60 protein-coding genes, 2 pseudogenes and 1 riboswitch (1 of these 63 running past the window's edge) are annotated in these 57098 nt (G+C 34.5%); of the genes and pseudogenes, 41 read left to right on the top strand and 21 right to left on the bottom strand.

Features of this window, described 5'->3' with window-relative positions:
* The 3 genes from ACFWDE_RS13215 to ACFWDE_RS13225 all read left to right on the top strand — a co-directional run.
* On the top strand, positions 1-244 hold a 244-nt coding region (locus ACFWDE_RS13215), incomplete at its 5' end, for an HAAS domain-containing protein (RefSeq protein WP_377892786.1).
* 13 nt (positions 245-257) lie between these two features.
* Complete coding sequence (locus ACFWDE_RS13220) at positions 258-1016, top strand: DUF1129 domain-containing protein (protein ID WP_002014877.1); 759 nt, start codon at positions 258-260, stop codon at positions 1014-1016.
* A gap of 20 nt (positions 1017-1036) precedes the next feature.
* Positions 1037-1309, top strand: coding sequence for a DNA-binding protein (locus tag ACFWDE_RS13225; RefSeq protein ID WP_377892850.1), 273 nt, complete (start codon positions 1037-1039; stop codon positions 1307-1309).
* A gap of 15 nt (positions 1310-1324) precedes the next feature.
* Here the strand turns inward: ACFWDE_RS13225 and ACFWDE_RS13230 are convergent, their stop codons facing one another.
* On the bottom strand, positions 1325-1942 hold the full coding sequence (locus ACFWDE_RS13230; protein ID WP_377892788.1) for a DUF955 domain-containing protein: 618 nt from the start codon (positions 1940-1942) through the stop codon (positions 1325-1327).
* A gap of 176 nt (positions 1943-2118) precedes the next feature.
* Between ACFWDE_RS13230 and ACFWDE_RS13235 the strand changes: the two genes are divergently transcribed.
* The 3 genes from ACFWDE_RS13235 (at position 2119) to ACFWDE_RS13245 (ending at position 4437) form a co-directional block, all read left to right on the top strand.
* Positions 2119-2412, top strand: coding sequence for a DUF3928 family protein (locus tag ACFWDE_RS13235; RefSeq protein WP_000288333.1), 294 nt, complete (start codon positions 2119-2121; stop codon positions 2410-2412).
* A 261-nt stretch (positions 2413-2673) separates the two neighbouring features.
* Complete coding sequence (locus tag ACFWDE_RS13240; RefSeq protein WP_377892790.1) at positions 2674-3123, top strand: NUDIX hydrolase; 450 nt, start codon at positions 2674-2676, stop codon at positions 3121-3123.
* A gap of 138 nt (positions 3124-3261) precedes the next feature.
* Positions 3262-4437: an acetyl-CoA C-acetyltransferase gene (locus ACFWDE_RS13245; protein WP_377892791.1), complete on the top strand. Its 1176-nt coding sequence runs from the start codon at positions 3262-3264 to the stop codon at positions 4435-4437.
* A gap of 28 nt (positions 4438-4465) precedes the next feature.
* Here the strand turns inward: ACFWDE_RS13245 and ACFWDE_RS13250 are convergent, their stop codons facing one another.
* Together ACFWDE_RS13250 and ACFWDE_RS13255 are read right to left on the bottom strand one after the other, a co-directional pair.
* Positions 4466-5191 carry an AAA family ATPase gene (locus ACFWDE_RS13250; RefSeq protein ID WP_377892793.1) on the bottom strand — a complete coding sequence of 242 codons (726 nt, stop codon included), beginning with the start codon at positions 5189-5191 and terminating at the stop codon, positions 4466-4468.
* A 10-nt stretch (positions 5192-5201) separates the two neighbouring features.
* Positions 5202-5460, bottom strand: a pseudogene (locus tag ACFWDE_RS13255) (hypothetical protein).
* Between the two features lie 148 nt (positions 5461-5608).
* Here ACFWDE_RS13255 and ACFWDE_RS13260 point away from each other — a divergent pair.
* Both ACFWDE_RS13260 and ACFWDE_RS13265 read left to right on the top strand, forming a co-directional pair.
* Positions 5609-6338: pseudogene (locus tag ACFWDE_RS13260) on the top strand (DUF4184 family protein).
* A gap of 36 nt (positions 6339-6374) precedes the next feature.
* Complete coding sequence (locus tag ACFWDE_RS13265; RefSeq protein ID WP_002145958.1) at positions 6375-7133, top strand: hypothetical protein; 759 nt, start codon at positions 6375-6377, stop codon at positions 7131-7133.
* A gap of 44 nt (positions 7134-7177) precedes the next feature.
* On the opposite strand, the gene ACFWDE_RS13270 is transcribed toward ACFWDE_RS13265, so the two are convergent.
* A complete protein-coding gene (locus ACFWDE_RS13270; protein ID WP_002165132.1) occupies positions 7178-7609 on the bottom strand; it encodes a DUF3997 domain-containing protein in 432 nt (143 codons plus the stop codon).
* A 131-nt stretch (positions 7610-7740) separates the two neighbouring features.
* Here ACFWDE_RS13270 and ACFWDE_RS13275 point away from each other — a divergent pair, with 131 nt between their 5' ends.
* The 3 genes from ACFWDE_RS13275 to ACFWDE_RS13285 all read left to right on the top strand — a co-directional run bounded on the left by ACFWDE_RS13275 (position 7741) and on the right by ACFWDE_RS13285 (position 9129).
* On the top strand, positions 7741-8196 hold the full coding sequence (locus ACFWDE_RS13275; protein WP_002014800.1) for an RDD family protein: 456 nt from the start codon (positions 7741-7743) through the stop codon (positions 8194-8196).
* A 259-nt stretch (positions 8197-8455) separates the two neighbouring features.
* Positions 8456-8554, top strand: coding sequence for a flagellar motor protein (locus ACFWDE_RS13280; protein WP_377892795.1), 99 nt, complete (start codon positions 8456-8458; stop codon positions 8552-8554).
* 65 nt (positions 8555-8619) lie between these two features.
* Positions 8620-9129 carry an SDR family NAD(P)-dependent oxidoreductase gene (locus ACFWDE_RS13285; RefSeq protein WP_033710801.1) on the top strand — a complete coding sequence of 170 codons (510 nt, stop codon included), beginning with the start codon at positions 8620-8622 and terminating at the stop codon, positions 9127-9129.
* 229 nt (positions 9130-9358) lie between these two features.
* On the opposite strand, the gene ACFWDE_RS13290 is transcribed toward ACFWDE_RS13285, so the two are convergent.
* Positions 9359-10459 carry an ABC transporter ATP-binding protein gene (locus tag ACFWDE_RS13290; RefSeq protein WP_002014802.1) on the bottom strand — a complete coding sequence of 367 codons (1101 nt, stop codon included), beginning with the start codon at positions 10457-10459 and terminating at the stop codon, positions 9359-9361.
* 277 nt (positions 10460-10736) lie between these two features.
* On the opposite strand from ACFWDE_RS13290, the gene ACFWDE_RS13295 reads away from it, so the two are divergent.
* Complete coding sequence (locus ACFWDE_RS13295; RefSeq protein WP_377892797.1) at positions 10737-12413, top strand: glycoside hydrolase family 13 protein; 1677 nt, start codon at positions 10737-10739, stop codon at positions 12411-12413.
* Positions 12414-12452: 39 nt separating this feature from the next.
* On the opposite strand, the gene ACFWDE_RS13300 is transcribed toward ACFWDE_RS13295, so the two are convergent.
* On the bottom strand, positions 12453-14213 hold the full coding sequence (locus ACFWDE_RS13300) for an alpha-glycosidase (RefSeq protein ID WP_377892799.1): 1761 nt from the start codon (positions 14211-14213) through the stop codon (positions 12453-12455).
* Positions 14214-14537: 324 nt separating this feature from the next.
* On the opposite strand from ACFWDE_RS13300, the gene ACFWDE_RS13305 reads away from it, so the two are divergent.
* From ACFWDE_RS13305 to malR, 4 genes are all read left to right on the top strand, one after another.
* Positions 14538-15797 (top strand): extracellular solute-binding protein, encoded by a 1260-nt coding sequence (locus tag ACFWDE_RS13305; protein ID WP_377892801.1) that lies wholly within the window; start codon positions 14538-14540, stop codon positions 15795-15797.
* Between the two features lie 76 nt (positions 15798-15873).
* A complete protein-coding gene (malC, locus tag ACFWDE_RS13310) occupies positions 15874-17175 on the top strand; it encodes a maltosaccharide ABC transporter permease MalC (RefSeq protein WP_002199479.1) in 1302 nt (433 codons plus the stop codon).
* Entirely contained in the window at positions 17176-18018 is an 843-nt protein-coding gene (gene malD / locus ACFWDE_RS13315; RefSeq protein ID WP_002145966.1) for a maltosaccharide ABC transporter permease MalD, read from the top strand. It begins immediately after the preceding gene.
* Positions 18019-18300: 282 nt separating this feature from the next.
* On the top strand, positions 18301-19332 hold the full coding sequence (gene malR, locus ACFWDE_RS13320; RefSeq protein WP_377892803.1) for a maltose operon transcriptional repressor MalR: 1032 nt from the start codon (positions 18301-18303) through the stop codon (positions 19330-19332).
* A gap of 4 nt (positions 19333-19336) precedes the next feature.
* On the opposite strand, the gene ACFWDE_RS13325 is transcribed toward malR, so the two are convergent.
* Positions 19337-20500, bottom strand: a complete 1164-nt coding sequence (locus tag ACFWDE_RS13325; RefSeq protein WP_377892805.1) for an aminotransferase A — start codon at positions 20498-20500, stop codon at positions 19337-19339.
* Positions 20501-20742: 242 nt separating this feature from the next.
* On the bottom strand, positions 20743-20943 hold the full coding sequence (locus ACFWDE_RS13330) for a hypothetical protein (RefSeq protein ID WP_000929276.1): 201 nt from the start codon (positions 20941-20943) through the stop codon (positions 20743-20745).
* Positions 20944-21252: 309 nt separating this feature from the next.
* Between ACFWDE_RS13330 and ACFWDE_RS13335 the strand changes: the two genes are divergently transcribed.
* A complete protein-coding gene (locus ACFWDE_RS13335; protein ID WP_377892807.1) occupies positions 21253-22527 on the top strand; it encodes an ATP-binding protein in 1275 nt (424 codons plus the stop codon).
* A 59-nt stretch (positions 22528-22586) separates the two neighbouring features.
* Here ACFWDE_RS13335 and ACFWDE_RS13340 read toward each other — a convergent pair whose 3' ends face one another.
* Complete coding sequence (locus ACFWDE_RS13340; RefSeq protein WP_377892809.1) at positions 22587-23330, bottom strand: DUF3967 domain-containing protein; 744 nt, start codon at positions 23328-23330, stop codon at positions 22587-22589.
* A gap of 236 nt (positions 23331-23566) precedes the next feature.
* Between ACFWDE_RS13340 and nucA the strand changes: the two genes are divergently transcribed.
* Together nucA and comJ are read left to right on the top strand one after the other, a co-directional pair.
* The gene (gene nucA, locus ACFWDE_RS13345; RefSeq protein ID WP_002014817.1) at positions 23567-24001 is read left to right on the top strand and encodes a DNA-entry nuclease; all 435 of its coding nucleotides are present in this window, start codon (positions 23567-23569) and stop codon (positions 23999-24001) included.
* A gap of 39 nt (positions 24002-24040) precedes the next feature.
* Complete coding sequence (gene comJ / locus ACFWDE_RS13350; protein WP_219919867.1) at positions 24041-24430, top strand: competence protein ComJ; 390 nt, start codon at positions 24041-24043, stop codon at positions 24428-24430.
* A 40-nt stretch (positions 24431-24470) separates the two neighbouring features.
* Here comJ and metE read toward each other — a convergent pair whose 3' ends face one another.
* The 3 genes from metE to ACFWDE_RS13365 all read right to left on the bottom strand — a co-directional run bounded on the left by metE (position 24471) and on the right by ACFWDE_RS13365 (position 29469).
* Positions 24471-26759, bottom strand: coding sequence for a 5-methyltetrahydropteroyltriglutamate--homocysteine S-methyltransferase (metE, locus tag ACFWDE_RS13355; RefSeq protein ID WP_377892811.1), 2289 nt, complete (start codon positions 26757-26759; stop codon positions 24471-24473).
* A gap of 130 nt (positions 26760-26889) precedes the next feature.
* Positions 26890-27077, bottom strand: a riboswitch (cobalamin riboswitch).
* Between the two features lie 201 nt (positions 27078-27278).
* Complete coding sequence (locus tag ACFWDE_RS13360) at positions 27279-27836, bottom strand: PadR family transcriptional regulator (RefSeq protein WP_377892812.1); 558 nt, start codon at positions 27834-27836, stop codon at positions 27279-27281.
* A gap of 91 nt (positions 27837-27927) precedes the next feature.
* Positions 27928-29469, bottom strand: a complete 1542-nt coding sequence (locus ACFWDE_RS13365; protein WP_002145976.1) for an MDR family MFS transporter — start codon at positions 29467-29469, stop codon at positions 27928-27930.
* Positions 29470-29929: 460 nt separating this feature from the next.
* Between ACFWDE_RS13365 and ACFWDE_RS13370 the strand changes: the two genes are divergently transcribed.
* Positions 29930-30430, top strand: coding sequence for a hypothetical protein (locus ACFWDE_RS13370; protein WP_002111526.1), 501 nt, complete (start codon positions 29930-29932; stop codon positions 30428-30430).
* 31 nt (positions 30431-30461) lie between these two features.
* Here ACFWDE_RS13370 and ACFWDE_RS13375 read toward each other — a convergent pair whose 3' ends face one another.
* Entirely contained in the window at positions 30462-30695 is a 234-nt protein-coding gene (locus tag ACFWDE_RS13375; RefSeq protein ID WP_002111524.1) for an SPP1 phage holin family protein, read from the bottom strand.
* A 164-nt stretch (positions 30696-30859) separates the two neighbouring features.
* On the opposite strand from ACFWDE_RS13375, the gene ACFWDE_RS13380 reads away from it, so the two are divergent.
* On the top strand, positions 30860-31513 hold the full coding sequence (locus ACFWDE_RS13380; protein WP_377892814.1) for a diguanylate cyclase domain-containing protein: 654 nt from the start codon (positions 30860-30862) through the stop codon (positions 31511-31513).
* 553 nt (positions 31514-32066) lie between these two features.
* Positions 32067-32729 (top strand): YkyA family protein, encoded by a 663-nt coding sequence (locus ACFWDE_RS13385; RefSeq protein WP_002145981.1) that lies wholly within the window; start codon positions 32067-32069, stop codon positions 32727-32729.
* A 31-nt stretch (positions 32730-32760) separates the two neighbouring features.
* On the opposite strand, the gene ACFWDE_RS13390 is transcribed toward ACFWDE_RS13385, so the two are convergent.
* Positions 32761-33219 (bottom strand): YkyB family protein, encoded by a 459-nt coding sequence (locus ACFWDE_RS13390; RefSeq protein WP_002066920.1) that lies wholly within the window; start codon positions 33217-33219, stop codon positions 32761-32763.
* Between the two features lie 141 nt (positions 33220-33360).
* On the opposite strand from ACFWDE_RS13390, the gene ACFWDE_RS13395 reads away from it, so the two are divergent.
* Both ACFWDE_RS13395 and ACFWDE_RS13400 read left to right on the top strand, forming a co-directional pair.
* A complete protein-coding gene (locus tag ACFWDE_RS13395) occupies positions 33361-34935 on the top strand; it encodes a Ppx/GppA phosphatase family protein (RefSeq protein ID WP_377892817.1) in 1575 nt (524 codons plus the stop codon).
* Between the two features lie 108 nt (positions 34936-35043).
* Positions 35044-37152, top strand: coding sequence for a polyphosphate kinase (locus tag ACFWDE_RS13400; protein ID WP_002160668.1), 2109 nt, complete (start codon positions 35044-35046; stop codon positions 37150-37152).
* A 166-nt stretch (positions 37153-37318) separates the two neighbouring features.
* Here ACFWDE_RS13400 and ACFWDE_RS13405 read toward each other — a convergent pair whose 3' ends face one another.
* Together ACFWDE_RS13405 and ACFWDE_RS13410 are read right to left on the bottom strand one after the other, a co-directional pair.
* Positions 37319-37555 (bottom strand): hypothetical protein, encoded by a 237-nt coding sequence (locus ACFWDE_RS13405; protein ID WP_002145984.1) that lies wholly within the window; start codon positions 37553-37555, stop codon positions 37319-37321.
* Positions 37556-37652: 97 nt separating this feature from the next.
* Entirely contained in the window at positions 37653-38510 is an 858-nt protein-coding gene (locus ACFWDE_RS13410; RefSeq protein ID WP_002145985.1) for a metallophosphoesterase, read from the bottom strand.
* A gap of 194 nt (positions 38511-38704) precedes the next feature.
* On the opposite strand from ACFWDE_RS13410, the gene fadH reads away from it, so the two are divergent.
* The 3 genes from fadH to ACFWDE_RS13425 all read left to right on the top strand — a co-directional run bounded on the left by fadH (position 38705) and on the right by ACFWDE_RS13425 (position 41614).
* On the top strand, positions 38705-39469 hold the full coding sequence (gene fadH, locus ACFWDE_RS13415) for a 2,4-dienoyl-CoA reductase (RefSeq protein WP_377892819.1): 765 nt from the start codon (positions 38705-38707) through the stop codon (positions 39467-39469).
* A gap of 254 nt (positions 39470-39723) precedes the next feature.
* Positions 39724-40941 carry an EAL domain-containing protein gene (locus ACFWDE_RS13420; RefSeq protein ID WP_377892820.1) on the top strand — a complete coding sequence of 406 codons (1218 nt, stop codon included), beginning with the start codon at positions 39724-39726 and terminating at the stop codon, positions 40939-40941.
* A 184-nt stretch (positions 40942-41125) separates the two neighbouring features.
* Positions 41126-41614 carry a DUF3993 domain-containing protein gene (locus ACFWDE_RS13425; RefSeq protein WP_002111512.1) on the top strand — a complete coding sequence of 163 codons (489 nt, stop codon included), beginning with the start codon at positions 41126-41128 and terminating at the stop codon, positions 41612-41614.
* A 25-nt stretch (positions 41615-41639) separates the two neighbouring features.
* On the opposite strand, the gene ACFWDE_RS13430 is transcribed toward ACFWDE_RS13425, so the two are convergent.
* A complete protein-coding gene (locus ACFWDE_RS13430; RefSeq protein ID WP_002111510.1) occupies positions 41640-41876 on the bottom strand; it encodes a glutaredoxin family protein in 237 nt (78 codons plus the stop codon).
* 232 nt (positions 41877-42108) lie between these two features.
* On the opposite strand from ACFWDE_RS13430, the gene ACFWDE_RS13435 reads away from it, so the two are divergent.
* The 10 genes from ACFWDE_RS13435 (at position 42109) to ACFWDE_RS13480 (ending at position 49133) form a co-directional block, all read left to right on the top strand.
* Positions 42109-42345, top strand: coding sequence for a YkuJ family protein (locus ACFWDE_RS13435; RefSeq protein WP_002111509.1), 237 nt, complete (start codon positions 42109-42111; stop codon positions 42343-42345).
* A 184-nt stretch (positions 42346-42529) separates the two neighbouring features.
* Entirely contained in the window at positions 42530-42679 is a 150-nt protein-coding gene (locus ACFWDE_RS13440; protein ID WP_002033828.1) for a hypothetical protein, read from the top strand.
* A gap of 74 nt (positions 42680-42753) precedes the next feature.
* Positions 42754-43272, top strand: a complete 519-nt coding sequence (locus tag ACFWDE_RS13445) for a ribonuclease H-like YkuK family protein (RefSeq protein WP_002111508.1) — start codon at positions 42754-42756, stop codon at positions 43270-43272.
* A 127-nt stretch (positions 43273-43399) separates the two neighbouring features.
* Positions 43400-43591, top strand: coding sequence for an antirepressor AbbA (gene abbA / locus ACFWDE_RS13450; RefSeq protein WP_002145987.1), 192 nt, complete (start codon positions 43400-43402; stop codon positions 43589-43591).
* Between the two features lie 162 nt (positions 43592-43753).
* Positions 43754-44197 (top strand): cyclic-di-AMP-binding protein CbpB, encoded by a 444-nt coding sequence (cbpB, locus tag ACFWDE_RS13455; RefSeq protein ID WP_002145988.1) that lies wholly within the window; start codon positions 43754-43756, stop codon positions 44195-44197.
* Positions 44198-44374: 177 nt separating this feature from the next.
* Positions 44375-45259 carry a transcriptional regulator CcpC gene (locus tag ACFWDE_RS13460; RefSeq protein ID WP_377892824.1) on the top strand — a complete coding sequence of 295 codons (885 nt, stop codon included), beginning with the start codon at positions 44375-44377 and terminating at the stop codon, positions 45257-45259.
* Positions 45260-45330: 71 nt separating this feature from the next.
* Positions 45331-46053 carry a 2,3,4,5-tetrahydropyridine-2,6-dicarboxylate N-acetyltransferase gene (dapD, locus tag ACFWDE_RS13465; protein WP_377892825.1) on the top strand — a complete coding sequence of 241 codons (723 nt, stop codon included), beginning with the start codon at positions 45331-45333 and terminating at the stop codon, positions 46051-46053.
* A 61-nt stretch (positions 46054-46114) separates the two neighbouring features.
* A complete protein-coding gene (locus ACFWDE_RS13470) occupies positions 46115-47245 on the top strand; it encodes an N-acetyldiaminopimelate deacetylase (RefSeq protein ID WP_377892827.1) in 1131 nt (376 codons plus the stop codon).
* A 272-nt stretch (positions 47246-47517) separates the two neighbouring features.
* Complete coding sequence (locus ACFWDE_RS13475; protein ID WP_377892828.1) at positions 47518-48384, top strand: cytochrome C oxidase assembly protein; 867 nt, start codon at positions 47518-47520, stop codon at positions 48382-48384.
* Between the two features lie 83 nt (positions 48385-48467).
* Positions 48468-49133 carry a potassium channel family protein gene (locus tag ACFWDE_RS13480; RefSeq protein ID WP_000504032.1) on the top strand — a complete coding sequence of 222 codons (666 nt, stop codon included), beginning with the start codon at positions 48468-48470 and terminating at the stop codon, positions 49131-49133.
* Positions 49134-49171: 38 nt separating this feature from the next.
* Here ACFWDE_RS13480 and rnjA read toward each other — a convergent pair whose 3' ends face one another.
* Both rnjA and ACFWDE_RS13490 read right to left on the bottom strand, forming a co-directional pair.
* Complete coding sequence (gene rnjA / locus ACFWDE_RS13485; RefSeq protein WP_002014844.1) at positions 49172-50839, bottom strand: ribonuclease J1; 1668 nt, start codon at positions 50837-50839, stop codon at positions 49172-49174.
* Between the two features lie 4 nt (positions 50840-50843).
* On the bottom strand, positions 50844-51056 hold the full coding sequence (locus ACFWDE_RS13490) for a DNA-dependent RNA polymerase subunit epsilon (protein ID WP_000576437.1): 213 nt from the start codon (positions 51054-51056) through the stop codon (positions 50844-50846).
* Between the two features lie 548 nt (positions 51057-51604).
* Here ACFWDE_RS13490 and ACFWDE_RS13495 point away from each other — a divergent pair.
* Positions 51605-52378, top strand: coding sequence for a Cof-type HAD-IIB family hydrolase (locus ACFWDE_RS13495; RefSeq protein WP_377892831.1), 774 nt, complete (start codon positions 51605-51607; stop codon positions 52376-52378).
* Between the two features lie 62 nt (positions 52379-52440).
* Here ACFWDE_RS13495 and def read toward each other — a convergent pair whose 3' ends face one another.
* Complete coding sequence (gene def / locus ACFWDE_RS13500) at positions 52441-52995, bottom strand: peptide deformylase (protein WP_002145995.1); 555 nt, start codon at positions 52993-52995, stop codon at positions 52441-52443.
* A gap of 166 nt (positions 52996-53161) precedes the next feature.
* Complete coding sequence (locus tag ACFWDE_RS13505; RefSeq protein WP_002160675.1) at positions 53162-53311, bottom strand: YjcZ family sporulation protein; 150 nt, start codon at positions 53309-53311, stop codon at positions 53162-53164.
* Positions 53312-53824: 513 nt separating this feature from the next.
* Between ACFWDE_RS13505 and pdhA the strand changes: the two genes are divergently transcribed.
* The 3 genes from pdhA to pdhC form a co-directional block, all read left to right on the top strand.
* Positions 53825-54940, top strand: coding sequence for a pyruvate dehydrogenase E1 component subunit alpha (gene pdhA, locus ACFWDE_RS13510; protein ID WP_002160676.1), 1116 nt, complete (start codon positions 53825-53827; stop codon positions 54938-54940).
* Between the two features lie 3 nt (positions 54941-54943).
* Entirely contained in the window at positions 54944-55921 is a 978-nt protein-coding gene (pdhB, locus tag ACFWDE_RS13515; RefSeq protein ID WP_000068162.1) for a pyruvate dehydrogenase complex E1 component subunit beta, read from the top strand.
* A 93-nt stretch (positions 55922-56014) separates the two neighbouring features.
* Positions 56015-57098 carry the 5' portion of a pyruvate dehydrogenase complex dihydrolipoyllysine-residue acetyltransferase gene (gene pdhC, locus ACFWDE_RS13520; protein ID WP_002145996.1) on the top strand. 206 nt of this gene lie beyond the right edge of the window, so the window shows 1084 of its 1290 coding nt (coding positions 1-1084); it begins with the start codon at positions 56015-56017; the stop codon falls past the right edge of the window.

Below are 57098 nucleotides of genomic sequence, written 5' to 3' on the forward strand. Positions count from 1 at the left end.
GCAAAGTTATATATTAGCTGGTGGGATCTTTATCATCACATTAGCTATAAATATATATTTTACAGGATGGTTTAAAAACTTATATTTAATCATTCCACTTTCTATTATGTTAGTGTTTAAAACGTTTACATCAGAGGATCTCATGCCAATGTTATTTCAGGTTATTTGTTTATACGGAAGTTTATTTATTTTGATTTTCGTTGAAATTATGATGAAGACGAATAGAAGAGAAACGGTTAATTAAGGGAGGGATAAAAGTGTTATCGAATGAAGCACAAAAATTTTTAGATGATACCCAAGGGTATTTACGTACGAAGGGCATTAGAGAAGCTGATATTATTTCTTTTATAGAAGATGCGGAAGTTCATTTAATAGAAGGAGAAAAGAGAGGGAAGAGTGTAAGTGATATATTTGGTCATGCTCCAAAAGAGTATGCAAATCAACTTGCGAAAGAGATGGAAGTTGATAAAAAAGGGAATTATAAATTATTGCTTTACTTTATTATAAATTTATTAGCATTCACGATGATGAAGAGTGTATTCTTTAGTGAAGCCGATCATCGCTTGTCTTATTCTTTAATTGAATTAATTGGATATCCAATTATGATTTTTGTAGGGATTGGTGTATTAATATGGGGGATGAGAACAGCAGTCTTTAAACATAAAAGAATTGAATTTTTAATTATGTATATAAGTGGTGCGATATGGTTTTTATCAATTTTCAGTATTGCATTATTAAATAATTTTTATGGTACAACATTTATTAAATTTACTGCTACAGAAAGCTTCATTCTTGTTGGAATAGTAGTTCTTTTTGCAGCTATTGCAAATATTAAATTTGGTGGTTGGTTTACTTTGTCGTATTTACTAGTTCCAATTGCATTAGAATATATATTTGTAATGATAGATTTATCGAGCATTAGTGGAATGTATGTGCAACAAATAATTCTTTTCATTGTTATTTATATGCTTTTAAAAATTCATATAAAATTAGAAAAAAGGGAAGTATACGAATAAAAAGAGAGAAAGAGTTATTTATATGTATATCGAGTAGTAGTTTTTTTAAGGTTAACTATATTGCTTTCACAAAAAGAATATATGATGACTATTTTGATACTGTATTAGATGACACATCAGCATATATGTTGTTCTTCGGGTTAATAGGAAAAGGGCTGCTTTGGATATGCAAAAAAGTATTTCCAAAGAAATATTATATTGGGATTTTTAGAGGGATTACATTTACTTTTAGTTGTATGTTTTTATTTCTCGCAGCCGGTATTTGGTTTGTTGATTGGAATATGTTGTTTTAAACAGTAACAATATCGTTACTGTTTTTTTCTTTGTAATAAAGTGCTTTGTAAAGAGAGCGCTTTTTGTTCATTTGTTAATAATGAATTGATGTGAACCTGATCAGGATGAGGGACTATAGGGTACATAAGGTTTGAGGGAGAAGGGTGGTGTTCAGAACCAGTTGGAGAATGGGGATCTGCGTGCGTAAGTTTTCCATGAATTCGTCTTGTAAATAAAATGTGCCCAACTTCGTGAGCGAGGGTATATATGTTTTTCATTGGAGCGGCTGAATTTGTTAAAACGATATAACCAGTAAGTTGCTGTTGTTTCGCTAAGGAGTAAGCGCAGGCAATTACGGCAGTTTCCTTGAAATAATCACTGCCAATATAACAAATATAAAGGTCACATTCAGGAGCTTCGTTAACACAAGTTTGAAAAAATGATGATAATTTTTCCTGACTTTGAATGGAGTTTTTATAACTAATTTCCCGATTAGAAAAACGGAAAAGTTCGTTTAGTACAATTACTTCTTTAATTTGAAATGTAATGGGATGCCAAATTGATTCTGCAACTGCTAAATCTTTTGCAATACGGTCGTCAGAAATATCGGCGCCTGGAGTAATGCAAACACATATATTAACGTATGAATCCATAAGGAACACCTCAAATGAAAAAATTCTTTCTATAATATATGTGGGGAAAGATTCTATGTATGGATAAACGCCTTGTTTATCTCACGAATATATATAAAACAAGTCGAAAAAATTTCATAGTTCTATAACGTAGTATGGTCATCTTTTTGATATAGTAAAGAAAAGGGGGAGAATATATGTATACATTAAAAATCGTTTCAGACAGAGAAGCTCTTTATCAATTTGCGAGCTATGTAAGAGTTGTGCAAGGGGTTGAAGATGTATATGTAGAGGTGGGAGAACCTTTATATGAACATCCATTAATGAAGTTTTATGTACATATTACAATTGAAGAAACATATGATCAGCATAAAGCGTTACAAGAAATAGCTAGATTAGTAGAATTAGGGCGTTTTACGTATGTCCATTATAGCAATGAAGAAATTGAAGAAGCTTTTGAAGCTGTAAAATACGAAAGCTTTAAGAAATAAAGTGAAACTTTAATCAGTGGGGTTTTTGTCCATCCCCCACTGATTATTAGCCTTCACCAATCGGGCTTTTACGGGCAGCCCGACCCCCGCCTAACTTCTTTGCTTTCGCTGAATTTTGAGGTAGGGGTCTTACTGCCCGCAAATAGCGGGATAACGGTAAAAAAAGGAAGCGGAAGCTTCCTTTTTTATTGAAAATTACAGCAACAAAAGGAAGAGAATTTTGTTATGATAAGGAAGGGTGAGGAAAGGAGAGTTTACATATTGGGGTATATTGAAGAGTTACGCAAAGTAGTTGGTACGAGACCACTTATTTTAGTAGGATCAGTAATTATTATATTAAATGATAATCAAGAAGTATTGCTTCAATATCGTTCAGATACATATGATTGGGGTGTGCCTGGCGGGGCAATGGAACTGGGAGAAACGACAGAAGAAACTGCTCGTAGAGAATTATTCGAGGAGACGGGGTTAAGTGCAAAAATAATGCAATTTCTTGGTGTTCTTTCAGGAAAGGAAGTTTATTTCCGTTATCCAAATGGAGATGAAATTTTTAATGTGATTCATCTGTATCAGGCACATCATGTAAGCGGAGAATTAAAGCTCGATCATGAAGGGTTACAACTTCAATATTTTCCAGTAGACAAGTTACCGAAATTGAATGAAACGACAGAGAAGATATTACAAAAATTCCTATACGCATTGACAGAATAGAAGGTTAATTCCTTCTATTTTTATTATATTAAATATTTTGATTTTTTGGTATGTTTATAGTATGATAATTGTAGACATACAACTTATGGAATTTCACCTAAAACTTACTAGGGTACATAAGAGAGGGGCAAGTACAAAATGCATAATGTTGTCATTACAGCTGCAGTTCGTTCACCTATTGGAACTTTCGGAGGAGCACTAAAAAATATAACACCAGTAGAATTAGCTGTTCCTGTACTTCAGGAAGCTGTAAAAAGAGGCGGAGTAGAGCCACATGAAGTTGATGAAGTAATTTTAGGTCATTGTATTCAAAGAACTGATGAAGCAAATACGGCAAGAACAGCTGCATTAGCGGCAGGATTTCCTGACACAGTTACTGGTTATACAATTCAACGTCAATGTTCTTCAGGTATGCAAGCAATTATGTCTGCTGCAATGCAAATCCAATTAGGTGTAAGTGATATTGTTGTTGCAGGTGGAGTAGAAGCAATGAGCTCGAGCCCTTATGCATTAAAACAACACCGCTGGGGACAACGTCTACAGCACGGAGAAATTCGTGATACGGTGTGGGAAGTTTTAGAAGATCCGATTCACCATATTATGATGGGTGAAACAGCGGAAAATTTAGTTGAACAATATGAAATTACAAGAGAGGAACAAGATGAAGTTGCGCTTCGTAGTCATACATTAGCGCTGCAAGCGATTGAGTCTGGATACTTTGACGATCAAATTGTTCCTATTTCGATAAAAGAACGTAGAAAAGAAGTTGTATTTGCGAAGGATGAACATCCACGTGCAGATATTACAGCTGAAAAATTAGCAGGATTAAAACCAGCTTTCCGTAAAGATGGATCAGTAACTGCAGGGAATTCATCTGGTCTTAATGACGGAAGTGCCGTTTTAGTATTAATGAGTGAAGAAAAGGCGAAAGAAAAAGGTTTACAACCGTTAGCTCGAATTGTTGGATATTCAGTAGCAGGTGTAGATCCGAAAATTATGGGTATTGGACCAGCACCAGCAATTCGCAAAGGGTTAGAAAAAGTAGATTGGTCATTAGAAGATGCAGATTTACTTGAAATTAATGAAGCTTTCGCTGCACAATACCTAGCTGTAGAGAAAGAGTTAGGGTTAGACCGTGAGAAAGTGAATGTAAACGGTAGTGGTGTAGGACTTGGACATCCAATCGGTTGTACAGGAGCTCGTATCACTGTAAGTTTAATTCATGAATTAAAAAGACGTGGATTAGAAAAAGGAATTGCCTCTTTATGCGTCGGTGGCGGTATCGGGGTTGCCTTATTTATAGAAGCATTATAAAAAAGAAGCAGCGTTTGCTGCTTCTTTTTTACGACTCAAATAGATGATGAAATAATCGATCGCGATTTTCAAAGAAAAGTTTCGTCGTTTGATAATGCTCAGTTTCTTCTAATGTCGATTCGTGAATCCCTTCTTGAGTTAAAGAGTATATAGTAGATTCAGGATAAGCCATTAAAATGGGAGAATGCGTGGCAATAACAAATTGTGAACCTTGTTCAGCTAGTTCGTGCATTCGAATGAGCATTGAAAGTTGTCTCATCGGGGATAAAGCTGCCTCAGGCTCATCTAGAATGTATAAACCTTGTCCTGAAAATCGATTCATAAATAATGAGAAGAATGATTCGCCGTGTGATTGTTCGTGAAGTGAAACGCCACCGTAAGATTTTATAGCATCTATTTCATCGATATAAGAAGCAACGTTATAAAATGATTCAGCACGAAGAAAGAAGCCGTCGTTTGGTGTATTGAAACTTTTTGAAATTCGAAGATGTTCATGTAAAGATGAATGGGAATCATTTGTGCTAAAACGGAAATTCTTCGTTCCACCTTCTGCATTAAAACCTAAAGCAATTGCAATTGCTTCAAGTAGTGTTGATTTACCTGTCCCATTCTCTCCAATAATGAATGTTACATTTGGGTGGAAAGCTAGTGATTGTAAAGTTCGAATAGCGGGTAGACAGTAAGGGTATGTAGAAAAGCTAGGGATATTTTCTTTTTTTAATGTGACATTTTTTAAAAAGGGTACGTCAATCAATATATAAACCTCAATTCATAACGGATTTTGATTCTAAAAAAGCGGCAAATACTAATGTAAGACAACTTGCTAATAGTATTGTATATTGAAGTGCGCCAAAACCGAGACCTTCCCAGCCGAAAGCCATTCTCTTTCCTATAAAAATGATAAGAACGCTCATAAATCCATATATATTTTATAATTTTGTAGTGCTTCCATATAAAGAATCCGATGTATGTACTTAAAAACAATATAAACAAAACAAGAAAAAAGACAAGTGTTAATGACACGTGAACATCTCCTTATTTTCTGAATATTCCATGTGGATTATAACATTTAAACTATCATATTCCAATGTGAAAATAAATATTGCATAGAGATTGTTCATATCGTTATGATAGTATGTATTCTATTGAAATTATGAAAAGGAGTTAAAGCATGCCGTTTACATTTGCACATCCAGCAGCTGTTCTCCCTTTTGCTAAGAAACATTCTAGTTATATTTCAGTGACGGCTCTTATATTAGGTAGTATGGCACCTGATTTTGAATATTTTTTATATTTTAGGCCATACGGTATTATTGGCCATACATGGGCTGGTTTCTTGTATTTGAATTTACCACTCGTTTTTTTATTAGCATATGCATATCATCTTATTTTAAAAGGACCGTTTATATCACATCTACCTAAGCCGTTTGCTACGTACTATAAATATATAGCTGATGAAAAGTGGGGGCTTTATACATGGAAAGATATTTTTGTATTTTGCTATTCTGCTTTATTCGGTATGGTGACGCATGTCGTTTGGGATGCTTTTACCCATAAGACAGGCTATTTTGTTATGAAGATGCCGCTGTTACAGAAAGAAGTATATAGTATTCCAATTTATAAATTTTTACAGCATGGGAGTACGTGTTTTGGTCTACTATTACTAATATATGTACTATGGAAATATAGGAGGGAAACTGATCAAGATACTAGTTTAACTTCGGAAAAAAAGAAATATTGGGCTTCATCTATCGTTGGTGGCGGCCATTATATTTATCGTTCACGCGTTATTAGACCCCTATTTTCATATTTTCCAAATAGGAGGTATAATAGTATCTGGACTGACAAGTTCGTTTTGTGGACTTCTTATTGTTTCTATAGTTTACAAATCAAGGGACTAATTTATATTAATGAATGATAGTGTTAGGAGAAATTAAATGATGAAAGCATGGAAAAGTATTTTTGTTTTATGTAGTTTTCTTCTTATGTTAAGTGGTTGCTTCCATCAAGAAGAAAAGAAGGCAGAACCTAAAAAGAAAGAATCTATTCCTGAAACAAAAGAGTATGGTGGGCGTGAGCTTAAAAAAGTAGGGCAAAAGGTGAAAGAAAAAGGATGGGGGACTTTTGAATTAGAACAGATTCATTCTGTGAATCAGACATTTGAAGTAGCCCCAATGAAAATTCACGTACAAGACGTTAAAGTTATCTCATTATCACAAATGAGCAAAGATGCAAAAAATACATTGAAAGTGTATACTGCATTAACTCCTGAAGAAGTAAAGCGTAGATTGGGAGATAAAGTGAGTCAAGAAGATGCTGAATTATATGCATCGTTAAGTGGAACAGAGATTAGCGATACGATTCGGTATGTTGAAATTACATATAAGGTAGAAAATAGTGGGAATAAGAACATGCAATTTTTCTCTATGAATGATGTTACTATAAATGACAAACAACATTTTAATGTAGCGACTCAAAACTTTTTATATGATGAAGATACGCTCGTTGGCACGAAGAGTGTTTCAAGAGAAGATTATAAGCCTGGTGAGACACGAGAAGGAATTATCGGTTTAATACTTGATGATGGAAAAGAAAAAGTAAAGGATATTAAGTTTACGACAGATGATTTAGCAACAGGAGACACAAATGAAGCTGTTAAAGAACCGCAAACTTTTAATATTTCACTCTCTAAATAAGGTGTCTTTATAATAATTTAAGAAAAAACAGTCAGCATAAAAGGTTATGCTGACTGTTTTTTTAGCTCTTTCACATATGAATCTACACTTTGAAAAGGTACTGTAATTTTAAAAGCATCTTTTTGCTCGTTAAATTGTTTTTCATTATAAGGACCGAATCGTTTATTATGCTTTACATCGATAATCCAATAATGTTCACTTTTTTTATTTGTAATTGCTGCGTCAGGATTATTTGGATCTGATTTTTCCTCAATTTGTTTTGTGATAATGTATTTATCGTCCCAAGCAATTTCTGTAATTTTTGCAGGGATGTATTGTGTAGCATATACAGCATCCTGCGAGGGGAAAAGTTCAAATGCATCTCCAGAAGTATGTATGAGTTCATATTCATCGTTAATTGTATAAGCTAAATGGTTTGTATTGCCTGTACAACCTGTTAATAAGAGTGCGGCAAATAGGATTATCCATCTTTTCAATATGGGAACCTCCTTTACAATGCTGTTGTAACACATTGTACAAGAAAAGTAAGCGAAACGCCAGTTTACAATGTTTTTTAGAAGTGGTACGATGAAACGGGTAAAGAAGGATATGAAGGAGTCGACACAAAATGAAGTTAAAGATGCATCGTCCAGCGCTTGTAATGAATCGCATAGGTGCTTCCCTTATTGACATGTTTTTAATCTCAGTTACATACGGTGCAGTAGTAGCTATTATTACCGGAAACTATAGTGCTATTTTCAATCGTTTTAATATAAGTTTAGGTGACTATAGATACGACCTTACACTTGTTTTCGTATTAATGGCTATAAATTTTATTGTGTTACCTTTTCTTTGGAACGGTTCTACACTTGGTAAAAAGGTAACAAGAACAAAAATAATCTCGTTAACAAGTGAAAAACTAACGTTACAAACATTGATAATACGATTTTTGGTATTATTATTACCAAGCATATTATTACTTGGAGTTCCATTAATATGCAATGTATATATGATGTTATTCCGCAAAGATAATTGTGGCTTCCATGATTTAATTGCAAAGACGAAAGTGATGAGTCTTGTATAATTAATATTTAAATTATAGGTGCTACTAATGAAATAAGACTTTTTATTGTTTGTATATAAAAAGTCTTATTTTTAATTTCGTAAAAAATTTGATTATATAGGGTGGATATCTCCTGTATAGTACCTTCCATATTACTGAAGGATGTTTAAAGAAGCGGTAGCTAATTCAAACACCCTATTTTCGCTTTAATAGATTGAAAATTAAGATAATGATATAATGGATATAAATAATATCGTTATATAACAAAGGGGGATTTGCAATGACTGGAGGTAGCTTAATATTTTGGGGAATTCTTATTTTTATTGCTTTAACCTTCGATCAGTATAATAGTAAGAAAAAAAAAGAAACAAACAAGTAATCGCTTACAAGTTGTCGAGTTAACTTTTCCTGCTTGCGGATTAATCTAATAAAAGAGTATACTGAATGACGGTAAGACTTATAGAAGGGGTAATGAAAATGAAGCTTGCAGGAAAGGTTGCCATTGTAACTGGTGGTGGCATCGGTATTGGACGTAGTACAGCTCTTTTGTTGGCTAAGCAAGGCGCAAAAGTAATTGTGACGGACATTGATCAAGAAAGTGGACAAGCAACAGCTGAGGAAATTACGAATCTAGGCGGAGAGGCACTTTTTGTATCCTACGATATGGGAAAACAAGGAGATTGGCAACGTGTTATTAGTTTTGCTATGGAGGCATATAGTCGTGTTGATATGCTTTTTCAAAATGCGGGTCTGTATAAAATAGATTCTATTTTTTCTCGCCAACAAGAGAACGATTCCAATGTACTTTGTATTAATGACGTTTGGATAGAGATAAAACAATTAACGTCATCTTTTATGAAACAGCAAGAAGAAGTGGTGCTCAGTGATTTACCAGTTTTCGGTATTATTAGCACGAGAGGACAATCATTTCATACAATAGAAGCCCTAGTATAATAATGGAAAACCGCCCCCAGTATATATGTGGACGGTTTTTTTGTGTGTATTTTCAGCCATTCTAATTTCTTATCGTATAAGTAGCAACTATACAGAATACAAGTGATTTCGTACCCACTATTTTTTTGTTTTAATTTGGAACGGGGTAGGAAGAGGATTTGACCGTTTCTATGCATGGCTAGGTTCTCTTTTCTACCTAAAAAAGAAGGTGTTGTATTTGCATGTATACTTAGCGAATACGTTGTTCGGTTTGGCTATCAAAGAAATGTGCTTTATTCATATCAAAAGCAAGTTTAATTTGGTCACCAGGTGAAAAAGTATGTCTTGCATCAACACGTGCTGCAAAATCTTGATTTCCAAGTTTCATATATATAATGGATTCAGCCCCTAACAACTCTGCAACTTCAATTTTTGTTGTGAAAGTAGTAGATTGTGAAGCTTCTAAAAATAATAGTTCATCATGAATATCTTCTGGACGAATACCTAAAACAATTTCTTTATTTACATAGCCTTGTTCGCGTAATAACTTCATTTTTCCTTCAGATACTTTAATCTTTAGTGAACTGTCTATAACGAAATCGGTTTCAGTTAATTTTCCACGGAAGAAATTCATTGCGGGTGAACCGATAAAACCACCAACGAAAATATTTTCAGGTGTTTCATATACTTCTTTTGGAGTTCCAATTTGTTGGATTTTGCCGTCTTTCATAACAACAAGACGTGAAGCCATTGTCATTGCCTCAGTTTGATCATGTGTTACATAAATTGTCGTTGTACCAAGACGGTGGTGTAATTTAGAAATTTCTGATCGCATTGCAACACGTAGTTTAGCGTCTAAGTTTGATAAGGGTTCATCCATTAAGAAGACTTTTGCGTCTCGAACAATTGCTCTACCTAATGCAACACGTTGACGTTGTCCACCTGATAAAGCTTTCGGTTTTCTATCTAAATATTGTTCAAGCCCTAATATTTGAGCTGCATGTTTCACTCGACGGTCGATTTCATCTTTCGGTATTTTTCGAAGTTTTAATCCAAATGCCATATTATCATACACACTCATATGTGGATAAAGAGCGTAGTTTTGGAAGACCATTGCGATATCTCGATCTTTTGGAGGAACATCGTTCATTAGCTTACCATCAATTGAAAATTCTCCTTTTGAAATATCTTCAAGTCCAGCTACCATTCGTAGTGTTGTAGATTTTCCACAGCCAGAAGGACCAACGAATACGATAAATTCTTTATCTTGAATGTGTAAATTAAAATCTGTTACGGCTGTTACGTTATTATCATATATTTTATAAATATTTTCTAATTTAAGTTCTGCCATGATATTTCCCCCTAGAAAGTTTATGCAAACGTTTTCTTTGAATTTATTATAAACGAATAGATTCAAAAAAGAAATAAAAACACTATAAAAAAATAAAACGTTTTCATTATTCCTATGAATATATAATAAGTTCCGCATGTTTTATTAGAAAAAGAAAATAAATATTGTAAGCGCTATTTTAAATTTGGATAGAATCTGTTATCATTCAGTAATGAAAACGTTTGCGCCTTAAAAAAAGAAAAAAGAATCAATAGTATAGATGAAATGGGGTAGCATAATGGGAAAACAATGGTGGAAAGAAAGTGTAGTATATCAAATTTATCCTCGTAGTTTTATGGATAGTAACGGTGATGGTATAGGTGATCTTCGTGGTATTCTTGCGAAGCTAGACTACTTAAAAAAATTAGGTATTGATGTAATTTGGTTATCACCAGTCTATGAATCTCCAAACGATGATAATGGTTACGATATAAGTGATTATTGTAAAATTATGAACGAGTTCGGAACAATGGAAGATTGGGATGAACTATTACATGAAATGCATAAACGTAATATGAAACTTATGATGGACTTAGTTGTTAATCATACTTCAGATGAACATAATTGGTTTATTGAATCACGTAAATCAAAAGAAAATAAATATAGAGACTATTATATATGGCGTCCTGGAAATGAAGGGAAAGAGCCGAATAACTGGGGAGCAGCATTTAGTGGCTCTGCATGGCAATATGATGAAATGACAGATGAATATTATTTGCATCTGTTTTCTAAAAAACAGCCAGATTTAAACTGGGATAATGAAAAGGTAAGACAAGATGTTTATGACATGATGAAGTTTTGGTTAGAAAAAGGAATTGATGGGTTCCGTATGGATGTTATTAATTTTATTTCTAAAGAAGATGGCTTACCAGCTGTTGAAACGGATGAAGAAGGATATGTTTCAGGGCATAAACATTTTATGAACGGTCCGAACATTCATAAGTATTTGCATGAAATGAATGAAGACGTATTGTCTCAGTATGACATTATGACGGTTGGGGAAATGCCTGGTGTAACAACAGAAGAAGCTAAATTGTATACAGGAGAAGCTAGAAAAGAACTGCAAATGGTATTCCAATTTGAACATATGGATTTAGATTCTGGAGAAGGTGGGAAATGGGATGTAAAACCATGCTCACTTCTTACTTTGAAACAAAATTTAACAAAGTGGCAAAAAGCATTAGAACAAACAGGCTGGAATAGCCTTTATTGGAATAATCATGACCAGCCTCGCGTTGTATCTCGTTTTGGTAATGATGGCGCTTATCATACTGAATCAGCAAAAATGTTAGCGACAGTACTTCATATGATGAAAGGGACACCATATATTTATCAAGGAGAAGAAATCGGAATGACCAATGTTCGATTTGAATCGATTGATGAATATCGAGATATTGAAACATTAAATATGTATAAAGAAAAAGTTATAGAGCGCGGCGAAGATATAGATAAAGTGATGCAGTCTATATATATAAAGGGCCGAGATAATGCTAGAACTCCGATGCAGTGGGATGATAGAGAACATGCTGGATTCACAACGGGTGAGCCTTGGATTACGGTAAACCCTAACTACAAAGAGATTAATGTGAAACAAGCAATCCAAGATGAAGACTCAATTTTTTATTACTATAAAAAATTAATTGAGCTACGCAAAAATAATGAAATAGTTGTGTATGGATCATATGATTTAATATTAGATAATAACCCTGCTATTTTTGCTTACGTAAGAACATATGGAGACGAAAAACTTCTTGTCATTGCAAACTTTACTGCGGGTGAATGTGTATTTGAATTACCTGAGGACATTAGTTATAGTGAATTGGAGTTATTAATACACAATTACGACGTGGAAATCGGATCGATAGACAACATTACATTACGTCCGTATGAAGCAATGGTATTCAAATTGAAATAAGAAAAAGCCTTATGCCACCTGGGTATAAGGCTTTTTCGATTACCATTTTAATATGGAGAATCCATATGGTGGAAGTGTAACTTGTAATATACTTGCTTCCGCTGAAAATTCTTCGTTTGTATATATATTGACTATTTTTTTTCCTGTAATATGACTAGGGAGTGAAGCTGTAATTTCATCGTTAGTAGGATTTAAAACGAAAAAGATAGTTTCATCTTCATATGTCTTCGTATAAGAAATATAATTATGTTCATCATTTGCTTCGATGAATTTGAAAGTGCCATGTCCTCCAAATGCTTTATATTGTTTCCGTAATGAAATTAATGTTTGTATATGTGTAAATAATACATGATCTTGTTCGTTTATATCCCAAATCATACATTTACGGCAATCAGGGTCCATGCCGCCATCCATACCGATTTCATCACCGTAATAAATACAAGGAGAACCGATGAAAGAAAGGTGGAATACATAGAGTAACTTTAACTTATTTTTATCCCCGTTACATGTTGTTAAAATTCTTGGTGTGTCATGACTGTCTAATAAATGAAATGCAGCTTCATTTACATTCATAGAGTAGGAATGTAGAGATTCTGTAATTTGTTTCATAAATTCACTTGCTTTAATGGAACCGTTAGCAAAGTAAGAAAGTAGAGCGTTTGTAACAGGATAACTCATTACAGCATCAAATTGATCCCCTTGTAGCCATGGGAGTGCATCGTGCCAAATTTCTCCTAAAATATATACTTCAGGATTTAATGCTTTTATTTCACTTCGGAATTCTCTCCAAAAACTGTGATCGACTTCATTTGCTACATCAAGGCGCCAACCATCTATATGGAATTCCCTTACCCAATAACGACCTACTTCAAGTAAATATTCTTTAACATCTGGATGTGCCGTATTTAATTTAGGCATATATGGTGTAAATGCGAAAGTATCATAGTTAGGAAGTGGATCGGTTATAATTGGAAACTCATGAATATGGAACCAATCTTTATAGGCGGAATTCTCGCCTTGGTCCAGCACGTCTTGAAATTTATCAAAGAAGTATCCGCTATGATTAAAAACAGCGTCGAGCATTACTTTTATACCACGTTTATGACACGCCTGAACGAGTTCTTTGAACGTTTCTTTCGTCCCGAATTGTGGATCGATTTTCATGTAATCAATTGTGTCATATTTATGATTCGAATGAGCTTTGAAAATAGGAGTGAAATAAATGCCAGAGATTCCAAGCTTCACAAGGTAATCAAGATTTTGAAGAATACCAGCAAAATCACCTCCGAAAAAATTAGTAGCAGTTGGCTCTGCACTGCTCCAAGGAAGGGTGTTTGCTGGATTTAATGTACTATCCCCGTTAGCGAATCGTTCCGGGAAAATTTGATACCATACTGTGTCTTTAATCCAGGATGGTGCCCTGAAAACGTCTTTTGCATGAATGAATGGAAAGCAGAAAAAGTTACCGACATCGTCATTTGGAATATTAGAAAAAAATCCTCGTTCTGTATAAATAAGAGTTTCTACGTCGTTTTTTAATTCGAATCCATAACGTAAGCGTTTAAATTTTGGTTTGATTGAAACCGACCAATAATCAAATAACTCAGTAGATCCGTTTTTTTTCATCGGTGTACTCGCTGTAATCCATTTCCCATCTTGCCATTCGTACGGATCGCCGTAGATGAGAGCGACGCTGTGAACATCATCCCTTTTTGTGTGTATTCGGATGTGAATTGTTTTTTCATCGTAAGCGTATGCATAATTATCTTTTGGCCTATGATAGATCGCTTCTTTAAGCATATAGAAAATCCCCCTTTAATATCTCTATACATATAGTTCCCGTAAATGAAATAATAAAAATTATGTTGCAAACGATTGCCTTCCGCATAACTTTAATATTGCTTATAAGAGTAGTATTCATTTTATGTAAAGTCAATGAATAAAGAGTATGATAAGATTATTTTGAAAATTAATATTTGCAAAATGAATAAAAGGATGTATAATGATAGACAAATAGCGCAAACGTTTTCATAGATTTGAGATATTGTTTGCGCTTCTATTAAACTATCTAATGCAAACGTTTTCAATTAAAGGGTACATAGACAATTTAGGGAGGTTTTTGGGATGAAGAAAGCATTATCACTATTAACGATTTCAGCATTGTCAATCGGTATGTTATCTGCATGTGGACCGAAAGATTCAGGGAAAAAGGAAGTAAGTAAAGAGAAGAAAGATTATGATCTTCTCGTTTGGGAAGATGAGAAAAAAGGTGTGGGTCTAGAGCCAGCAGTGAAAAGTTTTGAAAAGAAATATAATGTAAAAGTAAAAGTTGAAGAGGTTCAGATGACGAAACAAATAGAAAAACTTCGTCTCGACGGTCCAGCTGGCACAGGGCCAGATGTTGTAACATTGCCACATGATCATATTGGTAATGCGGTAACAGAAGGGCTACTTTCAGAAGTGAAAGTGGATGATACAGTAAAAAGTAAATTTACAGATTTATCAATAGAAGCACAAACGTATAACGGAAAATTATACGGTTTACCAAAAGCAATTGAAACACCAATCTTTATTTATAATAAAAAATTGATGCAAAAAGCACCTGAAACGATGGATGAGCTGTTTAACTTCTCAAAAGACTTTACGAAGGATGGCAAGTACGGATTTTTAGCACTAGGAGATAACTTCTACTTCGCTAATGCATTTATGGCAGGTATGGGCGGCTATGTATTTGGTGAGAAAGACGGAAAACCAAATGCAAATGATATCGGATTAAATAATAGCGGTGCAGTACAAGGTGCTGAGTATATTCAAAAATGGTACAAAGAAAAGTTATTCCCGAAAGGTATTATCGGTGAATCTGGTGGTTCAGCTGCAGATGGATTATTTAATGAAGGAAAAGCAGCATCTATTATGAATGGTCCATGGGCATTCCAAGCGATGGAAAAGGCTGGAATTGATTATGGTGTTGCTCCAATGCCAAAATTACCAAATGGTCAACCGATGAAAACGTTCGTTGGTGTAAAAGGATGGCATGTAACAAGCTTCTCTAAACAAAATGATTTAGCTACAAAATTCACTGAGTGGGTTACAAATGAAGAAAATGCGAAAATTCGATTTGAGAAAACGAAAGAAATTCCGCCAGTAAAATCAGTAATGGAAGATCCAATCATTAAAGATAACGAAGCTGCAAAAGCAGTTGCAACGCAATCGGAAAATGGAATTCCAATGCCGAATATTCCAGAAATGCAGGAAGTTTGGAAACCAGCTGGGGATGCGCTTCAATTAGTTGTATCAGATAAAGAAGCACCAAAATCCGCACTTGATAATGCAGTGAAACAAATTAAAGGTAATATTGAGGCAAATCATAGTAAGAAAAAATAAGGTGAAATTCGTGCTTCTAATATAAGAGGCACGAATTCTCTCCCTTCCAAGTAGGAAGAAAAAAGGGGGAAGGAACATGCAAACATCTATGGAACCAGAGAAAGAGTTAAACGGTTCAAAGCATAGGAAAATGGCGACCATGTTATCAATCATTCCAGGTATTGGTCAACTATATAATAAACAATTTGTAAAAGGTCTTATTTTTCTAGTATTAACAGGTTCATTTATTGTAGCATTTGCTGATTTGTTAAATATAGGATTATGGGGAATTGTAACGCTTGGTACAGAAGTTCCACGTGACCATTCGGTCTTTCTATTAGTAGAAGGGATTTTGGCACTAATCGTCGTTGTGTTTGGTCTAGGGATATATGCATTTAACTTATATGATGCATATCAAAATGGGAAAAAACGTGATATAGGAACGCCATTAAACTCTGTAAAAGAGCAATATCGTAACTTATTAGATCAAGGTTTTCCATATTTAATGGTTTCACCAGGTTTTCTATTGCTTATCTTTGTTGTTGTTTTCCCAATCATTTTCGTAATTTTAATTGGATTTACGAATTATGATTTATACCACTCTCCTCCAGCTAAATTAGTAGATTGGGTGGGCTTTAAAAACTTTATTGATATTTTCACGTTACCAATGTGGAGAGATACATTTTTAAGTGTATTTTCTTGGACTGTCATTTGGACGTTTGTTGCAACAACGTTACAAGTTGCACTTGGTATTTTTTTAGCGATTATCGTAAATCAGCCTGGTATTAAAGGGAAGGCAATTATTCGAACAATCTTTATTTTACCGTGGGCTGTTCCAGCATTCGTATCTATTCTTGTATTTGCTGGTATGTTTAATGAAACATTTGGAGCAATTAATAACCAAGTATTAGCTTTATTCGGGATTGAAAAGATTGCTTGGATGACAGACCCGTTTTGGGCGAAGATGGCTTTAATTATGATTCAAACGTGGCTCGGTTTCCCGTTCGTCTTTGCAATGACAACAGGTATATTGCAATCGATTCCAGGAGAATTATATGAAGCGGCTACAGTAGATGGAGCAACAGCTTGGCAACAGTTCCGCAAAATTACATTGCCACTTGTTTTATATGCAACAGCGCCAATATTAATTACGCAATATACGTTTAACTTTAATAATTTTAGTATTATTTATCTATTTAATAGCGGGGGACCTGCTGTGTCTGGACAAAATGCGGGTGGAACGGATATTTTAATTTCATGGATCTATAAGTTAACGATGACTTCGGCTCAGTACGGAAAAGCAGCAGCTCTTACAATGATTTTATCGTTAATTGTTATTACAGTTGCGTTATGGCAATTTAAGAGAACAAAATCATTCCAAGAAGAGGATATGATGTAAATGAATATTAAACGACAAAAGATGTTACGTCTTTCATTAAGTTATTTAGTTATCTTCATAATGTGTGCGATTATTTTCTATCCATTATTATGGATAATTGGCTCATCGTTTAATCCAGGGGATAGTTTATCTGGGTCAAGTATTATTCCGGAAAATGCCACGTTAGATCATTATCGCAAGCTACTTGATCTCGATTCAAGTAACTACTTACTTTGGTATAAAAATACTTTAAAAGTTAGCGTAATGACGATGATTTTCTCTGTGCTAGCCATTAGCTTTACTGCTTATGCATTTTCGAGATATCGTTTTGTTGGAAGAAAGAATGGTTTATTAACATTTTTAATTCTGCAAATGATCCCGAATTTTGCAGCGTTAATCGCACTATATATATTAGCTCAGTTAACAGGATTACTTGATACACATCTTGCATTAATTTTAATTTATGTGGGCGGAGCAATTCCGATGAATACATGGCTTATGAAAGGGTATTTTGATACGATTCCGAAAGAGTTGGATGAATCAGCTCGAATGGATGGAGCAGGGCATTTCCGTATTTTCTGGCAAATCATTATGCCGCTTGCAAAACCAATCGTAGCGGTTGTAGCTTTATTCACTTTCATCGGTCCATTTACAGATTTCATTTTAGCGAGTATTATTTTGCGCACACCGGAAAATTATACTTTAGCAGTTGGACTATATGAAATGGTAGCGAAAAAATTTGGTAATGAATTTACGACATTTGCAGCTGGCTCAGTATTAATTGCAATTCCGATTTCTATTTTATTCTTATCGCTGCAAAAATATTTTGTTTCCGGTTTAACAGCTGGAGGTACGAAAGGATGAAAATGGGACATTACGTCCCATTTCTCTTTTCATCTCCCTATAAAAAATTTGTAGGGAGATGAAAAGAGATTTGACATCACATGCGAAAAGATGTGAAATAAATAGTATATTATAGTATAGGAAAATAAAGCTATATCCCTTACAATACATGGAGAGGGAGAAGATAATAATTTTTGCAAGATAGAACGAAGTGATGAAAGTTTGCGGTTTCTCCTATTACTTGCAACGATTGCAAGATAACAATATATGAAATATGGCAGAGAAGTGAGAGGGGGGATTTTTATGACAGTTACAATTAAAGATGTGGCGAAGAAGGCAAATGTTGCACCATCGACAGTTTCCCGTGTAATTGCTGATAATCCAAGTATAAGTGAAAAGACAAAGCGCCGTGTTCGAAAAGTGATGAGTGAACTAGGCTATCACCCAAATTTAAATGCAAGAAACCTTGCAAATCAAACAACGAAAACGCTTGGGCTCGTTATGCCGAGCTCAGCAAGTAAAGCTTTTCAAAATCCGTTTTTCCCGGAAGTTATAAGAGGAATTAGCTCATTTGCACATATGGAAGGGTATGCGCTTTATATGTCGACAGGTGAAACGGAAGACGAAATTTTTAATGGTGTTGTAAAAATGGTACAAGGGCGTCAAATTGGTGGAATTATTCTTTTATATTCAAGAGAAAATGACCGGATTATTCAGTATTTGCATAATCAAAAATTCCCGTTTGTATTGATTGGAAAACCATATGATCGAAAAGATGAAATTACATATGTAGATAATGACAATTATACAGCAGCAAGAGAAGTAGCGGAATATTTGATTTCATTAGGCCATAAACAAATCGCGTTCATCGGCGGTGGATCAGATTTACTTGTAACGAGAGATCGTTTGGCAGGTATGAGTGATGCTTTAAAACTAGCAGATATTATATTACCGAAAGAGTATATTTTACACTTTGATTTTTCAAGAGAGAGTGGTCAACAGGCTGTTGAGGAATTAATGGGACTAAAGCAACCACCGACGGCAATTATGGCAACGGATGATTTAATTGGACTTGGCGTGTTAAGTGCGCTTTCTAAAAAAGGATTTGTTGTACCGAAAGATGTTTCTATTGTAAGTTTTAACAATGCTTTATTATCAGAAATTGCTAGTCCACCGCTTTCAACAGTTGATGTGAATATTTATCAATTAGGGTATGAAGCGGCAAAAGCTTTAGTTGATAAGGTAGAGCATTCTGAGTCTACTTCAAAATGCATTATTATTCCGCATAAATTATTGAAGCGTCAAACTTGTGATCAGTATAAAACAAAAAGCTAAGAGTTTAACTCTTAGCTTTTTGCTTTAGAAAGGCTTCTAAACGGTCGCAGCCTTCTTTTAAAGTTTCCATACTATAAGCATAGGAAAGGCGAAGGTAGCCTTCACCATATTCAGAAAATGCCGTTCCAGGAACGACGGCCAGCCCAGCTTCTTTTACAAGATTAAGTGCAAAATCAAATGATGAAGATGTTAAGTTTCCGACATATGGGAATAAATAAAATGCACCCGTTGGCTTCTCGACTGTTAAGTCCATTTGAATGAGTCTATTATATACGTAATCACGGCGCTTTTTATATTGATGACGCATCATCTTAGGTGCATCTTTAGCAGCTGTTAACGCTTCAATTGCAGCATGTTGGGCGATTGAATTAGCGCATGTCACATTATATTGATGAACTTTTAAAATATGCTTTGCTAAATAATTAGGAGCAAATAAAAATCCAATACGCCATCCTGTCATAGAATGTGATTTGGCTAAGCCATTAATGACAATAGTCTTCTCACGCATTTCTGGGAATTGAGCAATAGATGTGTGTTGCCCTCCATATACTAGTTCGCTATAAATTTCATCAGAAAGAACGAAAATATTTTTATCTTTTAAGACAGATACAATATCTTGTAATTCTTCTTTTGATAGGGTAACACCAGTTGGATTAGAAGGATACGGCAAAACGACGCATCTTGTTCGTTCTGTAATTGCATTTTGCAATGCTTCAGCTGTTAAACGAAATCCAGTTTCACGAACATCTATAAAAATAGGCGTTGCACCGCATAGTCGAATAATAGGCTCGTAGCCTGGATAAATAGGAGCAGGTAAAATTACTTCCGTTCCTGGTTCTAAAATAGTTCGGAATGCAACATCAATCGCTTCACTAGCGCCGATTGTAACAATGGTTTCGTTTTCAGGTGAATAGTGTAAATCGTAATTATCTTTTACAAAGTTACAAGCCGCCTCACGTAATTCTAATAAACCAGCGTTGTGTGTATAGCTTGTATAATTTTCTGTAATGGCCCGTTTAGCAGCTTCTTTTACTAAAGAAGGTGTAGGGAAGTCGGGTTGCCCAATTGTTAAAGAGATGAGATTATCATAGTTTTGAATCATGTTAGAGAACTGACGGATTCCAGAAATTTGGATGTCCTTCACTCTAGGATTAATGAATTGTTCCATTGTATCTCCCTTTCTTCCGTTTGAAAATTAAGTTCATTTTATCATATTTTTAACTATTACGCTTTGTTTATAAAATTTCCCCCGCTATTTGTGAAAGATAAGAATCGTATCTTAAAATTCAGTGGAAGTAAGAAATTATGTGAGGATTCAAATGTCCATAAGAGTATAAGCTGTGTGAGTTAATTAAAGTTTCACTCCATTTGTTTAAGCATAAACAAAAAAAAGCCGCTGCAAGCGACTTTTTAATAACCGTATTCCCAATCTATTTCATCTTCGTTCCAAAGTACGGAAGATACTTTGCCAAGATGGACAACGGATTCATTTACAGCACATGTACAGTCTTCGTCCCCTGCTTTATGTTGCAATTCTTCGTATACTGATTTTTCAACGTTTTCTAGCACAACCAAATTTTCTTCTTTTAAAACAAGCGTAGTACCCGCCATATTTATCTTCCTCCTACTAAAGTAATGATCACTTATTTGTAAACATAGATAGTATGGATTATATGCTGTATTTTGCGATAGTTGTCCGTCTAGTGAAGTGTTTTTTATTTTCTTTGTAATCCGTATTCATTGTATACTGCACGAAGGAAATTTGGTACAGGGTTTACAATCATTTCGGAAATTTGTAACATTTATTATTAGTTGTTAACAAATAATTAACAAAAATGTTAAGAAAAATCAAAATTTTAAAACAAATATACTTATAAAATGATATAATCATATCAAAATACATATAGGGGATGAGAGGCTATGGAGCTGATTCGTGATTTAATGATCCAAATTGCCATCATTATTTTACCACTATTTTTATATGAAGCGATTCGTTTAAATCGTTATCAAGAAATGCTTCCGAAGCCTAATCGCTACTTTATTATGTTTTTATCTAGCGTTACACTCGTTCTCTCCATGACATACTCTATTTGTTTTGGTACTGTTTGCGGATACAATTTTCATCCAATCCCAATTGTTAGTGGTTTTTTATATGGTGGGATTGTTGGACTCATCCCTGCCATTATTTTTGTTGCATATGAATGGATTTTTAAGGGGCTCAGTTGGTTGCCTATCGTAGAAGTTATATTTCTTTCGATAATTCCATTGTTTTTGTCAAAGAAATGGTCTCTGTTTTCAAGAGATAAGAAGCTAATATTAGCTTTTATGATTGCATCATTTTATGTTCTTGTTTCATTAGTAGTCGGGATGTTGAATGTCCTTTTAGAAACAGGTTTTACACCGTACATATCTAATCTATATAGTGGGTATATATTTGCATCACTTATTATGGTTATGACAATGGTATTTCAAGTGTATTTGACTGAGTATTTAAATGAAAATGCATTATTGCGTACAGAAATGCAAAAATCAGAAAAACTTAATATTGTTAGTGAGTTAGCTGCAAGTGTTGCACATGAAGTTCGAAACCCTCTCACTGTTGTACGAGGGTTTATTCAATTGCTAGAGAGTACGGAAGAGGTAAAAAACAAAGATTATATGCGTCTCGTATTAGCTGAACTGGATCGTGCTGAACAGATTATTTCAGATTATTTAAATTTAGCAAGGCCTCAAATTGAAAAAAAAGAACATATTTGTTTATCAGCACAATTAATTGAAATGACAACTCTTATGTCATCATTTGCAGCGATGCAGGGCGTTTATTTGCAAGTTGAGATTTCTGAGAGCCTTTATACTATCGGCGATAAGACGAAATTGAAGCAAGCTATTATGAATGTTGTTAAAAACGGTATTGAAGCAATTCAAGGAAACAAAGGGTATTTAAAAGTAACAGCTATTCAAAAAGATGAAATGATAATAATAAGAGTTAAAGATAGTGGTGTTGGAATGACAAAAGAACAGTTAGTAAGGCTTGGACAACCGTATTATTCTTTAAAAGAAAAAGGAACAGGATTAGGTCTTATGGTAACATTTAGTATTTTACAAGCGCATAATGGTACATTGGAATATAAAAGTGAAAGCGGAAAAGGAACTGAAGCTATTATTATATTGCCAGCTGTACGATATAAGGAATAAAAGTTACCGGTAGAAGGTAACTTTTTATTTTATCTTGCATTAGAAAAATATACGAAATTTCATTCATTTATTTTATCTTGTTTTGTTCGAACGAATAAACTTTTAAATGATTGAAAGAAGCTTTGCTCTTTTGAAGCGGCGACTAATTTTTTTGTTTCTTGAATTTCGCGAATAACTTGCATAAGTTGTGCATCGCGGTTGCTATCTTTATTGTAAATTTGATTGACAAGTTTATTCATTTTTTCTTCTTGTTTGGATTCTCGCTTATACATATGATTCATTAATAAGTCCATCTTTTCTTTTTGGAGTGCATCTGTTTCGGCGGCATGAACAACTAGCTCTTGTAACATTTTTTCCTGAGAGCCTTCTTTTACATAAACTTGTTGCATTAGTTCATCTAATTTCTCGTCTTTTAAACGATTTTGTGTAATGAGAGTAGAGTTTTGATGAATAATTGCTTCATTTAATTGAGCAAGCATTTCAAGTTTTAACATGAACTCCTCAAAGTTACGTCCATCTTCTTTCGGTTGTATCTCTTGTTTATCTTGAATAACAGGTACAGGTGGGGCCTCTCTTTCTTTTAAAATAATAGGTATTGTTTCTGAAATGTCTTCTTGTAATGTAGCAGCTCTTTCATGTATAGATTTCAATAGTTTTAAATCATCCAATTTATAAATACGAGCATCAGCTGTTTTGGAAATGATATAACCGTGTTCCTCTAAGAGTTGGCTATATTTTCGGACTATATGTTTTGGGATACCTGTTTTATTTGTAACATCTTTCGTTTTATAAATAGCTTCCATGATAGTTCCTCCCCAAAAAGTATCGTATATATCATTTCAATCTTTTATGAGGACTTCCTTTGAAAAAGAATGTCGGAAGGTTATTAGTTTTCTACAGCATTAGTGAAAAGATGAGGAAAAATGAATGTTTTTGGCGAAATGGAGAGGAAGAGCTAAAATAATGTCTGAAAACATACGTAGAAGAAGTTTGTTATAATAACTGAGGAAAAGAAATTGGTAGGAACACGGAGGTACACATGAAGCAATTTAAAGGTATTATCATTTCAATTATTGCAATTCTTTCTCTTTTGGTAGCGGTATATGAAGTACTTGTGCCAGAGGAGACAAGTACTAAAAAAACAACTACGTATGATCAAATTCTAGAGTTCCCGAAAGAACGATATCCAGAGACCGGGAAACATATAACGGATGCTATAAAAGAAGGGCATTCAGAAATGTGCACAATTGATCGTAATGGTGCAGCGGATAGAAGGAAATTATCGTTAGCGCCATATCCGACGAAGAAAGGTTATGATCGTGATGAATGGCCGATGGCGATGTGTAAGGAAGGCGGAAAAGGAGCCCATATTGAATATATAAGTCCAGCAGATAACCGCGGTGCAGGTTCTTGGGTAGGGAATAAGCTAGACAAATATCCAGATGGTACGCGTGTGAAATTTGAAGTGAAATAGTAATTGGCATACATTTCATAGTGGAGGAGAGGGGTAGTTATGGAATTAACAATTTCATATTCGCAATTAATGATAATGAATTATGATGGTCAGCAGCCTTATGTAGATTGGACTCCTGAAGATTTTGAAAGAGGCTATGCTGAGGTGGATGGAGCTATTATTTTTGAAGCAATCTCTGACTATACTTGTGAAGTAGAAGTTACTTGCGGAAATCATATTGAGAAAGAAGAAGTGGTTAGAACGATATCAGTTCCTTTCACAGTGAAGAATGAAGAAGTATATATAACAAGTATTCTTTCTAATAAATTTCATATTCCTATTCCGAACGGGGAATATATGGTAGTCTTGCAGGCAACTCCTCTTGAAGAGCCAACAGACGATGAATTGTATAAAGTACAATACGACTTCTATTTTGAGAGTGTAGAATAAAAAAACGTGTTATCCTTTTTGAAGGATAACACGTTTTTTATTATGCGTTTGTTTTTAGGAGAGAACGAGCGTCTTTTGCTGCCTGAACCATGTGCTCTAAAGCAGGTATAACTTCCTCAGTTCTTCGTGTTTTTAAACCACAGTCTGGATTAATCCAGAAATATTTAGGATCACATACTTGTAAAGATTGTTCTACGATTGTGAACATTTCATCTTTACTTGGGACACGTGGGCTATGAATATCATATACACCTAGACCAATTCCTTTTTCATATGTTGTATGTTTTAATGTATTAATAAATTCTCCATGGCTTCTTGATGTTTCGATAGAAATAACATCTGCATCTAACGCGCGAATTGCATCTACAATATCTTCGAAGTTACTGTAACACATATGAGTATGAATTTGTGTTTCATTTTCTACAGAAGATGTTGCTAAAAGGAATGATTGAACTGCCCATGTAATGTATGCATCCCAATCTTTTTCTTTTAACGGCATACCTTCACGAAGTGCAGGCTCATCGACTTGGATCACTCTAATTCCGGAAGATTCAAGTAATTCAATTTCATGACGAAGTGCTAATGCAATTTGATATGAAACTTCTTTTCTTGCAATATCGTTTCGAACGAATGACCAATTTAAAATAGTGACAGGTCCAGTTAGCATACCTTTTACTACTTTCTCTGTTAAGCTTTGTGCATATACAGTTTCTTTAATAGTCATTCCACTTATAAAGGCAACATCACCATAAATAACAGGTGGTTTTACGCAGCGAGAACCGTATGATTGTACCCATCCGTTTTTAGTAAAGGAGAAACCAGCAAGTCTTTCTCCAAAATACTCCACCATGTCAGTTCTTTCGAATTCACCATGTACTAGTACATCAAGACCAATATCTTCTTGGTAACGAATCCACTTTGCAGTTTCTTTTTCAATGAATTGATTATATTGTTCATTTGTAATATCGCCGTTACGCCACTGTTTACGTGTTTGACGAACTTCAGATGTTTGTGGGAAGCTACCGATAGTTGTTGTTGGTAACAACGGTAATTGTAAAGCTACTTGCTGTAGTTCATATCGTTTTTCAAATGGAAGAGGACGTGAGAAATCATCTTCTTTAAGTGATGTACGTGCCACTTTTACATCTTCACGATTACGTGCAGCTGATGAGCGGATTGCATGATGTGCATTGCGATATGTTGTCAAATCGCTACTGATGCTTTCTACACCTTTAGTAAGAGCAGAATGGATAAGGACTAATTCTTCTAATTTTTGATTAGCAAATGCAAGTGCATCAAATAATTCAGTTGCTAATTGCGTTTCTCCCGTTTTATCAATTGGAGTATGCAATAAGCTACAAGAAGGTTGAACAATTAAACCTTTTGCTATGATTTGATTTTGTAATGTTGTAAATAAAGAAAGTACATCATCAAGATCAGCTCTCCAAATGTTACGGCCATCTATACAACCGATAGCTAAAATTTTATCAGCTGGGAATCCATATTTTGAAATAGCATTTACATTACCTTCTTTGCCATGAACAAAGTCTAATCCAATACCAGAAACAGGGAATGTAATGATTTCTTCATAGTTCTCTTCTACACTATCAAAATATGTTTGTAGAAGAAGATTAGCATTCGGAACTTCTTTATGAATAGCTTCGTAAAGTTCTTTCGCTTGATTAATTTCATCTTTTGTTAAGGATGCAAAGATTGGTTCGTCAACTTGAATAATTTGTGCTCCAGCTGCGTGCAATTCAGAGAATAATTGTACATAAGGTGCAACTAGCTCTTTTAAAATAGTGGGAAATTGCTCTTCGTTATAACCTTTTGCTAGTTTTAGGAATGTATAAGGTCCTAAAATAACTGGTTTTCCATCAACGCCTAACTCTTTTTTCGCTTCTTCATATAAACGAAGAGGGCGATTGTCTTTTAAAGAGATTTGTAATCCTTCTTCATATTCAGGAACAATGTAATGATAGTTTGTGTTAAACCATTTTGTCATTTCAGAAGCAACGTGATCTTTAGAGCCGCGTGCCATTGCAAAATATACATCAAGGTAAGAGGTAAACTCTGAAAAACGTGACGGGATGAATCCTAACATGTAGGCCGTATCCAGAACGTGGTCATAATATGTAAAATCGCCAACTGGAATTAATTCAATTCCTTTTTCTTGCTGTACTTTGACGTGTTGAAGGCGAATTTCTTTCATTGTCGTTAAAAATTGTTCTTCATCAATTTTATTGGACCAAAAAGCTTCCAATGTTTTTTTCCACTCTCGTTGTAGTCCGATACGTGGATAACCTAAGTTACTTGTTTGAATTGCCATTTTAAATTCCTCCCTAATTGAAAGTAAGCATTTCCGTTTACTCGGAAATACCTATAACAAAAAGCATAAAGGCATAGAAAAATAAGCCTTCCTTTTTGTTTTTAACACCTCATCATCATCCGTGAGTCTATCAGTGTTGTTAAAACAGGCAGGTCTCCTGACTTATGCTTTATATAATTTCTTTCACCTTCCCGTTTTCACAGTGGCACCAAAAAGAAATCTCGGCATTTACAGTGGCGGGACCGTGTTGGAGTTTCACCAAGCTTCCCTTTTAAACACGAAACGAAATTTCCGTGTACCTATTTTCCTTTTGAAAGGAATTTAACAAGCGATATGATATTGAAACAAATTCTAACACAATTTTTTGAATTTTGTCCACTGTTTTAAAATAAGAAAATTCTAAAGTTTTTTATTAATTATTATTTTAATGTTCTGATTATTATAAGTGGAGAAAAGGTGTGAGAATTGAAATAAATTGTGGTTAAGTTTCCAAAGAAGAGGGCTATCTTCTTCGGAAACTTAACCTTCATCAATATCAATTTCTGAAAGACGTCCTGCCACTGCATCTGTAAGGAGGGTGTTTAACCATTGTAATTCAACGGTAATATGCTCAATAACGCTTTGTAAAATGTATAGTTGTGCACGTGGAATGTTCCCTTTGCTACAATCGTATATAGTTTGCATTTTATGTAAATATTGAACGGTATCATTTTTCTTTTTTTCTAAAATAGGAACTAACTCTCGATCATCACCAAAATGAGCAAAAGAGAGTGCTGAATAGATCGGTTTATATATTTCGTTTTTTGCTTCGAACTGTTTTAATAGTAACGTGTGAAATAGCCGTTTACCTTCTTCTGTTATATGAAAGATTGTTTTATCTGGCCTATTCGTATCTCGAACAATAGTTGTAATGCGAATTGCGCCTTGCTTTTCTAATTGCTCGAAGGCGTAGTACAGTGATCCTTTTGCGTATTTAATATAACAATCCATGTGTCGTTCTTTCATAATGTGCTGCACTTCATATGGATGTTTATCTCCTTCGAGTAGCAAGCCGAGAATGACTAATTTCATACTCATGCTGTCTCAACTCCTGTATATAGAAACTTTATACATATTATAAACGGCATATCCTTTTTCATAAAGGGATATGCCGTTTCTTTTTTCTATACTAACTTACTTTCTTTTGTTTTTGTTTCGTTTTTGGTCCTGTGAAGAGGCGCTCATTTCCCATAAGTAAAATACAAATAATACTTAGTACGGCCGGAATAAGTGCCCAGAAGAACGTATTAGCAATAGATGTTGCAAGAGCCTCCTTAATGCCGCTCAGTACTTCAGGAGGTAGCTTTTCAGTAGCATTTGGTGATAATAAAAAGCTTGTGTCTCCACCTTTAGGAGCCATTTTTGCTAGTTCAGGAGGGAAGACTGCTTTTAATTTATCAGTGAAAACATGATTTTGAATTGTACCGAAAATCGTTACACCAAGAGTCATACCGAGTGAACGGAAGAATGAATTTGTTGATGTAGCAGAACCGCGATCTCTCATTTCTAGTTTGTGAATAGATGCCATACTTAAAACTGAGAAGGAGAATCCAACTCCAAGTCCAGCAAGCACCATAAACATTGTTACGAGTGTACGAGGTGTTTCCATTGTTAAAGTACTTAGTAAATAAATACCAAGAACGAAGAAAACTCCAGATACTATCATGATGTTACGATAACTTGTTCGTGAAGCTAACTGTCCACCAGTTTGACTTCCAATTACAGATCCTACCATCATAGGTGTCAAAATTAATCCAGCATTTGAGGCTGAACCACCGAGAACACCTTGAACGAAGATTGGAATATAAACTGTACAGATGATAAAAGCTGCGCCATAGAAAAAGGCAACACCTTGGCTAGCTGCAAATAAAGGTTTTTTAAATAAATGGAAAGAAATAATAGGCTCGGTTGCGTTTCTTTCTACGAAGAAGAAAATAATAAGCATAATAATAACAGTTGAAAATAAACCAATAATCACATTAGAGTTCCATGCATATTCCTTACCACCAAGTTCTAGGGCAAACATTAAGCAAATGATACTAATGACAAGTGTAATGGCACCAGCCCAGTCAATTTTTTGTTTTCTATATTCTAGAGACTCGTTATAGTATTTAGTAATGAAGAAGAAGGAAATAAGTCCTAATGGAATATTAATATAGAAGACCCAGTGCCAACTTATATAATCTGTAATGTAAGCACCTAACAAAGGTCCGAAAACACTAGATGTTCCGAAAACAGCACCAAATAGTCCGGTCATTTTCCCGCGTTTTTCAGGCGGGAATATATCATACATAATTGTAAATGCGATAGGCATAAGAGCTCCGCCACCAATTCCTTGAATGGCTCTATAAATACTTAATTGTTCAATACTTGATGCTGTCCCGCAAAGTGCAGAACCGAATAAGAAAAGAATTAGTCCGCCAATATAAAAGCGTTTCCGCCCGTACATATCAGAAAGCTTACCGAATATAGGCATTCCGGCCATTGTTGCTACCATGTAGGCAGATGTGACCCAAACGAATTTGTCGAACCCTCCTAAGTCTCCGACAATCGTTGCCATCGCAGTTGCGACGATTGTGTTATCCATTGCTGCCATTAGAATACCAAGTAGTAAACCAGCAACAACAAATTTTGTTTTACTTGAATCTTTTTTTGAAAGTTGTGCTTCCAAATATAGCCCTCCTTTAATGAAAATTAAACTAACTTAAGTTTTTTAGTGCAATGCGTACAAACTTTATGTACAGTTTGTATCGTTCCCTCTTCATTTATAAAAAATTGCATTGACATGATATAAAGGATGGAAATCATAAATTATATTATAGTCAAATTTGACTAAAAGGTAAATGTTTTCTTAAGCCAAAGTATTTTATTATATTGACGAAAAGAGAGAGTAAGAATTTATTTTTTTATGTAGTTAAGGAAGGAAATTGTAAAAAAATATTTAATAAAGAATAACCTGTGTCAACCTATTAAAAATGGTTTTTTCTTTATATTGTCGAATAGGATAAAAGGAAAAGAAAAATTTAAAATGTTTTGTAACAAGCTCAATATTTTTTCTTAGTGTAGTTTATTGCATCGAGAGGCAGAATAAAGTTGTATAGATGATACATCTGGAATGAGGTGAATATATTATGAAAATATGGAAACGAATTTCGGATCAAGGAAGGTATTCTATACCGTTACAGCCGGTTTTGTGGATTGATGGTTCTAAAAAGGACACGGAAGCATCTAATGTAGCAGTCACATTGCAAATCCGTAGTATGTATAAAGAAAAATTTTCATATGAGATGATCTATGATGTTAATGACATACTAATTATTCGACTTGAAGTTGAAAACAAAGGCGTTGAAATGATTTCGCGAGTAGTTGTAAGTCATATGATTCGTGATTATTTCGCGTATATCCCAAACTCTTTAAAAGCAGATAAGGGAATAAGTGAGTTTTTATTTCAGCTTGTAAGGTGGCGAATCGATAATCTATCGCCGAGTGAAAGGGTAGAATTAATTTGTCAAATAAAAGCAAATAAAGATAAAGCTCCTCCCAATTCATTATTTCAGGCTACATATACATTTCAATATAAAGGAGTATCATATGGACCGCTACAAACAAATGAAGTGGTTGTCAGAAAATGATAAGAAGGAACCTGTGCGAAAGGTTCCTTTTTTAATGAAGATTGTGCTTCTTGAGTAATTTCTTTTGTTCCACTCCTTTTTTTCCAACATAGTTATTTTTGTATCCAAAATATAGAATGAATAGAAATGAAATAACATTTACTAGAGCGTCAATTTGATCGTTTGTAATGAAGTTTATTCCGAAAGAGTTAAATAGTAATTTTAATGATAATAAAAAGCCAGCTAGTAAGCGCATAATATCTGATAGATTTTCTTTTTGAAGCATATAGGTCACTCCTTTCTAAAAACGATATATAGTATATATATGAAATAAAATAGAAAAGGTATACGAGCTTAAGTAGAAATGTACATGGAATATGTACATTTTTTATTTTGTAGAAAAACATTATTGTTATAGAAGCATATATTGGTATAGAAGGGAGGGGAAGTATGAAATATAAAGGGAAAATAAGTGGATTACTACTTGGGAACACAGTTGCGGTTACAGAATGGATTGCACTTCAGGATGTAATTGCTAAGCTAGATTCGCGATCATTTTTTACCGTCTTTATTATTTATATATTGCAAATGATACTAAGCTATTATTTTGGACATTGGTACGATAAAAGAGCGAATGCGCGTGTAAATATTGAAGTAGGAGGAATGACAAATAACGATTTTGTCGTTGATTTTTTTGAGAAAGTAGCTGCTTTATCAGAAAGAGATTCTCGTAATATTACAGTGTATATTCTTTCCGTAAAAGAATGGGATGTATTAAAAGACACAGTGCAAGAAAAAAAGTTAGATGAGCTAGTCCAAAGAGTAGAACGTACAATTGTAAAGACAGTTCGAAAAGGCGATGCAGTTACGAGGTGGGATGAAAATAAATATGTTATCGTAGCTGTTGATAATGGCTATGAAAAGTCAACAATAACAAATCGATTAATCAAAAATATTCAAAATGAAATAGCGAATGATTTATTAAGTGCCACACTATTATTTGGGGCTGCAAGTTATCCGATAGAAGGGAAAACTTTTGAAGATTTGTTTAGAAAGGCACAAAATCAATTGTATAATTATAGAAACTTGCAAAGTCATGAATGAAACTTTGATTTGAAGAAGTATGATATAAAGAATTTTTTGTAACATTTTTTTGTCTTTTGTTACAAGAAAACTTTTTTTTGTAACAAAAGTCTTTAAAAATATATGAAATCAGCATATAATTGTCTGTGGATGTGTCAATGCATTTTGCACAATGCGTTTCATTTTAAAAGTGTAGAGGAAAGCATGCTCTACACTTTTCCTTTTTAAGAAATTAAAAGAATCTTTGTAAGAGTTGCGAGGTCACCTTTGCACTATGTAAAATGGACAAAGAGGTTATTTGATAGAAAGTGAGAAAGGGAATGATAGACGTGAGAGGTCAACGATCATCTTTTATCAGGTGAAACATTATAGTGTTTCTTGCAGTAGGTAAGATTAAGGTAAATGCCTTTATGTTTTAAGATATTACATAATTTCAAGTGCGAAAATTGTACAAGCAGTATAAATAATTATTGATGATCTTCGTAAAAAAGATGCGAGCGTGAAATAGATAAAGAAGTTACATGTTTTTCATGGAATTTTTGGCGCGATGGTCGTTTATTAATAGGAGGAAAAGATGTTGAAATATAATAAATTAGCAATTGTAACTGCATTATCAATGACTTTACTAGCTGGTTGTTTCGGCCCAAAACCAGAAGAGGAGCTATATGTTGCATTTGAAAATGCTGCCAAGCAAGAAAAAACAATGTTTGAAGATGCGAAAAAATTAGAGTCATTAGAGAAAGAGGGGCAAGTATTATATAATCAAATTGTCCAAGAAGGAAAAGATAATAATCAGGCTGTTAAGGATAAGCTTGATCAAGCAGTGAAAAATACAGCTGAACGAGAAAAAGTTCTTATTAAAGAAAAAGAGGCTTTAAATAAAGCGCAAGAAGAAGTGAAGTCAGCTGATAAGCATGTGAAGAAAATTGAAGATAATAAATTAAAAGACCAGGCGGATAAAGTAAAGAGTACTTATGAGAAACGACATGATTCATTCCAAAAGATGTACGATAGCTATAATAAATCTTTAAAGCAAGAAAAAGAATTATATGCAATGCTACAAGATAAAGGTACAAAATTAAAAGATATTAGCGAGAAAGTAAAGTTAGTAAACCAAGCATATAAAGATATTGAGACAGAAAAAGATAAGTTTAATGAATATACGAAATCATATAATACAGAAAAAGTTGCATTCTATAAACAAGCGAATATTAAAATTAAGGAAGATAAAAAATAAAACAGTTTGGCCTAATATGGGCCAAACTGTTTTATTTTTTTGTATAGGTACGGCTATACCATGGAACTGCTTCGCTTAATTTTTTTTCTTGTTTTAATGCTTCAGGACCAATATAATCTTGAAGTGTTTTTTTTGCTATTGTTAAAGATAAGGTTGTTTTCGGATTTCGATAGGAGGATTCAAGGTGACCAAGATGCGGTAGGGTGCGAAAATCATCTTTCGTAGGAGGGATATGGAAAAAATAATCACCTAAACGTATAAGAACATCGGATTGTTGTTGACTAAAACGTGGGTTTCTAGAAAAATGTAATCCTTCTTTGATAGCCTTTTTTTCAGTAATTAAGCGTTCTAAAGCAGTCTTTTTTAACCAATATAAGTACTTAGGATTAGTTGCAGCTTTAGCATGACGATTCACAACGAAAATAGATTGAGCTAGTCTATTAATAGAATGTTGATTATGTAATTGAGATTGGGGTTGTGAAGGTTTCATATTTAATCTCCTTTCAAGTTTTCCTTATTATAGCATAAATAAAATGGGTTTTTATTATATGCAAAAAGTAATTGTATATATTTTCAATATTAAAGCAATATTGTTACAAAAAACAACTATTTTGTATAATAGTGATAGAATATGTTTCAGAAATTTGATAATGAAAGAGTGAGAAGTTTGAAAGAAATATTAAAACTACAATATGCCATTATAGACATTGGTTCTAATACAATGCGCTTAGTTATTTATGAAAAACAAAGCGGGGGTTTTTATAAAGAGATTGAAAATATGAAAGTGGTCGCTAGGTTAAGAAATTATTTAGTAAATGGTGTATTAAGTGAAGAAGGAATAGAAGTATTATTACAAACATTATTTCAATTTCAAGAAAGTACACGATTCCATAAGTTACATCATGTACTTTGCGTTGCAACGGCAACAATTAGACAGGCTGAGAATCAAGATGAAATTAAAAAACTTGTTGAAGGGCAAACAGATTTTACTCTTAGAGTTTTATCAGAATATGAAGAAGCACGTTACGGTTATTTAGCAGTTATGAATTCCACTTCATTTTCAGAAGGAATTACAGTTGATATTGGTGGGGGGAGTACAGAAGTTACATACTTTCGAAATAGAGAAATTTTAGAATATCATAGCTTTCCTTTTGGAGCACTTTCTTTAAAGCAACAATTTATTCAAGGTGATATTCCTACTACAGAAGAGTTAGAGGAAATAAAAAACTATTTATGGTATCAATTTCGAACGCTACCATGGTTAATCGATAAAGAATTACCCCTTATCGCAATTGGGGGGAGTGCAAGGAATATGGTGAAAATCCATCAAAATTTAATTTGTTATCCTATAGCTGGATTACATTTATACAAAATGAAAGAAGAAGATCTTAAACATGTAAAAGAGGAATTAAAAGAATTGTCGTTCATAGAGCTTCAAAAGATGGAGGGGTTAGCAAAAGATCGAGCAGATACAATTATTCCAGCAGTCGAAGTCTTTCATATGCTTGTTAACGTTATAGAGGCACCGGCATTTATATTGAGTAAAAAAGGATTAAGAGAAGGTGTTTTTTATGAAGAATTAACGAAAGACTTGGGGATTTCGTACTATCCGAACGTAGTAGAAGAAAGTTTATATTTATTATCATATGAGTACGAAATGGATATGGAATTTGTAATTCAACTTATTAAACAAGGAACATTGATTTGTAAACAACTTGAAGGAGTAGGACTTATTTCTATGTCGGAAAAAGACTGGGAAATATTCCATCAAGCGGCGAAAGTATTTAATATAGGGAAGTACATTGATGAAGAAGCGAGCCGCTTACATACGTTTTATTTACTAGCGAATAAAACAATTGATGGCATGATGCATAAAGATCGAGTTAGATTAGCACTTATTGCTTCATACAAATCAAAAATGTTATTTAAACAACATTTAGCCCCATTTGAAGGATGGTTTGATAAAAGTGAACAAAAAAAAATCCGGTTATTAGGAGCTGTTTTGCAATTTTCAGCCGCTTTAAATGTGAGACAAAGAGCGCTTGTTGAAACGATATCTATAACAGAAAGTAAAGAAGGATTAACATTTAGAATTGTATGCGAGCAATCGGCATTAGCGGAAAAAGTGCAAGCTGAAAAACAAAAAAAGCAGCTAGAAAGAGTATTGAAAACGAATATTAACTTATTATTCGAATCAGAATGTTAAGTTGTACGGATGTCTTTACGAAAAATTAACACTTTGGAATATTATAATTTGATAAAATAAAAGTAACTAAATTATAGTGAAAAAGTTTCAAAGGGAAGTGTGAAGAGAATGGAATTGCTAAAGGGGAATTTAGTAAATTTAAATGATACAGCGTATTATAATAACCGCGAGTTGAGCTGGTTAGCTTTTAATGAACGTGTACTACAAGAAGCGCAAGATGAAAATAATCCACTTTTAGAAAGATTAAAGTTTATTAGTATTTTTAGTTCAAATTTAGATGAATTTTTTATGGTGCGCGTAGCAGGTTTGAAAGATCAAGTAAGTGCTGGATTTAATCAGCCAGAAAATAAAGCAGGTTTAACACCGAAGAAACAGTTAAATAAGATTGCGATAAAAGCGCATGACTTAATGACTGTACAGTATGATACGTTTAAAGGTTACGTATTGCCAGCGCTTGAACTAGAGGGGATTGAGCGTCTAACATTCCATGATTTGACGAAAGAGCAGAGGGAATTTATCGAAGAGTATTTTGATGAACAAATCTTTCCAGTGTTAACTCCTGTAGCTATTGATGCGTATCGTCCATTTCCCATGTTATTAAATAAAAGCTTGAATTTAGCTACTATTTTATACGATGAGAAGCAGGCAGAGGAAGAAAATCGCACGAAGTTAGGAATTGTCCAAGTGCCTTCTTTACTGGAGCGTTTCATATTTTTACCGAGTGAAGGGCAAAAACATAAATTTATTTTATTAGAAGATGTAATTAGTGGTTTTACTCATAAATTATTCACAGGATATAACGTATCACCTGTTACTCGTTTCCGTATTACACGTAATGCGGATTTAACAATCCATGAAGAGGGTGCACGCGATTTATTAAAAGTAATTGAAAAAGAATTGAAAAAGCGTAAGTGGGGAGCTGCCGTTCGTTTAGAAGTTGGTAAAGAACACATTGATGAAAGAGTGTTAGCGTTATTGTATGAGGTGTTGGAAGTAAAAGATGAAGATGTGTACATGATGGATGGACCGTTAGATTTAACATGTTTATTCTCCTTATATAAAAAATTAGCGCCTTTATATGAACATCTAGTATATCCGGCTCTTATTCCTCAACCTCCTCAAGATTTAGGTGATGAGGAAGATGTATTTGAAAAAGCGATAGAACATGATATTTTATTACACCATCCCTTTGAGTCGTTTCAGCCAGTCGTTGATTTTGTCCGTGATGCGGCAGATGACTCGAATGTACTTGCAATCAAACAAACATTATATCGTGTAAGTGGAGATTCTCCAATAATTCAGGCGTTGAAGGTAGCAGCTGAAAAAGGAAAACAAGTGACGGTATTGGTTGAGCTAAAGGCGAGGTTTGATGAAGAGAATAATGTTAATTGGGCTAAAGAATTGGAACAGGCCGGATGTCACGTTATTTACGGAGTAAGTCACTTGAAAACGCATAGTAAAATTACGTTAGTTGTAAGAAGAAGAAACGGAAAAATTGAAAGGTTTGTACATCTTGGAACCGGAAATTATAATGATGCAACAGCGAAGTTGTATACCGATTTTGGATATATTACATCGCGAAAAGACTTTGGTGTAGATGCAACAAATTTCTTTAATTATTTGAGTGGTTATACAAAAAAACCGCATTTTCATCATTTATCTGTTGCCCCGTTTGATATAAGAGAGCAGTTTATGGAGTTAATAGATGAGGAAATTCGTTACCATAGACAATATGGAAATGGATATATTATCGCTAAGATGAATTCGTTAACAGATAAACCGTTAATAAAAAAAATGTATGAAGCATCGCAAGCTGGGGTAAGGATAGAGCTCATCGTTAGAGGGACATGTTGTTTAAGACCTGGTATTCCAAATGTAAGTGAAAATATTCGTGTAGTTAGTGTTGTGGGAAGATATTTAGAACATAGCCGTATTTATTATTTCCATCATAATGGAGATGAAAAAATATATTTATCTTCAGCTGATTTGATGACGCGAAATATGGAAAAACGAGTAGAAATATCCTTCCCGATTTTAGATATTGAAATGAAAGCGAGAATAAAGGCAATTTTACAGCTGATTTTAGCTGATAATGTGAAAACACGTGAACAAAATAAAGATGGTGACTATTATTATATAATTAATAGTAGTATAGAAGAAATTGATAGCCAAGTGAATTTATTTAAGATGGCGTACCAAAATACAGATGCTGAATAATAGAGAAAAAGTAAAAACCTCTTAATCGAAATTAAGAGGTTTTTATTTTTTTCTCTACTCATTCTTCCATAAATGGAAGAATGAGTAGAGAGAATAGTTTTTTATTATAGGCGTGTGATAAATCGGTTCGTTGATAGAAAAACATCAGAAGAATCGTTGTTTTAAATTAATAATAGTATGGTTGTTGACAAGGCCCTCCGTAACAAGGAAAGGGTGCTGGTGGTGGGAAAGGCGGTGGATATGGCGGATAAAACGGTCTAGGGCCGAAAGCTAATGCTCCACCGAGTAACCCTCCAGCAATTCCAGCTAGAAATGGAACACCGAAAAATGGAAAGAAGCGTGAGTCGCCTGCTGGGCCAATAGATGCTGAACGAACTGGGATTGGTTGATAATATGGATACATGAACAAACCTCCTTTACTGGACTCATTTTTATCATATGGTGGACCAAGCGTGGATGAGCGCGTACAAGAAAGGATATGTAAGAAAATAGGCGAATTGTTACGAATGTTGTAGGATGAAGAGTGTAATTTCAGGTTTTGACATAAAGCGGAATGGGACACGTGTTCTTCCAATACCTCGATTGACATAAAGAGTCAAACCTTGAATGTTATAGAAACCTTCAATATATTCTTTTGCAAGCGACGGGGTAATAATAGCACCTAAAAAAGGGATTTGTACTTGTCCGCCATGGCTATGACCAGAAAGTTGAAGATTGATTGGATATGTTGCGATTTGTGGCGCGATATCTGGTTCGTGAACGAGAACAATTGTATAAATATTTTGTTTTGCATGTTGTAAAGTTTCCGCTATTTTTGGTTTACCTAGTAGCATATCATCGAGTCCGAAAATAGAAATTTCACTATTATCCAGTAAACGAATTCGCTTTTCGCTATTGTGCAAAAGTTCAAATCCAGATTCGCGCATGATGTGGTCATAGTATTCAGTTCCATATCCACCATGGTCGTGGTTACCATAAATAGAAAATTTACCGAAGGGTGCCTGTATATTCTTTAAAATGGATGCAACAAAAGGAGCCTCGGTATATGTTTGGTAATTATCAATGAGATCACCAGTAAAAAGGACAATATCTGGCTTTTCAGCATTAATCTTGGAAACGATTTGAGATAAATGTTGGAGAGAGAAATAGTATCCTAGATGTAAATCGCTAAATTGAAGGATTTTCATACCATGAAAACCTTTTGGTATGAGCTGTGATTTAAGTGTGTGTTGCGTAAAAGAAAGCAAATAGGGCTCTATATATTTAGCATAATAATAGCCGATACTAGCGGTTATAAATGAATATAGACAAGTGCGTATTCCAGATTTTAAAAAATTTCTTCTTGTAATTTTCTTCATATACAGGTTACTCGAATCTCCCTTCAGTTTTTTGGAAATATATTTTAGACACTAAAAAAGTAGTATAGATTACGAAAAAATGAACGAAAAGAAACCCCTTTACGTTAAAATATCAGAAAAATTGAAAAATATAAAGATTTCTATCAAATAAAGTGATAAAATGAATGTGTATTCATTTTTTGGAGGGGATGTATGTGAAAGCGAAGGTAGTTATTATAACAGGTGGATCAAGTGGAATGGGAAAAGGGATGGCGACACGTTTTGCGAAAGAAGGGGCACGAGTTGTTATTACAGGGCGTACAAAAGAAAAGCTAGAAGAAGCAAAGTTAGAAATTGAACAGTTTCCAGGGCAAGTATTATCTGTACAAATGGATGTACGAAATACTGATGATATTCAAAAAATGATTGAACATATTGATGAGAAGTTTGGACGAATTGATATTTTAATAAATAATGCAGCCGGAAACTTTATTTGTCCAGCAGAGGACTTATCTGTGAATGGCTGGAATTCGGTAATTAATATTGTATTAAATGGTACATTTTATTGCAGTCAGGCTGTCGGTAAATATTGGATTGAGAAAGGTATAAAAGGAAATATTATTAACATGGTGGCAACATATGCATGGGATGCAGGTCCAGGGGTTATCCATTCGGCAGCAGCTAAAGCTGGTGTATTAGCAATGACAAAAACTCTTGCTGTTGAGTGGGGACGTAAATATGGGATACGAGTTAACGCTATCGCACCAGGACCAATTGAACGTACAGGTGGTGCCGATAAATTATGGATTTCAGAAGAAATGGCTAAGCGTACAATACAAAGTGTCCCACTTGGTAGGCTGGGGACACCAGAAGAAATTGCGGGTCTAGCTTATTATTTATGTTCAGATGAAGCTGCATACATAAATGGAACTTGTATGACAATGGATGGTGGCCAGCATTTGCACCAATATCCATTTTAAAAGGGCTGGAAAATGAATGATTTATTATTTTTTCTTCGGTGAAATGTGACGAAGTTGTGACATGTGAGAGAAATGTGTTTACAAAGGGGAATATATACGTTATATTTAAGACCTCTTTTTTCTTCATAGTAGAATTGCTAATTCCCCTTAGCATTTTACCCCTCTAATCCCTTCAGGAAAACTGAAGGGATTTTTTATTATTTTTCCGTAAATATCGTGTTATAATTTTTGAAAAGTAAAGGGAGGGAAGCACGTTGATAGATGCATTAGATGTAATGAGTAACTTGGATAAAGTCCTTCCTTATTATCAAGCTATTTTTAGTGCTGATGAGCATACAGTAATTGGATATGAAGTTGTAGGACGTATTCAAACAGAAGAGGGCATACAAAGTTTAGCATCTTTCTTCCATGATGATTCTATTCCGAGTGAGTTCCAACTTGAAGCGGATAACACCATTGTAGAAAAAGCGTTAAATAGGTATTTAGAAACGGATCAAAAATTATTATTATTTATACATCGGAATGCTAATGTATTAATGAATGATGAAGATGAAAGTTTACTTCAACTTTTGCTGATGTATGAAGAACAAGGTTTGAACTTACAACGCATTGTTCTAGAAATAACAGAACATGAATGTAAAGAAGATATAGAACAATTTAATCATTTACTGATGTATTATCGTACATATGGTATTCAAATTTCGATTAATAAAGTCGGAACGGGTACAAGTAATTTAGAGCGTATTAGCGTGTTAGCACCGGATATTTTAAAAGTAGATTTAACAAATTTAAGGCAAACTGCACTTTTACAATCTTATCAAGATATTTTATATTCCTTATCTTTACTTGCTAGAAGAATTGGTGCGACATTGTTATATGAAGAAATTGATGCTTTTTATCAACTACAATATGCTTGGAAAAACGGTGGTAGATATTATCAAGGTAATTATTTGAAAGAATGTTTACCTGATTTTATTGAAACGAATGTTTTAAAAGAGCGACTTGGTAATGAATGTCATCAATTTATTCTGCATGAGAAGAAGAAGTTGCAAAAAATTTATAATTTAACAGAGATGTTACGTGATCGAATTGGTGATGTTCTGTCAAAACAAAAAAAGAATGAAGATATAAATGATTGGTTATTACAATTTAGCCAAAGCATATCACAATATAGTTTTCGGATATTTATTTGTAATGAAGATGGTTTTCAACAATCTGGTAATATTATGAAAAAAGATGGTGAATGGATCATTATGCCAGAGTATTATATGAAGAACTGGAGTTGGCGCCCGTATTTTCTAGAAAATATAATGAAAATGCGTTTTGAGAATAAGGCAAGACTTTCAGATTTATATGCTGATATCGAAACTGGTGAAATGGTACGAACATTTTCATTCCCGATTGATGATGAAAACTTTTTATTTATAGATTTATCGTATGAATATTTATATGAGGAAGATGTTTTATTTTAATGCGCGAAGAGATTCGTGCATTTTTTTTGTTTGTTTTTATCATAAATTGGTAATAGTGAAAATGATGATGAAAATGCTGTCTATCGTTGTAAAGATTTTACGAACGAAATCATCCCTTTCTTTGCATAATCATTGTTACAATGAATACTACAAAGACAAGCTCTTTTAAAAGGAAGGTGAAAAAATGAAGAAATATGGAATATGGTTTGTTCTATTTATATGTGTTGCCTTTCTAGTTGGCTATAGTGTCACAACTGTTTTAGGAAAAGAAGAAGTGAAAGTGGATCGGAAAGAAGTGTTTACAACGATACAAAAAGGTTATGAGACCCAATTTTCAATTCGCGGGAAGCAAATATCTATGAATAAGATGATAGAGACGTTATCACCATATTTTACAAATAATTTCCTTCAAGTTTTTACAGATGAAAACAGTAGAAATGAAAAACAAAGTGGTGAATATTTACTTCCAGCAAAAGAAGCTCCGTTTTCCTTTAATTCAGAAACAAAAATGTCTTATGATGAAGAACATAAAAATTTATATGTCTACGAGCGGGCAAAGAGTGGACAATATCAAATTGTGACATTGCAAAAGGATAATGGAAAATGGAAACTAGCAGGGTATCATGAAAGTCAGGAACTGTTGACTGAAATAAAAAGGTTACAACAATTATGAGAATAGGGATAGGTGTCCCCTATTCCTATTCTATACCGAGTAGCTGTTGTAATTTTTCAATTTGAAAACCTGCGACAACTTCTCCGTCAATTACAACTGTTGGAGTTGAATAGGACTCATAGTCATATAAAAGACGATTGCGTGCAGCAGCGTCTTTTTTTACGTCAAATTCTTCATATACAACGTTATTATGTTTTAAAAATTCTTTCACAATGGTACAAGGCGGACAATCAGGTTGTGTATAAACCTCAATTTTTTTCATTGTAATTCCTCCCTTTTTCTGTTTTTTATTATATTCTGCCAGTATAAAAAGCGCAATAAAGAAGTAAAAAGATGCTCTTTCATCTTTTTACTTCGTATTTCGACAAATTTTAGTTGAGTTTCTGGCCAAGAACCTTTATCCTAGATTGTGGAACGTTTTTTCTGTTATGACGGATAGAATGAGTATAGCTGTAAAACCTATTGGTAGGAAGATCAGAGAAAGGAGAGATTTCATGTCTCTACTCCAAGGAATTTTAACTCGACTTGTTAGTCTACAAGAACAAGCTGAAAGCGGTGAAGTAGCACAACGCTATTTTGAAGTGAACGGTGAGCGCAAATGTAGCGTGAAATTTTTCGATAAAAGTGAAATGTATGAATTAGAAGTGTATCAACAAGGTGAAAAACCTCAAGTGTATCAATTCGATAACATCGATATGGTTGCAATTGAGATTTATGATATCATTAATTGATACATATAAAAAAGGTACTGCCAAATGGCGGTACCTTTTTTAGTTATATTAATTAATGGGCTATACAGGTAGTAGAAGTTGCAATTTAAGTCGCGATTAAATAAAAGGTTTTTACAAATGTATATGTATAGGAATTTTTTATTTTTCCTACAATGATAGTAAATATTAATAGGAGGTGCAAAGGATGGAACGCTTACCGATTGTTATTTGTCCTAATTGTCACAGTCATGCTGAAATTAATCATGTATTAACCGCCCAGTCTAATCAAAATGTAATTTATACATGTAGGTTTTGTAATTATGTAATTCGAAATATTGAAACGAATAAAGGGTAGTAAGTTATAATTTTTATTTTTGTCCCATACAATGAGAATACGAAAAGTCTGTCTAATTGAAAGGACGTGACTATGTGGACGGTGAGCATACATTTTATAATGTTTCAGAGAGACATTTGAATTTTGATATGGTATTTAACCGTATTTGTAGTTTCATTGAAAAGGATCCACGAAATTTATATCGATTATCTATTGGGACAGACTCACAAGCGCATCAAAAGGATACGAGGTTTATTACAGCGATACATATTCATCGGGTTGGAAAAGGAGCATGGGGATGTTTGCATCATAAATCAGTGAAAAATAAGCCAGCAACGTTGCGAGAGAAAATATATTTAGAAACACAGTTTAGTCAAGAAATCGCCTATTTATTTACTCCCAATCATATACAAACAATATGGGATTTATTGCACCCATACGCTCAAGATGGAGCAGGATTCATAATGGAAATTCATTTAGATATCGGGAATGATGGTTTAACAAAAGAATTTATTTTAGATATGACGATGAAAATTCAAGCAATGGGATTAACAGCAAAAATTAAGCCAGATGCTTATGCGGCATTTAGTTATGCGAACAGATATACGAAATAATGTGAAATGATGTCTATATATTCGCAGTCGTTAAGTGGCTCTGGCAAAAACCGAATATTACATCTATTGAATAAGTTGAAAATCTTATATAATAAGAGTGATGATGTGAGTGCAAGGAGAGGAGCATATGGAAAAGGAATTTGTTTTAACAAGAGAAGAAGAAAATTTATTGTTGGATATTCTGTTTCAGCAAAATTATGCGAGCGAAATTTTAGCGGTGGAGCTTACAGACATTGAGAATGGTTTAAAACAGACAGATGTGACGCAATATAAAAAAATTACAAGATTGTTTTACCGTTTAAAAAATAAAGGGTATTAAGCGCTACCGGAATGGTAGTCTTTTTTTTATGTTGTATGCTAAAATAGCTGTGTATCTTTATTTTTATTAGAAGAATGTTAGGACAAAATAATAACATGAAAACGCTATCATAAAATGTAAGTAGGATTGGAGAATATAAGCAAGGGAAATGGGGGATGTAACATGATTAGTATTCCGAAAGATGAGTTTCAACAAATTCTTGTGAAGGATTTAATGATTTCATCAGAAAAAGTAGCACATGTCCAAATAGGGAATGGTTTAGAACATGCTTTACTCGTTCTTGTGAAATCTGGATATTCGGCGATTCCTGTTTTAGACCCTATGTATAAATTACATGGGTTAATTAGTACTGCTATGATTTTAGATGGTATTTTAGGATTAGATCACATTGAGTTTGAAAGACTTGAGAATATGAAAGTGGAACAAGTGATGAAGGAAGAGATTCCAGTTCTTATGTTAGAAGATTCTTTTGCAAAAGCTTTAGAAATGACAATTGATCATCCTTTTATTTGCGCTGTCAATGAAGAAGGTTACTTCGAGGGTATTTTAACACGTCGGGCTATTTTAAAATTATTGAATAAAAAAGTGAGACAGCATAATCGATAACGTAGGGAAAGTGACTTCACTGAAAAGGCGAAGTCACTTTTTTTCGTGCATATCAGTTGTGTATGTATTATATTTAAAAAGACATACAGCATAAGAAAAGTTTGAACTAACAAACCGTTCTAATGTATAAAAGTATGCAATTAAATTAAGGATGAAATACTTATTTAAATTAGGTGTATGGAAGCTAAGGAAAGAGGGAGAAAGTTGCAAATTGATGATTTTCAAATGATGGTTGTGTTAGCTCAGGAATCAAATATGAGAAAAGCGGCGGAACGTTTATTTGTTTCCCAACCTGCGCTTAGTCAACGATTACAATCTATGGAGAAACACTGGGGAATGAAATTTTTTATTCGTTCACAAAAAGGATTAACAATTACACCTGAAGGGGAAAAAGTTGCAAATTATGCAAAAGAAATGTTACAACGGGAAGAGGATATTAAAAGTGAACTGGCTCTTTTTAGAACGGAAACATACGGTACGTTAAAAATAGCTGTTGCATCAGTCATTGGGCAATATTGGCTTCCACCTGTTTTGAAAAAATTTGTGCATAAGTATCCTTCTGTGAAGATAGCTCTGTTTACTGGCTGGAGTAGTGAAGTGCAAAAGCAATTTTATGAAGGAGACGTTCATGTTGCTATACTGAGAGGATCACAAGAATACAAAGGGCAGAAACAACAATTATTTGAAGATGAATTATATTTAGTTGATAAAGAAATAAAAGATATTTCGATGTTAAAAGAGACAAATAGACCATTTATTCAATTTAAAAGTGATTCGACCTACTATGGACAAATACAAAATTGGTGGTATGGATTATTTTCAAATCCACCTAAGCGAACGATTGTAGTTGACCAAATTGAAACGTGCAAACAGCTTGTTTTAAATGGAATAGGTTACGCTCTTTTACCTTCGACTGTTTTAAAAGAAGTGCAGGAAAATATGTATAAAACACCTGTTCAATTAACGAGAGAAACATGGTTATTGACGAGTGACTCGGCAAGGCAGTTGAAGCAAGTACAAGCATTTTTAGAAATTATAGAAGAAATTCAAATGGAAAAATAAGATTATTGTCTTGCTACTCGCTCTATCGTTTGGTAGAGTAACATTATAAATGGATTTAGGAGGCAACAAGAATGAAAATGATGGACGCTAACGAAATTATTTCGTTTATTCAAAACAGTGAAAAGAAAACTCCTGTAAAGGTATACATAAAAGGGGATTTAAAAGAAGTAACATTCCCTGAAACTGTACAAGCATTTGTAAATAAAAAATCTGGTGTATTATTCGGAGAATGGTCTGAGATTAAGACAATTCTTGATGAAAATAACCAGCACATTGTTGACTATGTAGTTGAGAACGACCGTCGTAATTCTGCAATTCCAATGCTTGATTTAAAAGGTATTAAAGCTCGTATTGAGCCAGGCGCGATTATTCGTGACCATGTAGAAATTGGTGACAACGCTGTTATCATGATGAATGCAACAATTAACATCGGTGCTGTAATTGGTGAAGGTACTATGATCGACATGAACGCAGTGCTTGGTGGACGTGCAACAGTTGGTAAAAACTGTCACGTAGGTGCAGGTGCTGTACTTGCCGGTGTTATTGAGCCACCTTCTGCAAAACCAGTTATCGTTGAAGATGACGTTGTAATTGGTGCAAATGTAGTGGTTCTAGAAGGCGTTACAGTAGGTAAAGGTGCAGTTGTAGCAGCAGGAGCTGTTGTAACAGAAGATGTGCCTCCATATACAGTTGTTGCGGGAACTCCGGCACGTGTAATTAAAGAAATTGATGAGAAGACAAAAGCAAAAACTGAAATCAAACAAGAGCTTCGTCAATTAAACCCAGAGAAATAAAAAACAAAAAGCGTAAGAGCATGAATGTGCTCTTACGCTTTTTATAGATAGAGGTGCAAAAGTGACAGTAAGCAAATTTGTCCAAGTTCGTAGAGATCTACATAAAATTCCGGAAAGCGGATTTAAAGAGTGGAAAACACAACAGTATATTTTAGATTATATAGGAACGCTTCCTAACGAATATTTGGAAGTGAGAACATGGAAAACAGGTGTAATTGTTAAAGTAAATGGGAAAAATCCTGGAAAAATAATAGGTTATCGTGCAGATATAGACGGTCTACCTATTACAGAGGAAACTGGATATGAATTCTCTTCTGTCCATGAAGGAATGATGCATGCATGTGGACATGATTTGCATGCAACAATCGGTTTAGGACTTTTAACAGCGGCTGTAAGCGAAAGAATAGATGATGATCTTGTATTTATATTCCAACCAGCTGAAGAAGGTCCAGGTGGTGCACTTCCTATGTTAGAAAGTGATGAGTTAAAAGAATGGAAGCCTAATATGATTCTTGGACTTCATATTGCACCTGAATACTCTGTGGGAACAATTGCGACAAAAGACGGTTTATTATTTGCGAATACATCAGAGTTATACGTTGATTTAAAAGGAAAAGGTGGGCATGCTGCATATCCGCATACAGCAAATGATATGATTGTTGCAGCGAGTCATCTCGTTACACAACTTCAATCAGTTATTAGTCGTAATGTGAATCCTCTTGACAGTGCGGTAATTACAATTGGGAAAATTACAGGTGGTACAGTTCAAAACATTATTGCAGAAAAGTCTCGTTTAGAAGGAACAATTCGAACGCTATCAGTGGAATCAATGAAACGTGTTAAAAGCCGAATTGAGGCAATTGTTGCGGGAATAGAAGCTTCCTTTCAATGTGAAGCTGTTATTGACTACGGAGCGATGTATCATCAAGTGTATAACCATGAAGAGTTAACGAGAGAGTTTATGCAATTTACACGTGAACAAACGAATATGGACGTAATTACATGTACGGAGGCAATGACAGGTGAAGACTTCGGCTATATGCTTCGAGAGATACCTGGATTTATGTTTTGGCTTGGAGTAAATTCAGAATATGGTTTACATCATGCGAAATTAAAACCAGACGAAGAGGTTATTGAGAAAGCGATTGTATTTTTAAATCAATATGTGAAGTGGAAGGGAAATAGAAAGTGAACTTACTCGCTAATTGTGCAACGGTTTAGAGTGGGGATTTTTTAGTTCCGAGACGAAAACATCTTTTGTATTTGTTAGTGTTAGACATCTTCATACAAATGAGTAGAGTTAAATTTGACGTCTTAATAATGAGCAGGGGTTTTTAGCCACTGCTCATTATTAATTAGTACTAATAGGTAAGATAATTATTTAACTACCTTATACAGGTTTACTTTTAGTATGAAAAGTGTGTAAAATCAATGTGATACATAGAAAAAAGGGTGGGGAATTACGTGCAAATTAGCAGTGCGATTTTATGTTTCGTCTTATATGCATATGTTATTATTGCGGCGGTTTATTTTGGGATAAGTTTTTACGCCTATCGTTTAGCAAATAATAGTGAATATGAAGAAACATACAAATGGGTGAAAAGATATTTGTCACCTGTACTAGAAATTATGAATGGATTTGTTCTTTTTTTATTTATTGGATTAATTGCTTTCTCAACGAGTTTAGTAGGGAATAAGACTACGTTATTTGTACTAGGTATCACTATTTTTATGCTATTAGGAATTCGAATTGGTAATACGGTGTTTTGGAACGAAAGAAAAATAGATGGTTGGACAGGGATGTTTATTCCATGTATGTTAGCTGCAATTGTGACGAATATAGAACATGAATATTATCAATTACATTTTTGGCTTATCATTGTTTTAACAATCCTCTCTGTTTTGTATATAAGTACTGTCGTGCTAACATACATCGCAAATGAAAAAGGAGATGCAAAAGGTGCGCGCTTCTTTAGAGGGCGTGCATTATTATGGAGTGTGCCGACGATGGCAGTTATAGGAATTATTGCGATATTAGTAAATGGATATCAATTTACTAATTGGCAATTGTTTTTAGAAACTTGGTGGATCTTCATTGTTTCGCTTGTAGCTTTTTTAGGCGCAACACATTATTTATTCCATCAACATCATTACATATTGGCACTGTTATTCGCATTTACACAACTTTTATTTGCTTTTTTCGGACAAGAAACGCTATTGTTCGTTTTTGAAACATTTAGTTCATTTGGAAATATATTTGTATTTGGTATGTTAATTTTCGGTATCGCGTTTTATTTACAACAGTATTTTTATATGCAAAAACAAAAATGAGAAGTATATACAGTTTTTTGTAGCGAATTTAAAGTATGTTACAATAAAAGTACATAGTACTTGATGTTATTGGAGGAATTCCTGTGGGCGAAAAAGAGAAAGAATTTGCTGTTATTGGGCTTGGCCGTTTTGGTGGAAGTATTTGCCGTGAATTAGCTCAATTAGGTATGGAAGTAATGGCAATTGACTCAGATGAGGATAAAATTAATGAGTTTGCAAATATAGCTTCGCATGCTGTAATTGCAGATTCAACAGATGAGATGGTATTAAAAAGTCTTGGTATTCGTAATTTTGATCATGTAGTCGTTGCTATTGGAGATAATTTGAATTCAAGTATTTTAACAACGTTAATTTTGAAAGAATTAGGTGTGAAAAATATTACTGTAAAAGCTCAAAATGACTATCATGAAAAAGTGCTAAGTAAAATAGGGGCAGATCATATTGTGCATCCAGAACGAGATATGGGAAAAAGGATTGCTAATAATATCGCATCAAGTAATGTGTTAGATTACCTAGAGCTTTCAGATGAGCATAGTATTGTAGAGATTATCGCAAATAAAAAAATTGATGGGCACTCTTTAATTGAATTAGATATTCGTGCGAAGTTTGGTTTGAACATTGTAGCAATTAAGCGTGGGAAAGAAGTTATCGTATCTCCTCGAGCTACAGAAAACATTCAGGCGGGAGATATATTAATTGTAATTGGTCATGACGATGAAGTAGATCGTTTTAAGCATTTTTTAAGATAAGAGAAAAGGACAATGCCGAGGAGGCATTGTCCTTTTTCTTATATTTCCATAATGATTGGTAAAATCATTGGACGACGTTTTGTTTTTTCGTATAGGAATGGTGCTAATGTGTCTGTAATCTCATTTTTAATTTCAGACCATTGTGTTGTTTTTCGCTCCATTACTTTTTCTAAATGTGTTGTAATTAATGTTTGAGCATCGTTGATTAAATCGCTGCTTTCACGCATATAAACGAAACCACGCGAGATGATATCAGGTCCTGCTGCAACTTTAAATTCTTTCATATCAATGCTTACAACTACAATAACGAGTCCTTCTTCAGAAAGAATGCGACGATCACGTAATACGATATTACCGATATCTCCAATACCATTTCCATCGATATAGACAGAGCCAGATGGGATTTTCCCAGCTACGCTTGCTTCATCAGAACGTAAAGCGAGAACATCCCCGTTATCCATAATGAAACAATTTTCTTCTGGAATACCACAATCATTCGCTAATTTCATATGCATACGTTGCATACGATATTCACCATGAATTGGCATGAAATATTTTGGCTTAATAAGACGTAGCATTAACTTTTGTTCTTCTTGTCCACCGTGTCCACTCGTATGAATATTTGAGAGTTTACCATGGATTACATCAGCGCCAGCGCGGTACAACATGTTAATTGTACGACTTACACTAATTGTATTGCCTGGGATTGGTGAAGAAGAGAAAACAACTGTATCGCCAGGGATAATTTGAATTTGACGATGTGTACCATTGGCAATACGTGAAAGTGCTGCCATCGGCTCCCCTTGACTACCTGTACATAACATAACAACTTTATTAGCTGGTAGGCGGTTTAGCTGAGATGTGTCTATGAATGTATCCTTTGGACACCGGATATAACCAAGGTTTTGTCCGATTTCAATAGCTGCTTCCATACTTCGACCGAATACAGCTACTTTACGATTGTTTTCAACAGCAGCCTCAACAACTTGTTGTAAGCGATGGATATTCGATGCAAAGGTTGCGAAGATAATACGACCGTCTACTTTGCGGAATATATCTTGAATACTATCACCAACGCGGCGCTCAGACATCGTAAAGTTTGGCACTTCACTGTTTGTACTATCAGATAAGAGACAAAGTACACCGTCTTTTCCGATTTCGGCCATTTTTGTTAAATCTGCTGGCTCGCCTACTGGTGTGAAATCAAATTTAAAATCACCTGTATGAACGACTTGTCCTTGAGGTGTTTTCACAACAACTCCGTATGAATCCGGAATACTGTGAGTTGTACGGAAGAAGGAAACAGATGTCTTTTTAAATTTAATAACATCATCTTCTTGAATTTCATAAAGTTTTGCTTTACGAAGTAATCCGTGCTCTTCTAATTTGTTTTTTATTAGGGCAATTGCTAATTTTCCACCGTAAATTGGAATGTTTACTTGACGTAATAGATAAGGAATTCCACCGATATGATCTTCGTGACCATGTGTAATGAATAACCCTTTAATTTTATCTTCGTTTCGCACAAAATAAGTGTAATCTGGTATTACATAATCGATACCGAGGAGTTCGTCTTCTGGAAATTTAATTCCAGCGTCAATTATAATAATTTCATCTTGAAATTGAACAGCATATGTATTTTTACCGATTTCACCAAGACCACCGAGGGCAAAAACGGCAGCTTGATCATTTTTTAGGAATTTCATATGACTATACGATCTCCGCTAATATTAAATCAGCGTTTTGTTTTTCATATTCAAGATGAGCACCAGTAACAGACTGAACGAACTCGATATTATATGCGAACTTTTGTAATTTTTTACGAACATCCTTTTGAGACGTAGCCTCTAAATATAAAACTTTTGTATTTTCACGTACTGGGACCTCAGTTAACTTTTCTTGATAAAATACTTTAAAAATCATTGGGAAAACCTCTCCTTGTCTATGTTTTGCATTATCTGTTACTTATTATAAAGCAAACAGTCACGATTTTCATGTTTTTTCGAATGAGAATGAAGAAAAAGCCCGAAATGGGCACAATTTAAGCGATTGTCTTCTTACGGACTAAATCGTTTAAATAACGCTTGAGCTTTTTCTTCAGCTTCTTCAGCATGATTACTCCTTCCTTTCCTTATTTTAAACATGCATATTACTAATGATAACTCCGTCTCCCGTACAAGAAAGAAGATAAGAAGTGAATAGTGAATCTTGTTCTTTTTAGTATAGTGTAAGTTATCCTGTAGTAACGATTAGTAGCCGTTAGTTATAGATATAGTATGAGGAAGAATAGAAAAGAAAATTCATCCGAACAAGTATCCACATTTTTTTACTAATATTATATGCGCATTTCATAAATAAGGTCAGAAAGTGAACGCTTTCTTCACAGATGTTTAATATGTTATACTTTTTTTTGAAATTTGAAAAGTGATAATCAAAATAGGAATATAGAGTGCCAGAAAGGATTTTGACAAATGAATGATAAAATTATCTTTTTTGATATTGATGGAACATTATTAGATCATGATAAAAAAATTCCGCAATCTACAAGAGATGCAGTAAGAGATTTACAAGAAAAAGGTGTGCATGTAGCGATTGCGACAGGGCGTGCGCCATTTATGTTTGAAGATATTCGTGAGGAACTCAATATACATAATTATGTTAGTTTTAACGGACAGTATGTTGTATTTGAGGATGAGGTATTATTTAATAATCCATTACATCCTGATGCTCTACATAAGTTTACTCAGTTTGCAAAACAAGAAGGATATCCACTTGTATATCTTGACCATCAAGAAATGAGAGCGTCAGTGGAATATCATGATTATGTAAAAGAAGGTTTTGGAACCTTACAATTCGAGCATCCGGCATATGAACCTGATTTTTATGAGAAACGCGATATTTATCAAACGCTTCTTTTTTGTGAAGTAAACGAAGAAGAAAAGTTTATTCATCATTATCCAGATTTTCATTTTATACGCTGGCATGCATATTCGATGGATATTATTCCTAATGGGGGTTCTAAGGCAAAAGGGATTGAGAAGTTTATTGAGAAAATAGGATTTAATCGTGAACAAGTATATGCATTTGGGGACGGATTAAATGATTTAGAAATGATTGAAGCAGTAGGAACGGGCATTGTGATGGGGAATGGTCATGAGGATTTGAAAAAACTTGCTAATCATGTGACAAAAGATGTTAATGAAGACGGTATTTATCACGGATTAAAGTGGGCTGGCTTGTTATAAGTAAGTGTGGAACCCATTTCATATAATAAAAAGGCGGAAGGTTAACTTCCGCCTTTTTACTATTATCGCTCGAGAGGTTTTGAATCATCGGGAGCCACAAATGGATTGTCTTTATTAATATGGTCATAGAACATAACACCGTTTAAATGGTCGATTTCATGTTGGAATACAATTGCTGGTAAACCTTTTAATCGCAGTTTTACGTCTTCACCGTTAATCGTTGTTGCCTTTACTGTAATTCTTGTGTAACGAGGGACATAACCAGGTACTTCATGGTCTACAGATAGACAGCCTTCACCATTTTGTAAATATGTACGTTCAACAGAATGACTAATGATTTTTGGGTTAAATAATGCGTAGCTATATAATGTATCGTTCGTATCAGTTACATGAACCGCAATCATTTTCTTTGAAATACCGATTTGCGGAGCCGCTAATCCGATTCCGGGGCGTAAATTATATTTTTCAGCCATTTCAGGGTCCTGGCTATTTATTACAAATTCAATCATTTCTTTAAGCGTATTTGTATCTTCCTCACTAGCAGGTAAGGAGACCTCTTCTGCGACGTCGCGCAAAATAGGATTTCCTTCACGAATTACTTCATTCATTGTAAGCATATGTAATCTCTCCTTTCTTCTTTAGTCTACCAAAGGAGATAAAAAAAGTCATCGGCAAGTAAGGAAGAGCTACTTGGAAACAAATCTTCTATAGATAAGTTATGTAATAAAAGAAAAGACGGCAAAGCCGTCTGTCTCTTTCCATAGTTGTTTCATTTTACATTAATTAGCGAATGCAAGCAGCACCAACGATAATTAAAAGGATAAACAACACAACGATTAAGGCGAAGCCGCGTCCAGATTCGCCACAAGAACCGCCATAACCGTAGGAAGGATATGAACAAGTTGTTGGATAGCAATATGAGTATCCGTACATGAGATGACCTCCTTTATCATTTCCCGCTAATACTGCGGTTACTATAATGTATGGAGGAATGATCAGAAATGTATAGGTATTTACCTATAAAAGGAAGAAGTGTTTGTATAATTTTATTGAGAAGAGAGAAAAACTAAAGAGAATTAAATCGTTTACATATTATTCTAAGAGAAAAAACAAGTTAAAAAGGGAATAATATAACAGTAGGTTATTGCTTACTAATACAGATGTGAAAAATAAAAACACGTTTGTGTAGAGGAAACCTGCATATTATTTATAAAAAAACGTATTCAAAGTAATTGACATCGTAATTAGAATAGTTGTAAACTAAAAAACGTGATCAAGATTGTATTAATATGTTTTTGAAAAAACATTAGTACAGATTGTTAGGTACACAAAATTATTCTCAACCGACAGACAAATTTGTTGGTTTACATTGTTGCGCTTTCAGTCTAGTTAATAGATAGTGAAAGCGTTTCAGAATATGGTTCAAGAGAGGAAGAGGTGAACGGAATGGGTACTAAAACAAAAAACACCCTATTTAATGTTGATGAGCAAATGAAAGCTATCGCAGCTCAATTTGAAACATTACAAATTTTAAATGAAAAAGGCGAAGTTGTGAATGAAGCAGCTATGCCTGAATTATCAGACGATCAATTAAAAGAGTTAATGCGCCGTATGGTGTATACTCGCGTACTAGATCAACGTTCTATTTCTTTAAACCGTCAAGGACGTTTAGGTTTCTACGCACCAACTGCTGGACAAGAGGCTTCTCAATTAGCAAGTCATTTCGCACTTGAAGCAGAAGATTTCATCTTACCAGGATATCGTGATGTTCCACAATTAGTGTGGCACGGTCTACCATTATATCAAGCATTCTTATTCTCTCGTGGACATTTCATGGGTAACCAAATGCCTGAGAATGTAAATGCACTTGCTCCACAAATCATTATCGGTGCGCAAATCATCCAAACTGCTGGTGTTGCGTTAGGTATGAAACTACGTGGTAAAAAATCTGTTGCAATTACTTACACTGGTGACGGTGGTGCTTCACAAGGTGACTTCTACGAAGGTATGAACTTTGCGGGTGCATTCAAAGCTCCAGCAATCTTCGTTGTACAAAACAACCGTTATGCAATCTCTACTCCAGTAGAAAAGCAATCTGCAGCTAAAACTGTAGCACAAAAAGCAGTAGCAGCAGGTATTTACGGAATTCAAGTAGACGGTATGGATCCATTAGCTGTATACGCAGCAACTGCTTTCGCTCGTGAGCGCGCAGTAAACGGCGAAGGCCCTACTTTAATCGAGACTTTAACATTCCGTTATGGTCCACATACAATGGCTGGTGATGACCCAACTCGTTACCGTACAAAAGATATCGAAAACGAATGGGAACAAAAAGATCCAATCGTACGCTTCCGTGCATTCTTAGAAAACAAAGGCCTATGGTCTCAAGAAGTTGAAGAGAAAGTAATCGAAGAAGCAAAAGAAGATATCAAACAAGCAATTGCTAAGGCTGACCAAGCTCCAAAACAAAAAGTTACTGATTTAATGGAAATCATGTACGAAAAAATGCCTTACAACTTAGCTGAACAATATGAAATTTACAAAGAAAAGGAGTCGAAGTAAGCCATGGCTCAAATGACAATGATTCAAGCAATCACTGATGCTTTACGCGTTGAAATGAAAAATGATCCTAATGTACTTGTGTTTGGTGAAGACGTTGGTGTAAACGGCGGAGTATTCCGTGCTACTGAAGGTTTACAAGCTGAATTCGGTGAAGATCGTGTAATGGATACTCCACTTGCAGAGTCTGGTATTGGTGGACTTGCAGTTGGACTTGCACTTGAAGGCTTCCGTCCAGTTCCAGAAATCCAATTCTTCGGTTTCATTTATGAAGTAATGGATTCAGTTTCTGGTCAATTAGCTCGTATGCGTTACCGTTCTGGTGGACGTTGGACTGCTCCAGTAACAATTCGTTCTCCATTCGGTGGTGGCGTTCATACTCCAGAACTACATGCTGATAGCTTAGAAGGATTAGTGGCTCAACAACCTGGTCTAAAAGTTGTTATTCCATCTACTCCATACGATGCAAAAGGTCTTTTAATCTCTGCGATTCGTGACAACGATCCAGTTATCTACTTAGAGCATATGAAATTGTACCGTTCATTCCGTCAAGATGTACCAGAAGGCGATTACACAATTGATTTAGGTAAAGCTGATATCAAACGTGAAGGTACAGATGTATCTGTTATCGCTTATGGTGCTATGGTTCATGCTGCATTAAAAGCTGCTGAAGAACTTGAAAAAGAAGGTATCTCTTTAGAGGTTGTTGACTTACGTACAGTTCAACCATTAGATATCGAAACAATCATTGCTTCTGTTGAAAAAACAGGTCGCGTAGTTGTAGTTCAAGAAGCTCAAAAACAAGCTGGTATTGCAGCTAACGTTGTAGCGGAAATTAACGACCGTGCAATCTTAAACTTAGAAGCTCCAGTTGTTCGTGTTGCAGCTGCTGATACAGTATTCCCATTCTCTCAAGCTGAGAGCGTATGGTTACCAAACCATAAAGATATTGTTGAAGCTGTTAATAAAGTAATGAACTTCTAATTTTTAGTTTTTCATGTGCAAAAGAAATCAGCACATGCTGGTTTCTTTTGCACATATTCCATAATAATGAAATGAATCAGGGGGCTGAATTCCGTGGCATTTGAATTTAAACTACCAGATATCGGTGAAGGTATCCACGAAGGTGAAATCGTAAAATGGTTTATTAAACCAGGCGATGAAGTAAATGAAGACGATGTACTTCTTGAAGTGCAAAATGATAAAGCAGTAGTAGAAATCCCTTCTCCTGTTAAAGGTAAAGTACTTGAAGTACTTGTAGAAGAAGGAACAGTTGCAATAGTAGGAGATACATTAATTAAATTTGATGCTCCTGGATACGAAAACCTTAAATTTAAAGGTGACGATCATGATGAAGCTCCAAAAGCTGAAGAAGTAGCAGTAGAAGCTCCAGCAGCGGAAGCTACTCCAGCAGCAACTGCAGAAGTAGTAAATGAGCGTGTAATCGCTATGCCATCTGTTCGTAAATATGCTCGTGAAAAAGGTGTAGATATTCATAAAGTAGCTGGTTCTGGTAAGAACGGCCGTGTTGTGAAAACTGACATCGATGCATTTGCAAATGGTGGACAAACTGTAGCAGCAACTGAGGCTCCAGCAGCAGTAGAAGCTACTCCAGCAGCAGCGAAAGAAGAAGCACCAAAAGCACAACCAATCCCAGCTGGTGAATATCCAGAAACTCGTGAGAAAATGAGTGGTATCCGTAAAGCGATTGCGAAAGCAATGGTTAACTCTAAGCATACAGCTCCTCACGTAACTCTAATGGATGAAATTGATGTAACTGAGCTTGTTGCTCACCGTAAGAAGTTCAAAGCTGTTGCAGCGGACAAAGGTATTAAATTAACTTACCTTCCATACGTTGTTAAAGCTTTAACATCTGCATTACGTGAATACCCAATGTTAAACACTTCTTTAGACGATGCATCTCAAGAAGTAGTTCATAAACATTACTTCAACATCGGTATCGCAGCTGATACAGACAAAGGTCTATTAGTACCAGTTGTTAAAGATACAGATCGCAAGTCTATCTTCACTATTTCTAACGAGATTAATGATCTTGCTGGTAAAGCACGTGACGGTCGTTTAGCTCCGGCTGAAATGAAAGGTGCTTCTTGCACAATTACAAACATTGGTTCTGCAGGTGGACAATGGTTCACTCCAGTTA

Source organism: Bacillus sp. NPDC060175, from assembly GCF_042728695.1.
Classification (GTDB): domain Bacteria; phylum Bacillota; class Bacilli; order Bacillales; family Bacillaceae_G; genus Bacillus_A.

What these genes read in the sequence shown, in the direction of transcription:
- ACFWDE_RS13230 (WP_377892788.1), bottom strand. Translation starts at nt 1,942, where the DNA reads ATGGATTCATACGTTAATATATGTGTTTGCATTACTCCAGGCGCCGAT.
- ACFWDE_RS13235 (WP_000288333.1), top strand. Translation starts at nt 2,119, where the DNA reads ATGTATACATTAAAAATCGTTTCAGACAGAGAAGCTCTTTATCAATTT.
- ACFWDE_RS13245 (WP_377892791.1), top strand. Translation starts at nt 3,262, where the DNA reads ATGCATAATGTTGTCATTACAGCTGCAGTTCGTTCACCTATTGGAACT.
- ACFWDE_RS13265 (WP_002145958.1), top strand. Translation starts at nt 6,375, where the DNA reads ATGATGAAAGCATGGAAAAGTATTTTTGTTTTATGTAGTTTTCTTCTT.
- ACFWDE_RS13275 (WP_002014800.1), top strand. Translation starts at nt 7,741, where the DNA reads ATGAAGTTAAAGATGCATCGTCCAGCGCTTGTAATGAATCGCATAGGT.
- ACFWDE_RS13280 (WP_377892795.1), top strand. Translation starts at nt 8,456, where the DNA reads ATGACTGGAGGTAGCTTAATATTTTGGGGAATTCTTATTTTTATTGCT.
- ACFWDE_RS13285 (WP_033710801.1), top strand. Translation starts at nt 8,620, where the DNA reads ATGACGGTAAGACTTATAGAAGGGGTAATGAAAATGAAGCTTGCAGGA.
- ACFWDE_RS13290 (WP_002014802.1), bottom strand. Translation starts at nt 10,459, where the DNA reads ATGGCAGAACTTAAATTAGAAAATATTTATAAAATATATGATAATAAC.
- ACFWDE_RS13295 (WP_377892797.1), top strand. Translation starts at nt 10,737, where the DNA reads ATGGGAAAACAATGGTGGAAAGAAAGTGTAGTATATCAAATTTATCCT.
- ACFWDE_RS13300 (WP_377892799.1), bottom strand. Translation starts at nt 14,213, where the DNA reads ATGCTTAAAGAAGCGATCTATCATAGGCCAAAAGATAATTATGCATAC.
- ACFWDE_RS13305 (WP_377892801.1), top strand. Translation starts at nt 14,538, where the DNA reads ATGAAGAAAGCATTATCACTATTAACGATTTCAGCATTGTCAATCGGT.
- malC (WP_002199479.1), top strand. Translation starts at nt 15,874, where the DNA reads ATGCAAACATCTATGGAACCAGAGAAAGAGTTAAACGGTTCAAAGCAT.
- malD (WP_002145966.1), top strand. Translation starts at nt 17,176, where the DNA reads ATGAATATTAAACGACAAAAGATGTTACGTCTTTCATTAAGTTATTTA.
- malR (WP_377892803.1), top strand. Translation starts at nt 18,301, where the DNA reads ATGACAGTTACAATTAAAGATGTGGCGAAGAAGGCAAATGTTGCACCA.
- ACFWDE_RS13325 (WP_377892805.1), bottom strand. Translation starts at nt 20,500, where the DNA reads ATGGAACAATTCATTAATCCTAGAGTGAAGGACATCCAAATTTCTGGA.
- ACFWDE_RS13330 (WP_000929276.1), bottom strand. Translation starts at nt 20,943, where the DNA reads ATGGCGGGTACTACGCTTGTTTTAAAAGAAGAAAATTTGGTTGTGCTA.
- ACFWDE_RS13335 (WP_377892807.1), top strand. Translation starts at nt 21,253, where the DNA reads ATGGAGCTGATTCGTGATTTAATGATCCAAATTGCCATCATTATTTTA.
- ACFWDE_RS13340 (WP_377892809.1), bottom strand. Translation starts at nt 23,330, where the DNA reads ATGGAAGCTATTTATAAAACGAAAGATGTTACAAATAAAACAGGTATC.
- nucA (WP_002014817.1), top strand. Translation starts at nt 23,567, where the DNA reads ATGAAGCAATTTAAAGGTATTATCATTTCAATTATTGCAATTCTTTCT.
- comJ (WP_219919867.1), top strand. Translation starts at nt 24,041, where the DNA reads ATGGAATTAACAATTTCATATTCGCAATTAATGATAATGAATTATGAT.
- metE (WP_377892811.1), bottom strand. Translation starts at nt 26,759, where the DNA reads ATGGCAATTCAAACAAGTAACTTAGGTTATCCACGTATCGGACTACAA.
- ACFWDE_RS13360 (WP_377892812.1), bottom strand. Translation starts at nt 27,836, where the DNA reads ATGAGTATGAAATTAGTCATTCTCGGCTTGCTACTCGAAGGAGATAAA.
- ACFWDE_RS13370 (WP_002111526.1), top strand. Translation starts at nt 29,930, where the DNA reads ATGAAAATATGGAAACGAATTTCGGATCAAGGAAGGTATTCTATACCG.
- ACFWDE_RS13375 (WP_002111524.1), bottom strand. Translation starts at nt 30,695, where the DNA reads ATGCTTCAAAAAGAAAATCTATCAGATATTATGCGCTTACTAGCTGGC.
- ACFWDE_RS13380 (WP_377892814.1), top strand. Translation starts at nt 30,860, where the DNA reads ATGAAATATAAAGGGAAAATAAGTGGATTACTACTTGGGAACACAGTT.
- ACFWDE_RS13385 (WP_002145981.1), top strand. Translation starts at nt 32,067, where the DNA reads ATGTTGAAATATAATAAATTAGCAATTGTAACTGCATTATCAATGACT.
- ACFWDE_RS13390 (WP_002066920.1), bottom strand. Translation starts at nt 33,219, where the DNA reads ATGAAACCTTCACAACCCCAATCTCAATTACATAATCAACATTCTATT.
- ACFWDE_RS13395 (WP_377892817.1), top strand. Translation starts at nt 33,361, where the DNA reads ATGTTTCAGAAATTTGATAATGAAAGAGTGAGAAGTTTGAAAGAAATA.
- ACFWDE_RS13400 (WP_002160668.1), top strand. Translation starts at nt 35,044, where the DNA reads ATGGAATTGCTAAAGGGGAATTTAGTAAATTTAAATGATACAGCGTAT.
- ACFWDE_RS13405 (WP_002145984.1), bottom strand. Translation starts at nt 37,555, where the DNA reads ATGTATCCATATTATCAACCAATCCCAGTTCGTTCAGCATCTATTGGC.
- ACFWDE_RS13410 (WP_002145985.1), bottom strand. Translation starts at nt 38,510, where the DNA reads ATGAAGAAAATTACAAGAAGAAATTTTTTAAAATCTGGAATACGCACT.
- ACFWDE_RS13425 (WP_002111512.1), top strand. Translation starts at nt 41,126, where the DNA reads ATGAAGAAATATGGAATATGGTTTGTTCTATTTATATGTGTTGCCTTT.
- ACFWDE_RS13430 (WP_002111510.1), bottom strand. Translation starts at nt 41,876, where the DNA reads ATGAAAAAAATTGAGGTTTATACACAACCTGATTGTCCGCCTTGTACC.
- ACFWDE_RS13435 (WP_002111509.1), top strand. Translation starts at nt 42,109, where the DNA reads ATGTCTCTACTCCAAGGAATTTTAACTCGACTTGTTAGTCTACAAGAA.
- ACFWDE_RS13440 (WP_002033828.1), top strand. Translation starts at nt 42,530, where the DNA reads ATGGAACGCTTACCGATTGTTATTTGTCCTAATTGTCACAGTCATGCT.
- abbA (WP_002145987.1), top strand. Translation starts at nt 43,400, where the DNA reads ATGGAAAAGGAATTTGTTTTAACAAGAGAAGAAGAAAATTTATTGTTG.
- cbpB (WP_002145988.1), top strand. Translation starts at nt 43,754, where the DNA reads ATGATTAGTATTCCGAAAGATGAGTTTCAACAAATTCTTGTGAAGGAT.
- ACFWDE_RS13460 (WP_377892824.1), top strand. Translation starts at nt 44,375, where the DNA reads ATGGAAGCTAAGGAAAGAGGGAGAAAGTTGCAAATTGATGATTTTCAA.
- dapD (WP_377892825.1), top strand. Translation starts at nt 45,331, where the DNA reads ATGAAAATGATGGACGCTAACGAAATTATTTCGTTTATTCAAAACAGT.
- rnjA (WP_002014844.1), bottom strand. Translation starts at nt 50,839, where the DNA reads ATGAAATTCCTAAAAAATGATCAAGCTGCCGTTTTTGCCCTCGGTGGT.
- ACFWDE_RS13490 (WP_000576437.1), bottom strand. Translation starts at nt 51,056, where the DNA reads ATGATTTTTAAAGTATTTTATCAAGAAAAGTTAACTGAGGTCCCAGTA.
- ACFWDE_RS13495 (WP_377892831.1), top strand. Translation starts at nt 51,605, where the DNA reads ATGAATGATAAAATTATCTTTTTTGATATTGATGGAACATTATTAGAT.
- def (WP_002145995.1), bottom strand. Translation starts at nt 52,995, where the DNA reads ATGCTTACAATGAATGAAGTAATTCGTGAAGGAAATCCTATTTTGCGC.
- ACFWDE_RS13505 (WP_002160675.1), bottom strand. Translation starts at nt 53,311, where the DNA reads ATGTACGGATACTCATATTGCTATCCAACAACTTGTTCATATCCTTCC.
- pdhA (WP_002160676.1), top strand. Translation starts at nt 53,825, where the DNA reads ATGGGTACTAAAACAAAAAACACCCTATTTAATGTTGATGAGCAAATG.
- pdhB (WP_000068162.1), top strand. Translation starts at nt 54,944, where the DNA reads ATGGCTCAAATGACAATGATTCAAGCAATCACTGATGCTTTACGCGTT.